Below are 57,671 nucleotides of genomic sequence, written 5' to 3'. Positions count from 1 at the left end.
AATTATGGTCTTTAAATTGGAGTAAATAATTCAATACCGCTTGTTCATCCTTAAAAATCGTAGCTAATTTCAAAGCATGGTCTTCAGCCACCCCATTGCGCTCCACAATAAGGGCTAATTGACATAAAGGAAGCATTTTTTGATAACAGTCATGATGAGAAAATTTCTTATCATTTTCTGCCCTAAAGTCATCTAATCCCCATTGCTGTAACGTGGCCTTCATGAAAGAGGCAGCTTCATCGCCATAATCATGATAAATGTGCTTGATGAGCTCATTGGCTTTGTCGCCATAGGCAAGTGATTTTTGTTTTAATCCCTGGAGGGTTTGGAGCTCTTGTAGAATATCCAGGATGGGCAAGGGTGACATAGTTTCTTTCTCTCGGGTTGGATTATGTGAGATGAGCAAACCAGCTTTTTACTGACCGCATAGGGGTTCACTAAAAGTAAAACCAGCACAACAAAAAATGACTCACATGAAATCAATATGCACATATTTTAATCTAAATGATTGCTCGATATAACTGTCAAAAATAAACAGGTATTATTAAGAATCAATTCATTTATTTTTCATGGAAACTTTATCGTGAGATCATCCAAAAACAGGTGGTGTATTTAATTTGTTGATCTTTTTGAAACAACTCCATAACTTGGTAGTGGGAGATCATGGTTTCGTGCATAAAGTAAAACTTAGCGATGAATTGATGCTACAGTCCCTTTTTGTTATTGTAATACTAATCCGTCAGTAATATTAACTAAGTTTTCGGTTAATCTTCGATATATCCCTTTATCCTTAGGCTCCTTTTTATAAGACTGGAAAGTCTCATTAGGATTTTAAATATTATTGTATCTTTATAATTACCCGAACTATCACGTATATACTAAATTATAGAATTAAGGAATCTTAGACGTCTTAAAATTAGGAGATAGTGGTGGAAAATAAGGAATGGCAGTTTTCACTATGGTATGTTCTAATGATATTTTGGCTTATTATTCTCATACAAAATTTTTTTTTCGCACCAAGCCGTCCAGTTGATGTCGCCTACAGTGATTTTATAAAGCTTTTGAAGGCGGATAAGTTGAATAATGTATTACTAAGCGAAAGCTCTATTACTGCAAATGTGAAAACAGAGGGGCTAAATGGCTTGCTGCCCGAAGAAAAAATAAAAGAAATTGAGCACTCCAGCAGCAAAGAACATCAAGTTACTACAGTCCGCATCAATGATCCTTCCCTTGTTACTACTTTAGAGGCAGCAAAAGTAACCTTTAATGGAGAAGCTGAAAATAAATGGTTAACCTTAATCTTATCATGGGTTGTTCCTGCCCTACTTTTCTTTATTTTATGGAGTTTTTTAATAAAACGCATGAGCTCAACTGCGGGTGGAGTATTAGATGTAGGGAAAAGCAAAGCTAAAGTTTATATGGAAAAAGAAACTCATGTATCTTTTCAAGATGTTGCAGGAGTAGATGAAGCAAAAACAGAACTAATGGAAGTAGTCGAATTTCTCAAGAATCCCCAACATTATACACGAATAGGCGCTCATATACCTAAGGGAGTTCTCTTAGTTGGCCCTCCTGGAACAGGAAAAACCTTACTGGCGCGCGCTGTTGCTGGCGAAGCAGGAGTTCCTTTTTTTTCTATTAATGGTTCAGAATTTGTAGAAATGTTTGTTGGCGTAGGTGCTGCACGAGTTCGAGATCTTTTTATCCATGCCCGAGAAACAGCTCCAGCAATTATTTTTATCGATGAACTTGATGCCTTAGGCAGAGCTCGTGGTGCTTATCCTGTTGGTGGGGGGCATGATGAAAAGGAACAAACTTTAAATCAACTACTTTCAGAAATGGATGGTTTTGATCCTAGCGAAGGACTCATACTTATTGCTGCAACAAACCGTCCAGAAATCCTTGACCCTGCATTATTACGTGCTGGCCGTTTTGATCGCCATGTATTAGTTGATCGGCCTGATAAAATAGGTAGGGTAGAAATTTTACAGGTACATCTGAAAAAAATAAAACAAGCACCAGATGTTGATTCCGAAAAAATTGCTGCATTAACTCCAGGTTTTTCTGGCGCTGATTTAGCAAATCTTGTCAATGAAGCAGCTCTGCTAGCAACCCGCCATAATGCTGATTCTGTAAGCATGGATGATTTTACGAACGCGGTGGAACGTATAGTAGCAGGCTTGGAGAAAAGGAATCGTTTGCTCAATCCTAAAGAGCGTAAAATAGTTGCCTATCATGAAATGGGGCATACTATAGTTGCTCTTTCGTTGCCCAATGTAGATCAAGTACATAAAGTCTCCATTATCCCACGAGGCATTGGAAGCTTAGGTTATACCATTCAACGCCCTACTGAAGATCGTTACCTCATGACTGAAGAGGAATTAAAAAATAAAATGAAGGTACTTCTAGGCGGTAGAGCAGCAGAATTTATTGTTTTTGATCGTTTTTCAACCGGAGCAGCGGACGATCTTGCTAAAGCAACTGATATTGCACGAAGCATGGTCATGCGTTATGGCATGGACAAAGAACTTGGACCAGTAACCTATCAAAAAGAACATTCTTCTTTCTTAGAAGTGCCTATGAGTCATAATGAACAGGAATTTAGCGAGAAAACCGCTTGTGAGATTGATGCAGCAGTTCGTAAAATAATCCAGTCTGCATTTGATGACGCCATAGATCTTATTAAAAAACATATTGAATCTTTAGAGGCAGGTGCACAGTTGTTATTACAAAAAGAAACTCTAAATGAAGACGATTTAATGGCACTGAATATTAAATAATGAGTCGTTTAAGGGTTGCACCGCGCTGTTACTTGAACTCATGATGCGGTAAATACTGATCAAACCATTTTTGCGCTAAGCGCGCTGCTTCTTGTAGCGTTCCGGGTTCTTCGAACAAATGGGTTGCTCCAGGAACTATTTCCAATCGAGTGGTGCACTTCATTTGGGACATCGCTTGTTGGTTTAGTCCTATAACTACTTCATCATTACCGCCAACAATAAGTAAGGTAGGTGTTTTGACTTGAGGTAAATAATTTCCAGCTAAATCGGGTCGACCACCGCGTGAGACAATTGCCTTAAATAATTTAGGCTCTTGAGCAGCTGCCCCAAGAGCAGCGCCACCACCAGTACTGGCGCCAAACAAACCAATAGAAAAATGATAAGCAGTCAATTCGTTGATACACCAATGAGCCACAGTAATAAGTCGTGAAGCCAATAAATGAATATCAAACCGAAATTCACGTGTTACCTCATCAATAAGCTCTTCTTGTGAGGTGAGTAAATCAAAAAGCAACGTTGCGTATCTTCCTTGGTTCAAAATACTTGCTACATATTGATTACGACTACTGAATCGACTACTACCACTGCCATGTGCAAAGAGGATAATTCCTTTAGCGTCTTCAGGTATTATTAAAAGACCATTAAGATAAACGTTTGTACTTGGAATAGATATAGGATGTTCCATAGCAGTGGTATAGGTATTCATAGGTCTTCCCTTTCATTCCCTTGATTATTCCAATTATAGACTGAAGCAAACTAATCTGACATCATTTAGTCTTCCATACTTAATATTTGAATTAAGTAATTAGCTTGAGTTAAGCGTTGTGCTAATATAGAACTAATTTTTTTATGAAAAATAAGCGCTGCCTCAGGATGCAATTTCTCGAAATCAATAAGAGCATCTTGTGCTAATTTATAAATAGAACACTCTTTCTCTGCACGTACGGATGCAGTACGTGAAGTACCTAAATAAAATCCTATCTCACCAATAATTGTCCCTGCGCCACTTTTAGCCAAACGAATTTCCCTATCATTTGATTTCAAAAAAATAGATACCTCTCCAGATTCAATAAAACAAATGGAGTCACTCGGATCACCTTGTTTAAAAAGATACTCTCCAATCTTTACTTCAAATTTTTCCAAGTACTGAGCAAAAAACTGTTGTTGATGTTCATTGGGAATCAGCTGGTTTAACGTATTTACAATAATCGCTTTACCGGTTGGTTTAAGCTCTTGAGGAAGTTGTTTCAGCAATTCTTGTTCGCACCATTCCAGTCCTTGATCAATATCGGGAAACAAACGAATCTTAGAATATTTATTTAATACTCTTTGTCGATAAAATTGATCGATTAAGAACTGAGAACAATGAGTAAAAATCAATTCTAGAGAGATACTACGAATAAGCTGTTGTAAGCGAATAAAATTGAAATTCGCAGATGAATCAAGGCCATTGACCAATTGAAAATCAAAAATTAAAAATTGAAATTTTTGTTTTTTTTCTTCAATTAAATGATTAATACGATCCAACAATAACTTAGTACTACCAAAAAAAAGATAACCTTGTAATTTAAATATAAGTATTTTATGACCGTTTTCCATGAGCCATTTTTGCTCATAGAAAGGCCTAATAACATTGCTGTGGTAATAATCCTCTGTAAGAGAATACTTAATGGTATCAATTTTTGCATAACGAATTACGAAACTGATGCAAGTAACAACCAGCCCAATAAAAATACCCGGTAAAAACCCGAAAATAGAAATAATGAATACAATAGCGATAAGAATTAAATAATCGGTATGCGGCAGTTCATACCACCCATTATATAACCAATCATGCATCAACTTGAAAGCAATAGAAAGCAATAAACCGACTATTACAGGCATTGGTAAATACGAAATAATACTGGAATTGAAAAAAAGAATCGCCAGGCCAATACCACTTGCAATAATGCCTGAAATAGGACTTGTTGCACCCACATTTCGGTTAAATAATGTGCCGCTAAGTGATAAATTACAGGGGAATGCAAAAAATAGTCCCCCTAGAATATTAGCTACTCCGGCTACCTTTAACTCGTGCTCTACATCAGTATTTAGCTTTTCAGCCGTTTCTATACCACTAATATTGAGAAGTAATAAAACAATAATAAGGCCAATTAAACCCAAAATATAGCCCAATTGATGAACAATAATACTCCAATCAATTTGTCCGAGCATGGAAAAATCGAGCACGTTAAAAATAAAGGTCGATGTAAATGTTGAAAATAGCCAACCTGATTTTATCGCTTCTGCAGTAGACATATGATTAAGATAAAGAAAAATATGAATAAAAATCGACAACAGCACTACTGATAAAGGCAACACCCAAAACCGCTTATAAAAAAGTAATAAGAAAGCGAGACCAAATGCGAGGCTTAATTGTATTATCGTATGCGTTTGTAATGCACTTTGAATACTAAGATTTTGACTAATAAGATGTAAACTTGAACGAGCAATAATCCAAGCACTTCCTACTATTACTCCACCTAATACAGGATATGGCAAGAATCGAACTGATTGTCCAAGTTTTAGGTAACCTAAAACAAACATAGTGCAACCTACCATTAAAGATACCAACATGATTGTGACAATTAGGGTAGAGAAAAGAGCTTTTTCTGTTAAAGGATGAGCAGCAATATTAGCGAAGATAATCGCCAAAATAGCTCCAACGGCAGGCTCGGACCGTGAAATGCTAAAAGAAATGGAGCTCAAACAAGAACATAATAAATTAACAATAATTGAACCAATGAATAGACAACTGATTCCAAAGCTAAGATAAATTGATAAGCGTCCTTTAAAAACCAATGCACTAACAGCAATGGCAATAATCGCCATTACAAAACCAGAAAGCACACCAGCAACAATATCCTTTGTAATTACAGGATTTTTCTTCTCAGGCTTTGACAAGTATTACCCTTTATTGGAATCTCCTTAATAAATAGATTATAGTACACCTATATCTACGTACTCTAAGTACTTGAAACAAATTGTAAAAATAAGGTTTGATAATCCATGCAAAACATTTATCCCTGGACCTTAAAAGAACCAATCGATGCTTTTTTCTTTGACTGTGATGGTACACTTTCGCTTATTGAAGGGATTAATGTGTTGGCCACGATAAATGGTGTTGCAGAAAAAGTTCATCATATTACAGCACGATGTATGGGGCAAACTGGCATGACCCTCCATGATTATCGCCAACGCTTGGATTATGTCCAACCTACATTAAAACAAATTCATGAATTGGCAAAACAATACAAACAACATGTTGCTCCAGGAGCATTTGAACTTATCCAATTACTCCATCACTTAAATAAGAAGGTTTATATCATTTCAGCCGGAATTAAAACATCGGTAGACTTATTTGCCCAAACGTTAGGAATTCCTACCAGTCATGTACTTGCCATAGATGTGTATTTCAATGAATGTGGAAATTATCAAGGCTTTGATGAACAAAGCAATATGACTCAAGGTAATGGAAAAACAGTAGAAATCTCTTCGATACTCAAGCCAGGTGAGCATTCTTTACTTGTCGGTGATGGTGTGAGTGACTGGGAGACTCAAAATACAGTAACTCGATTTATTGGTTTTGCTGGCTTAAATCCCAAGGCATGGGTAAAAAATCATTCTAAGTTCTATATTACGAATACAAGCTTTTACCCAGTAATTCCTTTAAGTCTAACACTTGGTGAGTTGAAACAATTACCCCCCCAGTACTATGCTTATTATGAACGCGGATTAAAAGAGATTGAGAACTCTATTGTTCTTATTAAGGAGGATAAACATGTTCACAATTCAAGTTCTTGATAATATATCTCCTCAAGGCTTGAGTTTGTTTCATCCTGATCTTTATCAATTAGGTCTTAATCCTATAGATCCCGATGTCATTTTGGTACACTCACATCAATTACATGAGCATTCGTTTTCAAAGAACTTAAAAGCTGTAGCCCGAGCTGGAGCAGGTATTGATAATATCCCTGTTGAAGTACTGACCCAAAAAGGTATCCCTGTGTTTTATGCTCCTGGAGCAAATACAAATGCAGTAAAGGAATTGGTGATGGCAGCAATGATTATGGGTTATAGGCATTTGGATCAAACTCAAACATTTATTACTGATTTAACTAAAGCAAATAGCCAGACATTTCATCAAGAAATTGAAACTAAAAAAAAGAAATTTATTGGCCATGAAATTTCAGGTAAAACTTTAGGTGTTATTGGTTTAGGGAACATAGGAGTAAAAGTCGCCAATGCAGCATTGGCTTTAGGAATGAAAGTATTCGGATTTGATACAAACATGACTTTGAATAATGCTTTGGCGCTTATGCCTGGAGTTGAAAAAGTCACCGACATGAATCTCTTATTAACTCATGCGGATATTATTACCTTGCACATTCCTTTAAATGTAGAGACCAGACATTTAATTAATGAAGAAAATATTGGCTTATTGAAACCCAATACACTTTTATTGAATTTTTCTCGGGAACAATTAGTAAGCGAACCCGCAATTCTACAACAATTAAATAATAATCAATTAATGGGTTACATTACTGATTTTCCAACAATTAACCTCGCAGGTCATCCTAATGTTTTATGCTTCCCTCATATGGGAGCAAACACCCAAGAGGCAGAGCAAAGTGCTTCAGAAATGATTATTCGAAATATTTGTAATTATCTAGAACATGGCGGCATAGAATATTCGGTTAATTTTCCAAATATATCGCTGTCAATAGCTCAAATCCCCAACTGTCACCGCATACTTACTATTAACCAGAACACACCGGGAGTAATCGGTAAAATTACTCAGAAAATATCAAAAATGGAATATAATGTGGAGCAGATGGAAAATAAATCTCGAGGACCAATTGCAATTAATCTTATTGATCTCTCCGGCCCAAAAGAATCACTCCCAGAACTTTGTAAACAATTAAAAGAAATTTCAAGTTTAATGCATGTACGGCATATTGCAGTTCATAGTAAACAGTAAAAAATTAGCTCATAGAATAAATGAATTCAATCTACGCTTTTTAGTAAAACATAAAAATGATATTATATGTAAAACTTTTATACAAAAATAGACATAATCAATGTTCGGATTCAATGACAAAGTAGGAAAGGCTTTCTTCAATGATGCAAAGCATAATGAACTATTAGTTACAAGTCGTTTTTTTACATTACAAGGAGAAGGACCATATCGTGGACACCCCGCTTATTTTATCCGTCTTGCTAAATGTAACTTGGCTTGTTCTTTTTGTGATACCTATTTTGATTCGGGCGAGTGGAGAAACTTTACTTCTTTGCTAAAAGAAACTGATCAGGTTATCGACGATTTTTTTAAAAATCGTCGTTTAGCAACTCCCTCTTGGGCACAAGGTCTTGCCAAAAAAATGGTGCTAGTAATTACTGGTGGTGAACCTTCATTACAACAAAATTTATCTGCATTTTTAGAAACTGCTCAACTCTATTTCCAATCGACTCAAATTGAATCAAATGGTATTTCTGTTTTATCTGATCTCCCTAAAAACACTACTTTAGTAGTGAGCCCTAAATGTCTGGAAAAAGCAGGTAAAGTAATTCGTTACCTAAAACCCAATCCAAAAATGTTGGAACGCGCTGATTGTTTGAAATTTGTGATCTCAGCCCCTGAAAATAATCAATATGCACCCTACAGCGACATTCCTCTATGGGCACATGAATGGGCGAAACAAACAAGCAAACAAATCTTCATCAGCCCAATGAATATTTATCAAAAAGAGCCACAGCGTGTTAAAGTCATGCGTGATGAAGGTCGTTATCTTACCATGGCTGAACGTTCCGAAATCAATGAGGTAGTTAGTTTTTGGGAACCCGATCTTCTGGATCTGAAAACAAATCAACGCAACCATGAATACGCTGCAGAATACTGCATGAAATATGGGTTTATTCTTAACCTCCAAATTCATCTTTATGCAGGTCTTCCTTAAACGACCTGGATCTGTGATACACCTCTCTAAAAACTCAGGCTAGCTCTATTCTCCGATGTTCCACAGCTTGTCCGGCATAGTAAGCAGAAATGTGATCCAGAGACGGCTTAAACAACGAGTGTTGCTGTTTAATACATTAAATGCATTGCTACAAAAAGCTCAAATCAGCAAACAAGAACCAGTACTTATTAATACTTAAGGATTAGTATGAGACAAAAATATCCACCTTCTCTTTTTCTGGGATATTTTTGCCCTCATTCTATAGAATAAAACAATCAGAAATGAATCAAACCGTAGCGACCATATCGTGGCCGCAACATGTTGGCGACTTGATTTGCCCGCAACCATTAGGACACTTTGCAACTTGTACTTTGCCATCATCGGTTTTTATAGTATCACCCACTAATAATGCATCACATTTACTGCAAGTAATATTTTTTACTGCCATACCACATTTATGACATTTGTATTCCATGACAATACCTCCTTATATTTAATTTTATTAGTTCAATATAGGCATAAATATGAAACTTGTAAAATTTGCAAATCAATTTTCTCCTACAGCGGTAAGCCTAATATGTGAGCACTCCAAACAACTATTAACTGGACTCAATCTCCACTGCCACAGATTTAAGAAACGTCCTCGCGAAAGTGGAAACTCATTTTGATGGAGGAAGAATACTCAAATAAAAATGGATTTTTGCTTTTGCGAAAAGGACAAAACCCTTAAGACCAAATCGCTTATAAGGAGCCATTAGGATTTTTGTATTGCAAATACAATGTTGATAATGGCGTGTTTTAACAGATAGGTCCACTTCGGTCTTTTTCGAGAAATTCAGGAAATTCATTAGCGAGATCTTGATATTGTGAAGATTTTTTTATTTCAGCTGAAAAAAAATTTTGATAGACGCCATCTTCGTACGCTACACCTAATTTCTTAGCAATTAGCATCACTTCATGAAAACTATGATTGCCTCCTGCAGTTAAGAATGCATAGCATGCTAAGGAATACTCTTTTAATTCATCATGTGATAAATTGCCATAAAGCATCGCTCCATGTAGAAGTAGTGCTGTATGTCCAGAGGGACCGCTAATGAAAGGGTAATCCATATCAGATATTGCTTTGAAAAAGCCGGATGATAATATTGGCACCATTTTATACATCGCTTTTTCGTGCTCTGTGGTTTTATCTTTCACTCTGTTTGAAAAGGCTTTGTTTTTATTGATCCCTACATGAGTAGTGGTTTCATGTTTTATTTCAATTTCGTTACGGCGGTTTTTAAAAGTGTCCCCAGCATATATTTTTTTCGATATTTGTACTTTTCTTTGTTTAAACGCCTCTTCACTTTCATTCATGCTTTGTTTACTAAGTTGATCAAATATATGATGATTAAAAACGGAATGTATCAACATGATAGAACTAAAATCCGAATATTCGTCGCTTAAAACTTTAATGATTTGAGCAAAAATATCTGGGGCTGTTAGTTTATTCCCTCCAGAGAGATGCCCGTAAAATGAAACTTCATACAACTCTTTTTTGATAACTTTTAATTCGTCAATTGCCTTAATAACATCACTCTTATTTTCATTTAATAATAATAAAATAGCCTTAGAAATTTTTTGCATTGAATAAAAATTTTGAGCATTTTTTATAAGAAACCCAGCTAATTTGGATTCAAAATATTCATGATATTTTGTTTTTAACTCGTGGATTACTTCATCTTTCATAACCGACCTTAGGACTACCAAAAAAAATTGTATGTAATTATAGCTCAAATAATTGTCACATTGGCAGTGTCAATTGAGATTGAATTGCATCAAAAAGCATATTCTGAAATAAAAAGGGCTTTAGATGGTAGAAGCATATCGGCTAACTATGTCAGAGATTACTAACATTATTACATGTACCTTGTATTAAGCTTTTGTGCTGCGATTCTTTCAAAATCTTTTAAACAGTAAAGCCCATCGTTTTTGGACAAGAAAATTCTATATCCTTTACCAATTAGAGCTCTAGCTTACGCAATCGCAGGGCATTAATAATCACTGAAACAGAACTTAAAGCCATTGCTGTTGCTGCAATCATAGGATTTAATAGCAACCCTGTCAGTGGATAAAGCACGCCAGCAGCCAAAGGCACACCAAGTCCATTATAGATAAAAGCAAAAAAAAGATTCTGGCGTATATTTGCCATAGTGGCTTGAGACAGATGATGCGCTTTTGCAATGCCATTTAAATTACCATGCAAGAGAGTAATTCCAGCACTCTCAATCGCCACATCAGTGCCCGTTCCCATGGCAATACCAATATCAGCAGCTACTAAAGCTGGAGCATCATTCACCCCATCTCCGGCCATCGCCACAATAAATCCTTTTCCTTTCAATTCACTTATGATTTGCTTTTTGTCCTCAGGCATAATCTCAGCGACTACATTTTTAATTCCTAAGCTCTTGGCCACTGAGTCAGCAGTTATTTTGCTATCTCCAGTGAGCATAAAAATATCAATATTATTCTTTTGCAATATTTGTATCGCTTCTGGTGTACTCGGTTTAATCGGATCTTCTACTGCTAAAACAGCGACTACACGTCCATCTACAGCAAGAAACATTACTGAGGCACCTTGAGAACGAAGCTCATCTGCCTGGTGAATCAGCGAATCATCTTCCATGCGATATTCTTGCATCAACCGCATATTCCCAAGAGCAATGGGTATCTTATTCACTTGGCCAAGAATTCCTTTTCCTGGTACCGCTTCAAAATGAGTTATAGTGGCAAGAGTCAATTGTTTTTCTTTGGCAGCACTTATAATGGCATGGGCAAGAGGATGTTCACTATGAAGTTCAAGTGCCGCGGCTAAAGCCAAGAGTTCATCCGCTTCAAACTCTTTATTAGTAATCATTTGTGTTAATTTAGGTTGCCCTAGTGTCAATGTACCTGTTTTATCTACAACAAGCACATTAATCTTTTCCATCTGTTCAAGTGCCAGAGCATTCTTCACTAAGATTCCATTTTGAGCTCCTTTACCCACCCCCACCATTATAGACATCGGTGTGGCTAATCCCAATGCGCAAGGACAAGCGATAATCAATACAGATACTGCAGCGAGCAAGCCGTAACTTAATCCTGGCTGAGGACCAAAGAAAAACCATACCATAAAAGCAATGAATGCAATCAAAATTACTCCAGGCACAAACCAACCAGAAACCGTATCCGCTAATCGTTGAATCGGTGCCCTACTTCGTTGAGCATCACTAACCATTTGTACAATATGAGCAAGCATGGTATCACTACCAATATGTTCAGCCTTCATCACAAAGCTGCCATGCTGATTTATTGTAGCGCCAATCACCTTGGAACCTACGTCTTTACCCACTGGCATTGCTTCACCAGTAACCATAGATTCATCAACATTACTATGTCCCTCTAATACCTCTCCATCTACAGGAATTTTTTCACCAGGGCGCACACGCAATTTATCTCCGACCCGAACGTGATCAAGGGTGATTTCTTCCTCATTGCCTTCATGATTAATTCGGTGAGCGCTTTCTGGAGCTAAATTCAATAAAGCTCGAATCGCGCCACCAGTTTGCTCTCGTGCCTTTAATTCCAATACCTGTCCGAGTAAAACAAGCGTTGTTATGACCGCAGCCGCTTCAAAATAAACACTGATTAACCCTTTATTGCGGAAAGTAACAGGAAATATTCCCGGAAGTATCAAAACGATAGTGCTGTAAATCCAAGCAACGCCTATACCCATGGCAATTAAAGTAAACATATTTAATTGACCTGTTTTAAGCGATTGCAGGCCTCGCTGAAAAAAGGGTAATCCGCACCAGAGAACCACTGGGGTTGCTAATACAAATTGAATCCAAGCCGACTGATTTGCAGAGAGGATATGGTGAAATACATGACTTCCCATTTCCAAGACAAATACAGGGAAACTCAATATCAATGCCAGCCAAAAACGGTATTTCATCTCTTTATATTCAGGATTTTCTCCTTCTGCAGATACAGTTTCTGATTCAAGTGCCATACCACAAATGGGACAAGTTCCTGGACCTAATTGACGAATTTTTGGATGCATGGGACAGGTGAACATACCTGTTATCATTTTATTTTCAATTGAACGGTGCTGATGCACGTGATGATGGTGGTGATGACATGGTGAATGCTCTTTTGCTAACTCATTCTTTTTTAGATGATGTTGATGCTCTTGATCACCATGCCCCTTATTCATAGTATATCCTTTTATAATCCCTATATAAGAGATTATAGTCTTATATTAAGTCGGCAAGCGTATACTCATCATTTTCCAACAACTTTGCAATAATTTGATTAAATTCTGCGGCAATAAGATCTTTAGCCTGTGGTGTTAATGGACCGTTAATGGAAAATAGATATTCACCTTTTTGATTTTTTGAAAATAAGATCCAGAGAACATGGCTATTTGCCGGACGATCCTCACTACTAAAGTGATTCGCATATTGATACTTTAAAGGTGAAACCTCCAAATCATGATTGGACTTACCAAAAAAAGAAGGAGTGATATTAATCAATACTCTTAACCGCTCCGGCTTTTGTAAAGGAATATTTGTCTTAAATAACTTATTTAGTTTCAATTTAATTGCTGTTGAGTAATCAATCACTTCCGCCCAACTTAAATACTTAAGATAAAAATCAATAAGTTTCGAGTCGAGCTTACTTTTTTTAAATTGTTTGGTTAAGCAAAATTTATTCCATTTGTAGCGCAAATAATGAGTTATGACCAATCCGGCTCCTTGAAACTCATTATTTTTAATTACATGGGAGCATTTTTGATAAGGAGCTGCTTTCAATTGTTGCTCATCAATCGCTTTAATGAAATCAATAAAACGATACTCTTCATTTAAAGTACTATTTATTTTTTTATATTCTGAAAACAAACCAACAATCGAATTATACTGGCTACCTTCTCTCCCACTATGAATTTGGATAAAGGGTACTTTCTTTTGACGACTCAACTTATAAAATGCAATATGACAAACCGCAATTAATCCTGTGCTTACATTCATATTTTTTGTTTTATGCCACTCAATAAATTGCTCTGCACAATGAGAATCAATTGGATAATGGAATAAATATTTTTTCTGGCTGGCAGTGGACATGAAATACTGAGGGCCCAAGTACAGCATTTTAAATGCTTTATTATAATCGCGCCAAAAATCAATTTTCTCTTTTAAATTTTTTTCATAAAGAGAATTATTTTTTTTGACATAGCTAAGAAAAGAGTCTCTTTCTGGCTCCATACTTAACCCCTCCCCGTGAGCAAGCATGTCATAACATCTTTTGAATTGACTCAATACCAGATCACATGAAGGACCATCAACGATAATATGAGGTATTATTATATGTAATTCATGTAAATCACTATTTATCTTATAGAGATAGACCCGAATTAAAGGTTGTTCATATAAAGGAATAGCGCGCAGCATATTCTTTTGAAATTCCTGGCTCAGCTCTTTAGGTTCATTCTCTAAAGAGACATCCTTATAAATTAATGCAAACTGACCTTGCCTTTTCAATACTTGAATAGGTTCTTCTTTATTAAAACTCAACCAGAATGTACTGTTTCTTTTAACTATAAAATCAAATGATTGAGCAACATAGTCTTTATTGAGTTTACCTTGGATCTGTAATTGAGTACCTATATTGTAAGGATACTCTCGTTTATTAAGCACCCAAAATACATATTGAAAATCACATAAAGGCGCTTCTTCTTGCAGTGGGTTTTCAATAAGTTGATGCTCTGTTTTGTAATTAAAATTAAAGAAATCTTGTAACTCATCAACAATGCTTTTTGCAATTTTGCGTATGCTTGGTTTATTAATGAAATACTCTATAGACAAATTAAGTGTAGGGCATTGCAATTTATCATGAATTCGATTTCTAATTTCGATGGCCATTAATGAATCTAATCCCAATGAAAATAGCCCATCATCAATTTTGATTTGCTCCATAGTATCCAAACCTAAAACATCTGCAACAATTTCACGTAAAGCTTGGGCAAGTAAGGCCATAGATTCTTCTTGGGTATGCTGACGCAAAGCATTTAAAAAATGTTGGTCGACTGGATTATTCTTAACCAAGTCAGACAACCACGCTTGTTTAGGTACAAATTTAAAATAAATTTCCCAATTAATAGGACATACCGCAATTTGCGCTAGCTGACTTTTTAATAAAACATCAAGAATATCGATACTGGATTTATCAAGTGAGGTAAATCCACGCTGTTGTATTGCTTGAGATAAGTTAGCAGTCATACCTATAGCATTAAAAGGCCCCCAATTTATAGCTATGGCGGGTAATCCTTGTTGCTGCCTTAAATAAGCTAATCCATCCAAAAATCCATTAGCTGCCACATAATTTGCTTGTCCTCGTGCCCCTAATACCGAAGCTGATGATGAAAATAACACAAACAAATCCAAAGGAATCTCTTGCGTTAATTGATGCAGAATCAAAGCGCTATCCATTTTCGCGCTTAATACAGGTTGCATCTCTTCGTCACTTAAATTGATTAAGAGGCCGTCTTGCACTATACCTGCAAGGTGGAATACGCCTTGCAATGGATGTGGGCCTTGTTCAATCCCAGCAATAATTTTTTCCATTTGCTGATAATTACTGGCATCTGCTTGAGAATGCTGAATAAATATATTTTGCCTTCGTGCTTGATTAATTAATTCCTTGATAGAGTTAGGGCATTCGGATCTACTTGTAATAATAATATGCTGAGCCCCTCGTTGCATGAGGTATTCAATTAACAATCGTGCCAAACCACCAGTTCCACCGGTGATCAAGTAACTTACATCACTTTTAAACGACATTTCTTCTTGAGTAAGGTTCGTTGGCAACTGCATTTTCTTAAGTCTTGGAATGTAAACGGACTCTCTAACTGCAAATTGATTTTCAGAATTATTTGTTGAGAACAAAATACTTAAAACAGGTGACAAAGTACTCTTGGTATCCAAATCCACAATGTAATTTTTATTGAGCTCAAGTTCATTGCTAAAAGTTTTCCAAAAAGAACTCGCCATTGTATGATAAGGATTAACTTTGTCTTTCTCATGAATAGCATAAGCATTTTCTGTCACCAAAATAAAGCTATTGGGCCGTAACTTAAATAATTTCTGGCAACAATGAAATAAGGCATTGAATAGATCTTGATGATATAAAAATACAATGTTCTTATTCTCAATGTTTTTGATCTCATTAAGATTGTCTATAAGCTGATAATTCAGATCGACAAGTACTTTTTTAGCGTGTACAGGATCTGAAGCAATCACCAATAACTCGGGGATTTCTGTTTGAACCGAATTAAACTTAAATGTATTCCATCGAGTATGATAAAGATGTTGGAGATTTGGTTCATACGAAATGAAATGGGCTCGAGTAACTTTTCGTAATTTAAGCTTTTCTATTTCACCAATCAGTAACCCTGAGTTATCATAAAATTTTATATCAAAACAAAGCTCATTTTCATTATCAGAGGCTCGTTGCGTGAGATGCACCCAGGTATTTCGAGTGGCTTCTTGAAAAGTAATCATGCGCGCAAATGTATAAGGTACATAAGTTGAATGCTCAACATGATTCATAACAAATAACCAAATACTTTGCATAGCGCCATCAAGCAAAAGAGGATGATAATAATAATTTTGTCCATCACCGGTTTTGGGTAATACTATTTTTGAAAGTATGTTTTCATTATCTATATAACTCTCTTGTAATACCTGAAACTTTTCATCGTAAAAAAAAGAATGTGCTTTAAAATGCTCATAAATTTGTAAGGATTTAATATGGCGAGCAAAAGATGATTTTATGGTATTAAGATCAACAGATTCAGGTATTGATGGTGCTACCAAACCGATTTCCATTTCTGAAAATAATTGCCAGTTGTCCTCTTGTTTAGCAAAAATGTTTATTTTGAATTGATTATCATTTTGGGGTTTAACTTGTACCTGAAATTCTTGTTCGGTTTTAGGATATAAAGGACGTTCAATATGAAACTTGTCAATACAAAAAGCATTGCGTTTTAAAACCAGTCGAGCAGCTGCTAAACCTGATTCAATATATGCCGTTGCCGGCAATACAACTTTATCAAAGATATAATTTTGTTGGATATAAGAAAAATGGTCTAAATCCAGTTTGTTACAAAATAAATATTCATTTCCAGGAAGGGAAAACATTTGTCCTAAAAGAGGATGAACTACATCTGAAGGAGCATTTTGAGAAGATTTTTTTTCAACCCAAAACTCAACAAGATCAAATGGATAATAAGGTAAATTGACTTTAGCATAATCGTTGCCTGCAGCTTTATAATAGGAAACCCAGTCGACTTCTTTACCGTGTAGATAAAGATTAAATACTGATTTAAGTGCTGGATCATTAAAATGAAGTGCCTCATTGAACTGACCCGTTTCTAATAATTGACTCGCCTCTTTGGCGGTTTGAGCTACTAAAGCTACTCGATAAGTATGATGTTCTCTACAGGTAGCTGCAGTAAAACAGATATCCCCCAAATCATCCGTCGTTGTTGCCAAATACTGTTGATAATTTTCAGTCAAATTATCCAGAGAAGTTTGGGACTTGGCTGAGAAAACAAGTAAGTGGGGCTTACGAGCTTGTAACTGCGCTTCCCTACCTCCATCTAATTGAGAAGAGTTCTCAACCGCATTAAGATCGTCAGATGTTAAGTGGGCAGCAGAAAACTCTTGTAAAATAACATGTGCATTAGTACCGCTAAAACCAAATGCATTCACTCCCACACATTTTAGCTTAGCAGGAGTATTCCAATCCATTTTTTGCAACGCAAGGCGCATTTCACCTAAATGGATATGAGGATTTAATTTTTTAAAATTTAAAAGTGGATAAATTTTTTTCTTTTGCAAGCTGATGACCGTTTTAATAATACTTGCCACACCAGCAGCACTTTCAAGATGACCAATATTAGTTTTGACAGCACCAAGATATAATGGATTATCTAAACCCCGCCCTTTTCCATAAACTTTATTGATTGCATGAACTTCAATGGGATCACCCAAAGGAGTACCTGTTCCATGGGCCTCAATATAACTGATATCACTGGTTGATAAGTCAGTTTGACTTAATGCCTTCATCATCACTTCTTCTTGGCTTAAACCATTAGGAACAGTTAATCCTGCAGACCTCCCATCATTATTAACTGCTGATGCTTTGATGACAGCTAAAATGGTATCCTTGTCACGTAATGCATCAGACAGTCTTTTTAAGAAAAGCACCCCACAACCTTCTGCTCGCGCATAACCGTCCGCATGTTCATCAAAAGTTTTACACTCTCCATCCGGTGATAATGCTTTCGCTTTACATAGAGTCACATTGGATTCTGGCATTAATAAAACGTTGACACCACCTGCTAATGCATAATCGACTTCCCTATTTTTTAAACTTTGGCACGCGTAATGAATTGCGACCATCGATGAAGAACATGCCGTATCTACACTAATTGATGGTCCTTTAAAGTCAAAGGCATAGGCAACTCGCCCCGGGATAAGATTGGAGACATTCCCTGTAATAGAATAAACGCTTAATTCTTCATTAGAAAAACCTGACTTTTCGAGTTGCGCATAATATTCATTAGGCCCTACGCCAGCAAATACGCCAGTTAAACTACCACATAAAGATTCAGGGGTGTAATTTGCATGTTCTAAAGCATTATAAGAACAGGCTAAAAATATTCGCTGTTGAGGCTCCATCAACTTCGCTTCACGAGGACTAATTCCAAAGAAATTGGCATCAAAACCTTTGATATTTTCAATTAATCCCAGTTTCTTAACATATGATTTTCCTGGAGCATCCATATTAGGATCATAATATTTCTTATTATCCCAGCGCTCAGCGGGAATCTCTCTCATACCACTTCGCCCTTCTTCGAGCAATGCTTCAAAAGCAGCAATATCCGGGGCATTAGGAAAATTACAGCTCATACCAATAATAGCAATTGAATCATCTGCTTTTTCTACTATAGGTTTAGGAGCTTGCTTTTTAATTAAATGCGTATCCAGCTCCGATTCTATATATTGAGCAAGTTTGTTAATCGATGGATAATCAAAACCAATAGTGGCAGTTACTTTAAGTGTTGGCGCCAGCTTTTCCTTAAGCTTGGTAGCCAGCTCTGTAATCATCAGTGAGTCAAAACCAAGTTCAAAAAATCCTTCATTTTCATCTAAATCTTCAACATCTGATAGCTCAAGAATTTCTTTACAAATGCTAGTTACCATCTCATTACAGGCTTGTAATCGATTTTCTGTACCCACTTCAAGATAATCATTAAGCCATGCTGATAAATTTTGATCAGATATATGGCCTACACCAATAAGATTACTCGCCAAGTTGTGATGAAAAGCAGGCAATGGTTTGGGGACAAAATCAAGCATAAACTTGAGATAATCTGGTGAAATAATGGCCGCATGACTTAACGGTTCATTGATAAGCACTTTAATAAAAGTATGACCTTGTTCATTACTAATTAAGGACTGCTTTAGACCTTGATCTTGTGAGCGTTTCTTCGCCATACCCACTTCACCCCAAGGTCCCCAATCAATCGCGGCACCCACCAACCCTAGACGTCGTCGTTCAGCAATTAACGCATCCAAAAAACTATTTGTGCCACTATATACTGACTCTTTATTGCTTCCAAATACCGATGAAATCGAAGAATAAACAACAAAGAAATCCAAATCAATATTTTGACTCAGTTCATGTAAATACCATCCCCCCAATACTTTGGCAGAAAACAAATAATCAACGTCATTATCAGTATGTTCAATTAAGGACGCTTTAACTGCGGCACCAGCAGCATGAATAATTCCCTTAAGTAAACCATCAGTATTCAGTTCTAAAAGCAAAGCCCGCAGTTTCTCTTTATCGGTAACATCTAAACTGATCGCACGAATTGTTCTTCCTGTATAATTGAATTTTAATTTTTTTATTGCTTCTTCTATTGCAGGTTTATTGACATTTCTTGAGGTAAGAATAATTTCTCTTGCTCCGGAGGAAAGTAGCGCTTGTGCAGTTACCAAGCCTAAACCACCACAACCACCCGTAATAAGATAGCGGCCTTCACCATAAAGCGAGCGCCTTCGGTCTACTAATTTGGTTTTTTTCAAACGCGCAATGAATCGCTTCTTATCTCTATAGGCAACAATATGTTCGTAATACGGATCATCATTATAATTTATTTCATCAATAACTTGTGCAATATAATCTTCATCATCCGTTTTTTCCGAATCAATAAGTATCGTATGAAATTGAGGTAGTTCTAATACCAAAGTACGGCAAAACCCTATCAGAGGACTATTACTCAAATTAAGCTTACCCGCAGCAAGCTCAGTAATTGCATTTGTAGTGAGAACAATAAGTGGTAATTTGATGGCTTTATCATGAAGCTCTTTGATCAAAGCCAATAATTTTTTTAGTGTACTTTTTTGAAAAACAATATTGGACTCAATATCGCTGTCTACAGGAAAATCCAAACCCATTGCAAATAGAATTCCATTGAGTTTTTCTAATGGATAATTATCTTCTTCAGAAACCACAGATAATCCCTGGGATCCAAACCTGGAACCGAGATGTTTCGCCCCCAGAAGCAGCCAATGATTGCCGTGGATCTTACGCTGATTTTTAGTACACGGTTGGTGCTGCCATTGCAATTGAAAGCACCAGTCTTTAGGCATAGGTACATCTTTTAGCTTATCTTTTGTTTCAAACCAATGTTCTTCACGATCAAATTCATATAAAGGCAACTTAACTTTTATAAAGAAATTATCTCCAAAAAGCGCTTCCTCATTCTCCTTATCTTGCGTGTTTTCAGACTCTAATCCTGCTGCAAGGACATTATAATAATTAAGCCAATCAATCTTAATTCCATCTTGATATGCAGCCTGTAACTGATCCAATTTCATTGATTGGTGCAAAAATAAAGGAGTGCTTTTTTCTTTTTTGATTTGATAAATTCTATATTCATTTTTTTCAAGAAGAAACGCAGCTTCTTTTGCGGTGCTCGCTTTAATTGCTACCCGAAATAGGAAATGATTGCGGCATGTGGCCGCGGTATAGCAAATATCAGCAAACTCTTTATCGGTGTTTGCCAAGAACTTTTGATAACTTGCTAAAAGTAACTCAAGAGCAGTGTTACTTTTTGCTGAAATCAGCAATAAGGACTCTTGCGGTAAAACACGAGGATCCATTTTTCGTAGCGGTACTTCTTGTAGGACAACATGCGCATTGGCGCCACTAAATCCAAATGAACTTACACCCGCACACCGTAAACCTTTCTGTTTACGCCAATCTATAGTACTCAATGGAATAACTGTATTTTTTAATTCAATTTGTGGATTTAATTTTTTAAAATTGAGGTGTTTAAATAATTGATGTGTATGTAAGCTTAAAACTGTTTTAATCACTCCTGCCACACCCGAAGCGCTTTCTGAATGACCTATATTCGTTTTAACTGAACTAATGTAAAGCGGATTCTCTTGACTGTGGGCATCACTAAAAATTTTAGTAAGTGCATTCACCTCGATAGGATCAGCCAGTGGTGTGCCTGTGCCATGCGCTTCGATATAATCGATATCAGCTGGGGAAAGGCTTGCTTTAGCAAGAGCGCTGCGTATTACTTCCTCTTGCGCAATCCCATTAGGAACCGTAAACCCACCACTCTTGCCGTCACTATTAATTGAAGTCCCTTTAATTACTGCAAGAATCGTGTCCTTATCTTTGAGTGCGGTACTTAAACGTTTTAAAACAATGACACCACATCCTTCGCTACGCGCATAACCGTCAGCATCTTCACTAAATGTTTTACAACGACTTTCAGGAGATAACATTCTTGCTTTTGAAAGAGTAATATTCGAATCAGGAGCAAGTAAAATATTAACGCCCCCTGCTAAAGCCATATCACAATCACCAGATTGTAAACTCACGCACGCATCATGAATTGCAGTCATGGACGAAGAACATGCTGTATCAATTGCCTGTATTGGGCCATGAAAATCAAAAGCATAAGCCACTCGTCCCGGAATGGCATTTAAAACATTTCCAGTAGCGAAATAAATATTTAAATCATCCAATCCCACGCCTAAACCTGCTAAAAGACGTGGATACTCGTTCGTGCCAACACCAACAAAAACACCTGTTTTGCTGTCTTTTATTGCAGCAAGAGGAAGATTCGCATTCTCTAAAGCATGGTAGCTTGTTTCTAAAAACACACGTAACTGAGGTGACATCAGCTTGGCTTCTCGTGGACTAATATTAAAAAATTCAGCATCAAAATTTCGGATGTGTTCGATAAGTCCAAGTTGTTTGATGTAAAGTCGTCCTAAAGCATTAACATCAGGATCATAAAACTTTTCATTATCCCAACGATCTAAAGGTATATCGACCATACCGCTTTCCCCGTCTTCTAACAGAGATAAAAATTCATCGATATTTGTTGCCTTGGGAAAACGACAACTCATTCCTACAATAGCAATAGGTTCATTATCAAGTACATTGACTGTGGGTTGGCGAACAACTGGAGTTGGCAACAAAATCTGTTGTAAATGTCTTGCAAGTTTATCCACAGTTAAAAAAGCTGGAGTCGACATTTTATAGGAAAACGTTTCATAAATACTTTGATCAAGTTCTACAAGTAGTTCTTGAGTCAATCCTAGAGATCCAAAGTCTTCATTTTCATCAACACTTTCTTTTTTTAGCAGAGTTTGTATTTTTGCGGCCAGTTGACCCTTGATAATTTCAATTTGTTGCTCTCTGGATTGTTGTTGCAATGCATCGGGTAAATTTCTTACCCTTGGCTCATGCCAATACGATTTTCTATCAAAATGATACAGAGGTAAATCTACCTTAGAATATGCAAGAACATCGGAGGCTATTTTAATATTAAATCCAGTAAGATAACTTTCATAAATATTCTGGACATCAGGAGTTATTTCTCTAACTTCTTTTTTGAGAGTTACTTTGTACAGCTCGTAATCTTGAGACTCAATTTTTTTGATTAATGTATTTTTGTCACTAGCAATGATAGCACAGCGATACTTGAAATGGTCACGACAATGAATCAACGTATAACAAATATCCCTTAAGCAAGCCGATGTATTTTTAAGATAAGAGACATAACTTGTTATCATATGCTTTAGTGAATACTCACTATTTGCTGAAATAACAAAACACTTGGGTTGGCCATCATCTGAACTTTCTGGATTTATTGTATTATTTGGCTCTTCAATAATCGCGCTCACATTAGTACCGCTAAAACCAAAGTTAGATACTTGTGCATACCGTTTTTTATTTTTAAGCTTTTTAAATTCAATTGCTTGGGTTGGAAATAATGCAGGTATCTTCTGGGGATCAATTACTTGATTTGGTTTTGAATAATGTAAGTTTGGAGGAATTTTTTCATGCTGTAACGCACCTATCACTTTAATCAATGAAGCAATCCCAGATGAAGCGATACCATGGCCTATATTACTTTTTAATGCCCCGATAATTAGAGGTTTCTCTTTTGAATGCAGACCTTGATGCACATGCTGAATTGCATTAAATTCAATTGAATCACCAACAACAGTACCTGTTCCATGAGCTTCTAAGTAATCGATATCGCCTGCTGTCAAATTAGCCTGGGCTAATGCCTCTTGATGAAGAGCAATTTGAGCCTTGATATTTGGTGCAACTAATACTGTACCATCATCACCATCTTGATTCATAACTACACTTTTTATGACCGCCAAAATGGTATTATTGTCGTTGAGGGCATCGCTTAAACGTTTTACAATCACTACACCACAGCCTTCACTACGTACAAAACCATCGGCTTTTATATCAAAACTGCTGCATTGATCATGGGCTGATAACATGTTGGCTTTAGTTAAACCAATAAAATTTTCAGGACAAAGGTTCAGGTGAACCCCTCCCACAATTGCCAGTGAACATTGCCCCATTCTTAATGAATTTGCAGCAAGGCAAAGCGCAGATAAAGAAGAGGAACAGGCTGTATCCACAGCCAAACTTGGTCCTTTTAAATTAAGAAAATGAGAGAGTCTTCCTGCTGCAGCGCTACTTGCTGCTCCAATTTGAGTGTATGCATTAAATTCAATATGGTCTTTATAATTCAGTTGACTGTAGTCTTGCGCTGAAGTGCCGTAAAATACACCCGTATCCGAATCATTCAGCGAGTCCAGCCTAATATTAGCATGATTCAGGGCACGAATAGCTACCTCTAAAAAAAGTCGATGCTGTGGATCCATTTGCTTCGCTTCAACAGTAGCGATTTTAAAAAAAGAAGCATCAAACAATTGAGGATTATTAAGAAAACCTCCCTTACGGCCAATTATTTTATCAGTTTTGTCGCGATCAGGATCATAATATTCATCAACATTCCAACGGTTTTTCGGCACCTCTTTAATAGGAGATTGCCCTTTAATCAACATTGTATAAAATGAATCAATATCTTCTACATCCGAACCCATCCCAGGAAATTGACAATTCATGCCAATAACTGCAAGAGGCTCATTAAGAATATCGTTTCTATTATTTTCCTGGTTTTTTTTCACCACTTAAAATACTCCCATACCACCAGATGCAGTATCAAAAAAATAAAAAATAACAATAATAGGAATTTATAACAAGACTCTCAATTCTTTCGCTAGAGAGGCAGAGCTTACATAAGAGTAAATGGTTATCGCAGAAGCACTTGCAGCAATCAGGCAAAAGATGCGGTTATGCAAGAGGTCTATTGCTGAACATTAGTTTCTTTTATATGCTTATTAAACAGATCCCCACTAAATTTATTTATATATGAAAACAATAATGTCATGGCTTAAAGGTTCGCTCTCAAAATCCCCTGCAAAAGAACATCATGACACTCATACTTATTTAATAGCACAAAAAGATACCTCCGAACAAAAAAATCCAAAAAATAAGATCGATTTTTACGAAAATTACTTTTCTCTTATCGCTTCTGGTGCGCGATTAAAACTCGTAGAAGCAATGTTTAATTTGAACTTATTTGCTTTATTTGAAAAAAATGAATTTGTTTTAGAACAAGAAATCATCGAAAAATTAGGATTAATGCCAATCAGAGCTAAAAAATGGCTCCATTTGCTTAGTTGTGAATATTTTTTAATAAAAAATGAAATAAATGGTGAACCCGCTTATAAATTAACCGATGAGTTTTACCAATTAATGCAAAGTGAACGATGGTGGAGCATGCAGTTCTTTTTTAATAGCTGGAATGTCGCCGCAGAAGAAAATCTGACTGATGTATTACGTTATGGTAAAGTCAAAACAAGTGTTTCCTGGCCCCCTAAAAAAGATACGGAAGTGGTATGGCTAGAGGATTGGATGATGAAAACGGCAGACCAACCGATTCGTTGTATTTTAGATCATATTAACTTTAAAAAAGTATCTGCTCTTTTGGATGTAGGGGGTGGAGACGGAACCATGGCTTGTGCTTTCGTTACCGAACACCCTCATTTAAAAGCTGCAGTATATAACTTACCAAAACCCGCTTTAATGGCAAGAAAAACGATTGCTGATAAAAATTTAAGCAATCAAGTAAGTGTTATTGAGGGTGATTTTATTAAAGAAAATACCTTTCCAGAAGGTTTTGATCTTATTTTGTTTACCCGGGTTCTCTTTGACTGGAATGAACAAGTTGATAGAAAACTATTAGCTATGGCTTATCAAGCACTACCTAAAAATGGCCTTGTGGCCATCTGTGAATTTTATAAAGAAGAAAATAATGATCGCTGCCTTTCTGCAGAATACCGTTATATTTTTCACGATGATTTTACACCTCATGTAATGAAAACAGTCGAAGATTACCTACACATGTTGACTGAAATTGGTTTCAAAATCATTCAAGAAAATAAAGATGAAAAACCCATTTTCTCTTACTGTTCTTTAATTTTGGCTCAAAAATAATGGCTAATAGCAAAGATTTAAGATCATCACATCTTTAGTTAAAAAAGAGCATTGAAAACTCTTTTAAATCAATTAATTATGATTTGCGTCGTTGCTAGTGCATTATATCCATCATCTAACATCAATTTTACATCATAGACTCCTGGCACAAGTGGCCAACTTGCATGGGCTTTATACCAATTAGTCCAATTTCCTTGTACGTTTTTGTTTGAATATTGAATAATGCCGTTAATTTCTCCCTGAGTATAAAGACGAACAGTTTCATTCATTGTTCTATTCCTAACTTTAGGAGAAATACTTATGTAATCATAGAAATACCCTGGAGCATTTTCCCAGGTAATCTTAAGAGGATCGCCCGATTTTAGTACTTTTTTAGAGACCATAATCCGAGGTTTTTTATTGCGGTATTCTCCTATTACAGGAAATAATTTCATATGTTGTATTGGAAAATAAGATGCCCTAACTTTAAAGTGCGAAACGACAGCCCGATGATCTGATGGCCAAGGTGAAAGAAAAAGACTAACATTCTTGCCATTTTTTTCACCAATGAGTTGGCTATTAATCACATGTGCTGGACCTGAAGAAAAAATAAAATCAATACGATCAGGTAAGTCTTGATTAGAAGGATTATAACTATCAATTGCGTTTTTTACTGCCGCTCGTTTTGCTGGCCAGGTAAAACTTGGAGATTGGCCAGCATTGGGAACGATTTGTCTGTATGAGTCCACAAATCCCTTGTTTACTGCATATTGAGTAACAGGCCAATTCATCACATAACGGTGATTACGTTGTTTTTGTAATGTAATATGTGACCAATCCAAATGAGAAGGTGAGTTGAAATCACCTGTTAAAAATACAGGCACTCCTTCTTTTGCGAGGGCTGCTAATTGATCAAGAACAGGCTTTATTTCTGGAAAACGTACTTTCAGTTCATTTCTACGTACAGTGCCTGCATCAAAACCTTGGTTAATGAGATTGGGACCATACGGCTCATCGGGTAAATGCACGTTTGCAACAGCGACAAACTGTTTAGGTTTTATTTCAATTAAGACAAATCTTTGTCGTGGCTCTGTTTTATATAATGGAAATCGTGAAATAACATGTTGGTATGGATCATAATGCCAATTTAATGCTTTTGCTAAACGCTTAGTATTCCCCCACGCCTCTTGAATACCTACTACATCCGCTTTAGATTGTTTAATTGCTTTAACCACCTGATTAAAATCAATTTGTGTACCACCATTTTCAATATTAAAAGTCATGATAACAAACGGCTTTTCATTTAATTCTGCATGAGCAGTAGCACCAATGAATAAGAGAATAAAAAATAAAAAGATACCTGATTGGAGTTGAAACATCCGCCTTAAGCAATTCATTTTACTGCCCTTAATTTAATGTGGTTTCGAGACAATGATCATATTTCTGGAACCATTCGGCCCATAAAAACCATTTATGATACAATATAAAGTTATATCTTGCTTTTTGAGGAGAATAACATGATAGCTCATCGTATGGATCTACGTTCTTATCATACTGAGTGTCATAGCCATTCCCATGATTTTGCGCAGTTAGTATTACCATTAGCTGGCTCTATGGAATTAGAAGCAGGGAATTATTCGGGCATAATCAACAATAATATTGGCGTATACATTGCTCCTAATGAGCAACATTGCTTTGCAGGAAGCCCCAAAAATCTTTTTTTAGTCGTTGATCTTAGGGCTAAAAATCATCCAGATGAATACAGCTCTCACGAATTTAACCTCACAACCAATATTAAGAAACTGATGCAATTCACCCATCATTATTTAACTGCCCAGGAAGAAGATTTTTTTGCCGATTCATTGATCAATCAATTGATTATTCATTTCGCAACAAACTCTTTTCCAGCGGAAGTGGATCAAACGGCAATTAAAGCAAAAAACTGGATTGATCGTTATTTTGCAGATGCTATAGATATCAGCAAAGTAGCGAAGTATTGTCATTTGAGTGTGAGTCAATTACAACGTCGATTCAAACACGTTATGGGTTATAGTCTTGCAGAATATTGGCGCTCTCAAAAATTACATCATGCTAAGCGATTGTTGTCCTTAAAGAATACGTCAATTGAAGCGATCGCTTTTGCAGTAGGCTATGAGAATTTATCTGCATTTACCCGTCGATTTACTCAAGCATTTGGTGAGTCTCCTTCGCAATGGAGAGCAAAAGCGTTGAACAGCAAAAAAAATGCGGGGAATGGATAACTTTTTCTGCGTTTATCTCTGCTAAACTAATCTTCTTAATTAGTGATAATTAGAGATGTTGATGAATAAATCTACTAACTATTTTCTGCAAGGTATGTGCTTTCTTATTCTGGCCCAGATTATGGTAGGCGTGAATATTGTTGCTTCTAAATATGTGCTGTCGTCAATCCCAATCCTGTTTATATTAACACTACGATTTACACTAGCCGCTATTATTTTATTTTTTTTGCATTGGCTCACCCCATCCAAAAAAAACTCAATAGGCTACTATTTTTCTAAATTAAAACAAAAAGATTGGTTTTTTATAATCGCACAAGCGCTTTCTGCAGGAATACTTTTTAATTTCTTTATGTTAGGAGGGCTGCAATACACTGATGCCAATGTTGCTGGTATTATTACCAGTGCATTACCTGCACTTATTGCACTCATGTCTTGGATTATTCTTAGTGAAAAAATATCAGGGAAAAAAATTATTTGTGTGGGGTTTGCAACTTTAGGCCTAGCCATTATTGGATGTGATAAATTAAGCGGTGTCCGAGCGAGCCATTCATTTTTGGGAGATATGCTTGTTCTGCTTTCTCTTATACCCGAGGCAACTTACTATATTTTAAGTAAAATGCATACTCCCTTGCTCCCTGTATTTTTAATTTCCTCCTTACTTAACGCAATAAACGCTATATTATTGTTGGTTTGTCTGTTTTTTTACTCTTGGGATAATTTATCGATTCATTTTTTTGATTGGCTTATTTTACTTGTTTTAGGCTTAAGCACAGGTCTTTTTTATGTTTTTTGGTATCTTGGTTGCCAGAAAGTCGATGGAGTAATGGCTTCTTTATCCACAGCGGTAATGCCATTGGCTACAGTAATTCTTGCATGGATAGTACTTGGTGAACACTTAACCACAGGCCAAACTATAGGTATGGGAATGGTTCTTCTCTCTATTGCGACTTATGCGAGACGATAGAAATAAAAGATGGATATGGCCTATGATGCATTTATAACAACGATAAAATTAGGAATCTAAATTGATTGCTCAAAAAAGATGGGAGCATTTCTTTCATGAATCAGATATAGGTGTGAGAGGTTGCGGAGCTACTTTATCTGAAGCATTTGCAATGGGAGCTCTTGCATTGACTCATGTCATTACTCATCAATTAATTCAACCGCTAAAAAAGTTTCACATAAGCTGTGAAGCACCCAATCAAGAGATTTTATTCGTTGATTGGTTAAATGCCATTATTTATAACATGGCAATCCATAAGATGCTTTTTAGCCAGTTTGATGTCACGATTAAGGGACTAAAATTAACGGCTCTAGTGGCAGGAGAGCAAGTAGATATTGTTCGGCATCAACCCGCAGTAGAAGTTAAAGGAGCTACTTTTACTGAATTAAAAGTGTATCAAAATAATCATATTTGGATAGCACAATGTGTTGTTGATGTATAATTACTAGAATAATCAAATTGCAATACATCCGCTTTTTTTAGGAATAAGGCAAAAATCGATGGACTTAAACCTGTTAGAAAAAATCAGTGATTTTGAATGGCAAATCCCCAAGCACGGTAAAATGCGAGTACCCGGATTTATTTTTGCTTCGGAAAGCTTGTTACGTGATATGGATATGAAGGTTTATGAACAAGTTTCTAATGTAGCTACGTTACCAGGAATTGTTGGTGGCTCATATGCTATGCCCGATGCTCATTGGGGATATGGATTTCCTATTGGTGGAGTTGCGGCATTTGATCCTGAGCATGAAGGAATCGTATCTGCAGGAGGAGTTGGTTTTGATATTTCTTGTGGTGTAAGGCTCTTAAGTACTGGACTTAAACGTGAAGAATTTGAACCTTATAAAAAGCAACTGGCAGATGCCTTATTTGCCCATATTCCAGCAGGTGTAGGCAGCAAAAGTCGTATTAATCTGACGATGAAACAAATGGACGATATGCTACGTGGTGGCGCTGTTTGGGCGGTTAAGCAAGGATACGGAAACAAGGAGGATTTAGAGAGTATTGAAGATTATGGATGTGTTGAAGGAGCGTTACCAGAGCATGTTTCAGAGCATGCAAAAAAGCGTCAAAAAAATGAAATGGGTACTTTAGGATCAGGTAACCATTACTTAGAAATTCAGGAAGTAAAAAAAATATATTGTGACAAAACTGCGACAGCATTTGGTTTAGCGCAGGGGGACGTGGTGGTCAGTATTCATTGCGGTTCACGCGGCTTAGGCCATCAAATAGGAACTGATTTTCTACGTTCCATGTTAATTGATGCGCAACAACGCGGAATCAAACTCATTGATCGTGAATTAGCTTGCGCACCTATTCGTTCACCAATGGGGGAACGTTATTTAGGGGCTATGCGCGCCGGAATTAATTGTGCTTTAGCAAATCGTGAAATCATTACCCATTTTATGCGAGAGGTTTTTCAAGATGAGATACCTGGCACCAAAATAAAACTTATTTATGATGTTTCCCATAATACCTGTAAGGAAGAAATTCATCAAATAGAAGGTGAAACAAAGCGTTTATTTGTGCATCGTAAAGGAGCCACTCGAGCTTTTGGTCCGGGGCATCCTCAATTAACAACTTCTTTTAGGCACGTTGGCCAACCCGTCATTATTGGAGGCAGTATGGGTACCGCTTCTTATGTTTTAGCTGGAACAGCAAATGCCGAAAATAAGTCTTTTGGTTCAGCATGCCATGGTGCAGGACGTGCCATGAGTCGACATCAAGCAACAAAACAATGGCAAGGACGAGAAATTATTGAGCAATTAGCACAACAAGGCATTCTAATTCGCAGCAGTTCCTATCGTGGAGTGGCAGAAGAAGCTCCAGGGGCTTATAAAAATGTGGATTTTGTTGTTGATGCAGCACAAGATTCAGGTTTAACTAAGAAAGTAGCCAGGTTAATCCCCATTATTTGTGTGAAAGGATAATTTATCTTCATGAATACCTCTTTTTCTTTATCTCCTGTGACTCCATTCCGATTGGATTATACGGTCTGGGCATTACGAAGAAGAAGCAAAAACATTGTGGAACATTGGGATGGCAAGCATTATTCACGATTGCTCTTTCTAGACAATAAACTCTTCAAGATAGTGATAGAACAAAAAAATGAATCACAAATTTATGTTTCAATAGATAAAAATATTAACCCACTGACTCAAGATAAAGTTATCGCACAATTAGAAATACTACTGGGTCTGCAACAAGATCTTCAGGGTTTTTATCAAATAGCGGCACAGGATTTACAATTAAATCAGTTGGTAAATCAATTTAAAGGACTTAAGCCACCACGTTTTCCATCTCTTTTTGAAGCACTCGTTAATGCGATTTCTTGTCAGCAAATATCGCTTGCTGCGGGATTGCACATTCAAAATAGATTGATAGAAACTTATGGAATGAAAATTCAGGAAAAAGAGAGCGTGTTTTATGCATTTCCCAGACCCTGCGAAATTGCCAATAGCTCCGTTTCTGCATTAAGAAAAATAGGTTATAGCACTCATAAATGTGACACATTAATTCATTTGGCATCAGTATTCAATGAGAATGAATCTGTATTTTCTCAGTTGGAAACTCAAAATAATGAAGAAATTATTCATTTTTTATGCAGTTTTAAGGGGATAGGACGGTGGACTGCTGAATATGTTTTACTACGTGGTTTGGGAAGATTGGATGTTTTTCCCGGAGACGATATCGGTGCACAAAATAATTTGTATCGATTACTTCATCTTAAGAGTAAACCAGGTTATAAAGAAATCTCTGAAATTACCGCAAAATGGCATCCTTATGCCGGATTGGTATACTTTCATCTATTACTGCAGCGATTAAATGAGGAACAATTAATTTAAAATTAATTGCCCCAAAGAAATACATATGTGTATACTTCCTAACATAAATTAACGAAGAACATTATGAACCCTGATCAAAAAATCACTTGCCCAATATGCAAGAAACAAAATACCTGGCACCCCGATAATCAGTTCAAACCTTTTTGTTCTGACCGCTGCAAACTCATTGATTTAGGTGAGTGGGCAAATGAAACACGAAAAATTCCTGGAAGTTCTGCTGATTCAATGCGCTCATTTGATATTAATGCACACCAAGAAGATTTGAGTGATGACTTTTCCTAAATACGCTCCAACCCATGATTAAATGGGGGGGTATAATTTAATGATTCAGTAACTGAAATAGGATAAAGAATATATTTTTAACAGATTTGTCTCACCGAATTATTGATATCCTCATAAGCTGTATTTCTTAAGACATCTCCGTGAGCGCTAATGAGATGTTTAAATTTCAATTTTAATAAAGGTTCGAAATCGCCTCCTTGTACTCCAGTGGCGTGAAGCCAAATAGGTGAGATTCGAGCTTTTGCAATTTCCCCTTGAGAAATAGCCATTCGGGCAGTTTCTTCACTAAAAAATTGGTCCACTTCCACCCAATTTTTAATGCTGTCACAACTAATAATAATACCCTCATTAGTATCAATGTGAAGAAATCCTTCTGCGGGAGCGGAGTTTTTAAATATAAAGAAATGAGTATTTTTTATGGGTAACTCATCAGCATCCTTTAAATATTGCGTTGTAGGATAGGAAAGAGTATCCTCTTGTCCTTCAGGCTGAACTGTCCATAAACAGGCATTGTATCGATCCAAATAAAATCGATCATCTCTGCCATGAAAAGCGCCAATTCTAATGACATGTTTAACGCTTCCTAACTCATCAAGCTTTCGTAATTCATCCTCATTCAAACGCACCGTATTAATAAGTGCTAAATCGCCATTGCTTTCAATGATGGTCATGTTTCTACTGTGTTGAATCTTCTTATCCTCAAAATAAGTGATGTTTGATCCACGTACCACATAGATACCTTCAAATTCTTCAATAATCTCGCCATGAGGCCATACAGGTGAATATCCTGACATCATATCCTTTCTCTTGTTCAATAGTTTCAATAGTAATGGAGGGAGCGATTCTAATTTAGAAAAGTTCTGTTATAAGAAGATAAGCACCACTGCCATTAATTTAAGGAACTTGTAGTCGTCCTCGCGAAAGCGGGGCCCCATGTTGATGGAGGCATTATACTCCTATAAAAATGGATTTCCGCTTTCGCGAAAATGACGGCATCCTTAAATTAATGGCAGTAATCCCCGCCTCTTACTCAATTACATAAATTGTCTCACGCAACGAACTCTAAGAGGCGCGCTCTTATCCACGTTGCTTTGTACCCCATAGAGAAAATTTTCAGTGATTGCATTATAAGTAGAATTCTCGGATGATTCAGTGGAGCTCCAATAATCGCCTCCAGGGTAAAATCCTCCTATATTTGCGTAGTATGACCATAGGCAGTGGAGTTGTTCTGAAGAAGGTAAGAACCAATCCGTATAACCTCCTCCATTATATGTGGCACAAAGCCCTGCTGCGTAACTGTTACTTAGCCCTAATGTGTTGACAATCGCTTGGGTATTGCTCGCACCATCTATGGTGCTTTGGGCACCTAAGCCTATGGCTGTTCCCGTACCGCCCCACATAATACCTGAACTGATGTCCGTCGGTGCTGCTATTAGGCTTAACAAACCGCCCCAGCTACAAGCGATTATGCCCCCTCCATAGCTTTGCCCTATCTGTGGCGCAAAAACAGTTAGTGAAGTACTTCCTGAGATGAGGTTTTGGGTAGCAATAATGTTGGTTGTTGCAGCAACTTCTTGCGCCGTTACCAGTCCTTCAGTCCCAACTGCATTGGATACAGTCGCAATATTTCCATTATCTGATTGCCAGTACACCTCCGTGGTGATGTCTTTAGTTGTTGAATCAGTATAAGCCCCTGTTGCCGTCATTTGCTGGGTTGAATTGATGCCTCTGGGAATAGAACTATCTGCTGGTGTCACTGTAATACCTGTGAGTATAGCCGCTGAGACCGTAATGCCCGTAGTACCTGACAGGCCATTCAAACTCGCTTTTAGGGTGGCATTACCTAAGCTTACTGATTGGACCAAACCTTGGGTGTCAGTGGCATTGGAGATTGTAACAACACTCGTATCAGAAGAAGTCCAGGTCACATCGGTCGTTAAATTTTCTTCGGATGCATCTGAAAAAATTCCTATGGCTTTATATTGTTGGTTGGTTCCCAATGGAAGGGAAGTATTTGCGGGAGTCACAACAATAGAATCAAGAACCGCTTCAATGATGTTTAGCGGAGCAACCCCAGTAACACCGCTTAAACTTGCAGTGATTCGGGTGCTACCAACACTTTTTCCTACAGCCGCCCCAGGGCTATCTGGCGCATTGGAAATAGTCGCCACATTTGTATCACTTGAAGCCCATGCTACTTCTGTAGTTAAATCTTGTGTCGTATTGTCCGTATAAATACCTTTGGCAGTATATTGTTGCGAATAACCATTAGGTATAGATAGATTATAAGGACTAATTACTATAGAGGTGAGTTGGGCTGGAGTAACCGTTAGAGATGCATTACCTGACACACTTCCATAAGTTGCAGTAATCCTACTTTCCCCTGTACCAACTCCTAGCGCTAATCCAGGAGTATCAGGCGCATTTTCAATACTTGCAACCAGAGGATCAGACGAGTTCCATGTAACAAAAGAAGTTAAATCCTCAGTACTGTTATCTGAATATACTCCTGTTGCCATAAATTGCTGTGCTGTTCCTTTATGGATGGATGGATTAACAGGAGTTACCTGTATTAAGCTTAAGGTTGCTGCGGTTACTTTCAATGAAGTACTCGTTGTTTGAAGCCCATAAGAGGCAGCGATAGAGGTTGTGCCTACGGCGTTTCCTGTAGCCAGGCCTTGGCTTCCTGAAGCATTAGAGATGGCGGCTACAGCAGAATTTGTGGATGTCCAACTAACTTGGGTCGTCAAATCCAAAGTAGTTTCATTCGATAAGATACCCGTTGCTGTAAATTGCTGATTTGTTCCTTTAGCAATAGAAGGCTCACTTGGTGTAATCTGAATCTGGGTCACTACCGCATCAGTAACGTGTATGGGTGCTGAACCTGATAAACCGTTTAAAGAAGCAGAAATAGTTGTATCACCAACATTAACTCCAGTAACGAATCCATAAGATCCCAAAGAATTAGAAACGGTTGCAATGGAGGAATCCGAAGAATGCCACACTACATTTTGTGTCAAATTTCTATGAATTTCATTAGCAAAAAAACCTATAGCATAAAATTTTCTGCTTAAACCATGTGCAACAGAAGAATTCAACAAAGGCCGTCCATGATAAACTTTAATGGCAAGTAAAGGCGCGACTTTAATACTTAAGATGGATTCTGCGCTGGGTCGTGAGCATAAAAAAGGACTTGGGCTCGGATCCTTAGGTCCATTCGTTTTACAAACCATAGGGCCGCCTAAATAAGAAGCAGGGAGTTCATTTCCATTCAATTGCAAAGAAAGCAGACAAGATTGGTTAGGTGCCAAGGTAAAAGGGCTTTTGCAGTTTTCTAAACCACTCGTATTTTGACTAATTCCCTTTATTGGCACCATGGTTAATGTGCGTGTTAGTTTGGTGTTATTGGTAACTTGATAGTGTACTTTTACTGCCCCTGTACTAGGAACTATAACTTGGGTTGGTGTGGTTGCCACTATACTGAACGTCGGTTTAGAAAGTGCCGCTCCCAAAATAGGGATACATAACCCTAAAAATCCCAGACCTATACGAGTCATCAACGAAGCAAATCTACATGTCATGGCATATCCTTAAACTCAGAAACTGATGCTATCTTGTGGTATACAAATGATTAATTGATCTATCTTATGTGATTAGAAATAATTTTTGTAGCGTAAGTTAAATTATTGTTTAAAGAAACTCTAACGCTCTGGATGACTTCGATTGCAATGTGCACACAATCCTTTGATTTCTACAGTACAATTTATAATTGAAAATTGAATCAAATCAGCTGATTCTTTTACGGGAGTAAAATCTATGATGCATTCTAATTCTTTGACAAAATCACATTGATTACATATAAGAAATTGTGCTTGCCCCACATGATGCCCATGCAAACAGGCAACATAAGCTTTAAGGCTATCAATACAATGAATAAATCCTTCCTGGTGCCAAAATTGAATAGCACGATAAACTGTAGGTGGTTTAGGGTTTTCAACTTCCATAGATAATTTTTGCAATATCTCGTAAGCACTTAGAGGGACCCTTTCTGCAATTAATATTTTGAGGACACGCTCCCTTGGCTCCGTAAATCGATAACCATGGTTCACACAATGCTTATAGGCCTTGTCCAACAAATTATGCTTCATCAAATCATCTTAATGTTTTCATGTTTAAGTGAACTAGTGTATCACAGTCTTCATGTCACGAAAAAAGAATCAAACATGAAGCACGAATTATTTTGCAGTATTTAATGTAACATGGGTTCAAGGTGGGGAATTGATCTAAATTGATTCTTTAACCGAAACGCGTATTAACTTATGTATAAAAATTACTTAATTATCCTTGTTCTTTAGCAATGAATTGTTATAATGTAACACTTTTATGGCATTGGTGTGCAATTTGAAAAATTTTGAGCCACTTTCCGTTTGGATTTTTAGGGGTAAAAAACCATGTATTATAATTATCGATTCTACTTTTCAGATGATGTTCAACTTCTTGATCCGAAAAAAACCACAGAAAAAATTGAACAAATTTTGCATGAAGCCAAAGAGTTAGGATTAGTCCGAGTAGCAATCGATTTGGACAGTCAAAATAAAAGCATCAGTTTATTATCCAAATCCAAAGATACTCTTGCCCTACAAACTAAAGTAACCCAACTATTGTTGACAGAACACATCACCGTAAGCGAAACCATAGAGAAAGAAGCACTTTCAGATGAAGAAGAAATAGTGTACGAAGCTCATCAACATACATCAAGTACCGAACCCCTTTCCCCTCTCAAGAAACGCAAAAAAAAATCCAAGCACAATCATTCACATAACCATGCTCATGGACATTGCCCTGATCATTGCCAAAATCATTCCCACGATCATAATCATGCTCTCGCCCATGACCATAATCATGGTCATGCCCATGGTCATGAGAATCATTGGCTTAAAGCTGCCTTAGGTCTGATTTGGGGAATAGGCTTACTCGCTCTTTCTATTGTAAGTTTTAACATTCCTATGACTGCCTATTATGTCATAACAGGCCTTACCACTTTAATGACCTTATATTTGGGTCATACTGTTTATCAATCAACATGGGATGCATTGCGTGAAAAGAAATTAGATACCACCACTTTATATACGATAAGTACATTGACCATTGTTGCTGTATCTATCGCAAGTATGTTTTTCCCTGGATTACCCATGATGTTTGAAGCTGCACCTCTTGTGTTAGGTTTTTGGCATTTAGCAGAAGGAATTGAACATACTTTAGTAGGTGAAATCAATAAAAAATTAGATGTACGTGATTGTATTGCTCCATTAGTTCTATTAAAAGGTAATCCTGATAAAGAGATTTCCGTCAAGACATTGATACCTAACGATATAATTATGGTGAAACAAGGAGAAGTTATTCCTGTTGATGGCGTATTAACTGAAGAAGCTCTACTTTATACAACTCGAATCGATGGTTCACCCAAGCTCAAAAAATTTAAAGCGGGTGATACAGTAAAAGCAGGCATGTTACTAGCAGATTATATTCCTTCATTGCAAATGCGTGTTACAAAAACGTATCAAAACTCTTATCTCTCGTTGATCGCAAAAAATATTAATCAAGCAAATGATGAAAAAGCACCTATTGAACTGTTTGCGGATCGAGTATTAAAATATTTTATTCCTGGTTTGCTCGCCGTAGCGCTTGTTTCAGGTATTGTCATAGGTTCATTGTTTACCCCTGCACTTGCTGTTCAATGCCTCATATCCGTTCTTGTAAGCGCGTGTCCCTGTGCTTTGAGTTTGATTACCCCCATGGCAGTTAGAATCGGAATGAAAAAAGCTTCCGAAAAAGGGATTCAATTTAAAAATGGGAAAGCATTACAAGCTGCCGCTGATATTGATACTATTGTTTTTGATTTAAATGGCACACTCACTAAAGGTGAGGTTGTAGTGGACACGTTGCGGATTGACGATAAAAAATTCCTGCGTCATATTGCATTATTAGAGAGTCAATCGGATCATCCAGTAGCAAAAATCATTAAATCGTACATTCACAATCAAAACATTGTCTCCAATCAACCTTTAGAAATCAGTTCTATTGACAAAAATCATCACTCAGGCATAAAAGGCGTGATCAATGGTGAAGTCTACATGATTGGCAATAGAGATATGCTCTTAGCAAATGGCATTACACATATAGCAGCGCCTTATGATAATCCTGAAAATGGCTCCGTTTATATTGTGCGTGGAGAAAAAGTAATAGGACAAATTGCGCTAACCGACCCTTTGCGTGAAGATGCCATTGCAACAGTAAATCACCTAAAACGCCTTGGTAAAACAGTACATATTTGCACAGGAGCCGATAGAGCAACTGCAGAAAAATATGCATTATTATTAGGTATTTCTAAAGATAATATTTGTGCAAATACAGTAGGAGCAATCACTAAACCTGGTGAAGTATCTAAAACCAGCTATATTCAACGGTTAAAAAGCAAAGGCTATAAAGTAGCAATGGTTGGTGATGCAGCCAATGATCTTACCGCGCTTGCCTATTCCAATATAGGTATTGCTGTAAGATCTGATATTGGGGATACCATCACGCAACAACATGCGGGAATAGTCATCCAACAAGGATTGTTATTTCCTATTGCCACAGCTTTTGATGTCGCTCAAAAAACCAAAGATAATATTTACCAAAACTTATTTGTGAGTTTAGCTTATAATTCAGCAATCACTTTAGTGGCAGCAGGATTATTTGTTGCCTTAGGTTTTACACTCAATCCTGCCATTGGTGTTGCATTAGTGGTACTTGAATCCACAGTTGTACTGGCCAATTTATATCGTTTTAAACAACAAGAAATTGTGTCTGCTCCATCAAACAGTAAAAATACAGTTATGGATCTAGAAAACTCTGAAAATACAACTTCAAAAGTTTTAAATGCTTTGGGTTATCGTTCGCAACCTAAAACAAATTTAGCTATGGTGCAGAAATCTCATACAGTGGCTTCTCAAACGAAAAGTTTATTTGCGCCTAAAGAGAATTATTCGGAACACACTCTTAGGACGACTCAATCGGAGATTTTGTGCCAAATCTAATAGTAGATCTGTTGGCAATTGGTTCTCTACCTATGTATCGTATCTTATGTGCGACACCCAGTTGCGCACAGGTCTCATGGTGGTTAGAAGTAGAATAAATTGTCAACAAACCTTATATTTTATAAGTCATTGAAGAATGATTTTCTAACCTATCCCCAAGAAAACGCAACACTTCATTGCATTTCTTGAGCAAAATATCAAGATTCCCTTTTACTTCCTCATCTTGCTCATCCATCATACGATTTAATATTTGGCTTCTGTAATCTCCAACTGTATCCAAGTCACTTGTCAAATCCTCTGCACTTATCCCCGCACCATTTTTATTCAATATAGCGTCAAGTTTTGTATGGGCCTGATTAATAATTAAATCATCTAAATCGTATTTTTTATTTTGAGGAATGAAAAAGGACCCAATCATTTCTTTAATAGTTCGTTGGTGTGTTGTTCTTAGATCATGGACATAAGCTGAGAATCTATTGTCATCAAATAGATTCTCTGAGCCATTCTCTGGCAAACACTCAGCAAATTGATGACCTACATTTAAACCATCAGCAATCCCATGGCTTAAATGAAAATGAGGACTTTGCATGGCATCGCCTACTGCGATCAACCAATGTTCCTGATCAGAAGATAAATTTTGTACCGGATTTCTAATGCGTGAAAGAGTTAAATCAAAACCGGTCACACTTAACTGAGATTGCTTTTTTGCTGCTTCTTTGGCAAGAGAATCATCCAATTGGTGTTTCTCTTTAAATTTTTCTTTTTGTTTGAGGAATTCATTTTGCCGTTTATCATCCCCCTTAATGTATAAATCTTTTGGATCAATTAAGAGATGTTTACTTACCATAAACTTGCCCCACTCTTCAATTTTACGTCGCCGAGTCGCATTTTCTGCATGGATGTCACGCGTATTACTCTCATCGAATTCTCTTATTTTTGTATAAAATCCAGGAATTTCCCCTCCTACATACAGTCGCGTATGGGATTGATTAGCGAATAGATATATTTGTGGTGCTCTATCATGATTCCATCCAAATTTAAGCTGCAGTTCTTCGACTTCTTTGTCGTTAAAGTACAATTTATAATTATTTCCAGTCTTATTTTTAAGATGAGGGTATTTTTTCTCGATTACTTTTTTATCTAAATGAAAAGTAGCCGTACCCTGTGCTTCATGTCGTAAGCGCCCTATCGACTCTGAACTATTAGGTGAATCGGAATTATTAGGCGAAATTGAATGAACGAGACGAAATGCTTCTCTCTTCGCTCCGGTAGCATCAACAATATGAAGATAGGGAATAGTATGCTGATTTTGATTGTTATCTCTTAAAGTGATAGTACTTGATGATGGGTTTATTTCAGTTATTTTTGCTGTGCGCTTGTCCAAATAAACGAATTGATGAGGTGTTTGCTTGGAAAACTCATTTAATTTTCGGAATAGGAAATTTTCAACATTTTGAATGGAAATAATATTATTATTTTTAATCAATTTATTTTTAAAATCGATATCGGATTGATGATCAGGATCAATATAAGAAAACAAAATTTCACGAGCATCTGCATTTTTAATATTTACATTCTGAGTTCTTGCAGCATAAGGATAATCTGTAACCAATGTAACCTTATATCCTTTATGTAATACTGCTAGTGCCGTAGCAAGCCCCGAAGGACCGCCCCCCATAATCACAATATTGTCTTTATTGCTGTCATTAGATAACTTAGTTAATTCGTCTGTAAAATCATTTTGCGTTCGACATTCATTAATTTCTTTTCTATAACTATTTGATAATTGAATGAACCATTCTTTAGTTTTAGGGAAAGATGGTTTAACCATTGTAATTCTCCTAATGGACAGATTTATTAAATCTGAGCTACAATGATTAAAATTTAATCAAACAAGATCGAAATTATCCAATTGATTGTTTTTATATGTGTTATTGATAGGGCAAATATGTGATGTTTAACAACCAGTTAAGTTGTTTTTTGGTTAAAGAAAAAAATAATTGACATAATGAACTTTTATTACATATTAATGATTTCTAATATGCAACACATAAGCGTTCAACAAATGATAATGCGCCGCCTGGACACTGTTGTCGAGGTTGGGCGGAGTTATTTGAAAAAAGCGCCAACAAATTAGTCCTCACCAATACCAGTGTCCGGGTTTGTGATGCTGTTCAAAATATACTCCAAATATAAAGCGCTCAAATTCAATTTTAGCGGCAATAATTTTAATGGCTTTTTGTTGCCAAAATTAAACCCAAATTTCCATATGTAGAAACAAAATGTATTTATTTTGGATTATACGAGGTCATTATCATGAGTTCTAGCGTAACGGACATTTTATCAAAAATTTTTAATATGGAGTTTTTATATTGAAATCTTACATCCAACGCCATGTTAAAGGAGTACCGCCTAAATATACTTATTCTGAAGAATCAAGAGTAAATCCAGCTTTTCAGCGTATTGAAGAAGTGGATGCCTTTCTTAAACTTAATGAAAAGCGCATATTTGCATTACGCAGCGATTTTATTCTAGCAACTGGAGTTAAAAATGCAGAACAACAACATGGTTATCATGGATTAATAGTATTTTATGATACAACTCCAGAACAGGATGACATTGATTCTGCATTATTTTTTAAGAATAAACCATTTGCTAAGAATGAATCTAAAGAAATCAAGTCATATATCCTTCTACTAATAATTAGACTGCCACAGAGATATGATGATTTTTAACGGATACACTACATATAATCCCTAAAAGAGGTTAATTTAAAAACCTCTTTTAGGTGGGACTAAATTAGCATGGACCCAAAACAGCTTATATCCAACGACGTATTTGTTGTTCTACTGCAATGGATAATAAACGGTGTGCCATGTCAGTTGGATGAAGTTCATCAGCAAAAACATAACCATTAGAGCCCATAGTACATACTATCGAAGGTACATAAGAAGGGAGAACACCAGGAGTAAGTGGGGCAGTATAACCACATACAGGAGAACTATAGTTAGTAAAGTAAAACGCCTCCCCTCCTATTACATAAGGCTTTCCTGCTTTAGTTGCAAGAATAACATTATCCAGGAGATCATAAACATCTACATAAAGAATTTTAGTACCATACTTGGCCTTAACTCTACCTAACTCTTGATTGAGCATAGAATTGAACGTAAATGTTGCAGTTTTCATATCCGCTGGAAGTGAGGGAGGGGCTAACCCAACCGTTACAAGATCATTTATAAATGGTGTATAACCAATATTAGGCAAGCTCAGAACCACTACCCTTTTCGCTCCATGTGTACTAAGTAAAGCTATTTCTTGAGCAATATTTTTTGCAGCAGTATTTGCTGTTTCTAAGAGCAAAAGCTGAAATATAGGCGATGTTGATGAGGTACTAAACACCGTAAGAATGTCGTTTGCACCTGACCAAATTAAAATTATAGCATTAGGATCTATAGAGGGATGTGTTGTCAAAAACTGATTGACTTGGGCATGCAAGGGGGGCGCCCATTTCAAACCAAACCCTATCGAATTAGTAGAACTACCACCAGCAGCATAATCGATACCTTTGAGCATGCCCGAAACAGGGCAAGCAGGAATTGGGCATTGTGACTGGATAGGTGGAGTAGTGTTATTTGTAACCTCGTCGTTAGGAAGATTAGGATAAGTAATTGGATATTGTGCAGATGAAGTTAATGCAAAACCTTTGATATCACGAGCTACATACTGTGACCAAATATAACCTTCATAGGTGGTAAATGTAGGTGCTTTACCTGGAGGAGTTGGAAAATAATCGTTATAGCCACTATCGGTTAAACTATCACCAAAAAAATAAACTTGGCTGATCCGATCAAAAGGTATTGCGTGTGCGGAATTGACTAAACTCAAACATACAACAGCTAAACTAGCTGAACGAGAAATATTCCTTTGTATGTGCTCTGCGAGCTTCATTACTTTTTTTAACATGTGACCGCCTCCTTGAATTAGTTAAATTTGTATCGGGCAGCCAGTGCCACAATATCAACTGAACCGCTGTAGTTCGCTGATACCTGATTTACTTCTAATGGCGCAGTGCTCGTTGCACTACTTCCACTTGCTTGAATAACATTGACCGTTTGGTCTTGGAGGAAGATATGTGCATAAGCAGCATCAATCGATATGTGTTTATTCACTGTATAACTTGCACCAATATTTACCCAATAGCGATCAGAATCCGGAATACGTGGATCTCTAAAGCTAGTGGTTGGGGTCTCATCATAGGCAATACCCCCACGGAAGGTCCATACAGGAGTCCAATGATATTCCGCGCCCAATGCCCCAAACCATGCATTTCTCCAGCGCGTTTGAATTGTACTGTTGGTAGCAAAAGCATCTGGCATATTAATACTAATTTGGTTGAAAACATCCCAGAAATTAATTTGTGCTGAAGCTTTGATTGTCCAATTAGCGATATCATGAGCTGCGCTTAATGTTAAAATTTGCGGTGTTTTCACTGATGTGTTAACACGGGTTTGCGCATTAAACAGGAAATTTGGTGATGGTGCAGGAACTGTCTCTCCCGGTAAAACATATTGCTGACCATGACCTTTTAGTGTCTCTGCAATTTGGGAGCGATAACCTATACCAAGGCGTGTGTTTACAAACGGCTTATAGAGAATTCCTAGATTATAGCCATAACCCCAACCTTCTCCTCTAAGATGAGTAGGTAAATTTGCTGCAATCAACGCATCAATAGGAGCTATCCCAGTGTAAGCTCCGTTAAAATTAGAAAAAGTTGCCTGCATCCATTGAGCTTGAAAACCACCACCTATAGCCAACTTATCATTAATTGAATAAGAAAGTGCGGGATTAATATCTATGGTTTTGACCGAACTATAAACAGCAGCAAAACGTACTACAGAGTCGTAGTCATAAGCTGTTTTCAAACCGTAAGGAGCAATTAAAGCCAACCCAGCAACAAATTTATTATTAATTCGCCAACCAAAATATCCATCCGGAACAAATGCAGAAGGTGAAACGCTTCCTTGTCGGTGGTTCCCTTTAACTGCTGCACTAATACTACTGGGAGGAATTCCCGGAATATTAACAGTATGTCTCGCGTGTGCATCAGTCATCTTGGCATGAGGAAAAAGCTCACTGGCCCCCAGATACCCTTGGGTTTCTATTAAAGTTGATAATGTTGCTGGATTAATAAACATTGCTGAGACATCATTATTTGCTGCTGCTGCGCCTGCAGTTGCATCACCTTGTAAGCTAGGGCTAATCTCATTAATTTGAAAGCCAGCAGCGAAAGATGTGGTGCTAAAAATAGATTGTGATACTAGAATAGCAATTACAGATAGTCGTGATTGTGAATATAAACATCCCATGATTATAGCATCCTTTGCTAAGGGTAGAACTCTTAATTTTGCACAATACCTTCATCTATGTCTATAAGATCATTAAGTTAATAAGTGCTTAAATTTTAAATAATTTTTGCTAAATACTGTTGACATTTGTTCTTAGCCTACAATCTCTGTTTTGATCATTAAAGTAATCCCCCTATTTCTCTCGAATGTCTGTATATAAAATGCAGGAAGTGGACCATTTAGAATAATTTAAACCTAACCCTAAAGATTAGGGTTTGTTGACAATTCATTACAAAACTGGATATGTAGACAGGGAGAATAATTGTCAACAGAACCTAATTTTTTTCAAAGGTGCTAGGAATATAATTATATCCAGCTGCTAAATCTTGATACAAATTAACAACAGTAATTAATTGCTCTAACTTATGTTGATTGACTTCAATCGCAAGCTCGTCTAGCCTCACTTTTTCTTTGATCAAACTCAGATGACTGATAATTCCTCTTTGATATAAAGTCTGGTTTAAACGATATGCATTGGTGAGCTCTCGTACTGCTTTTAGTACATCATTAAAGCGTTTGGTATACAACTCATGAGCCGACAAATCATTAGTTACATCCCTAAGCACTTTACGCAAAGTATCGCTATATCGATAATAAGAAGCTTTGTCCAATCCTTTAGCTTTGACTAATTGTCCATAGGTCGATGCTCTTAAAAATGGAACTTCAACAATAGCTTGGTTAAAATGAATTGCCTGGCCTAATTGTCCGCCATTTTCAACTTTAGCAATTTCCCCTCGAGCCATTGCTAAGTTAATTGCCGGTAATAAAGGAGCAAAAGCAATACCAATCCCTGCATTAGCGGCAAATAACTCCTGTTTCGCTTGCTCCATATCAGGTCGATTTTCAATGATATTTATTGGAAGAGCACCGATAATCATTTTTTGACCATTTAAATCCTTAAAACGACGACTCACGAAAATCTTATCTGGATTTTCATCTAATAAATAATGCAAAGCATTTTCACTAATCACAATATTTTGTTGTACTACTCGTTCTTTCGCTTGGATTAAAGAAAGCTCGGTTTTAGCAAGATCTATTTCAGTTCGAGCATATAAACCACCTTGATACATAGTCTGGGCAATCGTAATTAGTTTAGAAAGGTCTTGCTCCAAAGCATGCAGCAGTGTTAATCGCTCTATCTGGCTCAAATAATTAAAGTAGTTGCTGACAATTTGACTTATCACGGCCAATCGAACACCATGATACATTGCTTTTGTCGCTTTTAATTCATATTTGGCTTTTTGCTGTTCTTTGATCTGTTTAAAAATATTAAGGGTATAAGTAGGCACTACAGTGAGCAAAACGCCTGGAAAACCTAGATAGGGAAATGAAGAATAACCCGCATTTCCAGTAACCTCAGGAATCCAATTCAACTGTACACGCCTTAACTCACCTTGAGCTGCTTCGATATGGGCAACAGCGGCGTTAATATCATTATTATAAATTAAGCCCCTATCAATGAATGAATCTAAATTTGGATCTTTAAATTGTTTCCACCATGCAAAACAAGGTAATTTTTCATTGGAATTCATGTAATGACTATCTTGAGCAGCCCACTGATCGGGAACCACTAGTACAGGATTTTGGGCATGCTGGTTGCAAGAACTTAGAATGAAACTCAAAGTGAGTAAGCCAATTGTCCTTATCAATTTACTCTCCAATATATTTTATCCTTTGGCTTTGGTTTTCCCGAGCAAGTTGCTCGAGTATGTTTTGAGTTTCTAATTCCAACAGCTTGTTACGATGTGGCGATAAAACGAATAATCTACGTATATTATGATAGGCTTGTTGTACCACAGAACTAAAAAAAGACAATTCTTCAAGAAAATTTATTTCCGGATGAGTCTCATGTTTTGCTGCATCAACAAAAGCATACAAATCCAATATATTTGTGTTCAATGCAATACTTACTTGTAAATAACTACTATCACGCATTGGTCGTTGGATTGCTATATGAAAGAGCTTATTTAAACGTGTAATAATTTTTTTTTGTAAATCAAGATAAAATTTGCGTGATAATTGGCTGCCTCGAAATACGAAAAACTCAAACATGAAACACAGTAAAAAAGCAACAACTGTAGACAATAGATAATCAAAAAAGAAATTAGGAACGGCGTAATTATTTCCTCCATAATAATCAGTGCCTAATGAGGTCAAAGTCACTGTAAAAATAGTTGGAAACGCATAAAGTTTACCTAAAGAAAAGTAAGCCATAAATACAATAAAAGGGATAACAATCAAGATTAAACGAAAATCGATTTGCCCCATAACCCACAAAAAATAAGAAAGAAGTAATCCAAAAACAGCTCCCCAGAATCGGTGAATAGTACGTAATAAACTTGCCCCCCTATCAAAACCGGCATAAATCATCATTACAGCAAAACCTATCCATCCAGCATGAGAATACCCCATTAGCCGCTGAACTGCTAAAGCTGTGGCAAAAACAAGGCAAATCTGTAGTGCTCGCGTTTTTCGATAATCTATATTTTTAAACACAGATAATTCCAAGAATGTATTAATTTATTTAAAATAACCCACGGCGTTGCGGCTAAATCACAAGGTTGTTCTTTTTCAACTGCTTGTTTAAAAACATGGAGCTTTTGAATAAATAAATTAATCTTTTCACTATCCATCATAATTGCCTCTGCTTCAGTAACACAAACGAGTAAATGCAATTGATTCATAAGTAAATTAATCTTCCAAATCGAACGCAGTGGAAAAGAACGAGGCAACATCCTGGCATAGCGTACTAAATGGGTCGTATGGCCGCGGACTGGATCAAAAATAATTCGTTGATTTGCAACCATTAAGGATAAATGCTCTGTAATTTGTGCCATCAATAATAACAATGCTCTTAACCAAAGACGATAATAATAGCTGCGAGGAAAAAAAGCTAATGCAGCAAAAACGACTGCCATTGCAATAAAAGTATTTAAGCAATTATTTAAGATGGCATAAAAACTGGTATTAATTTCTCCATACAATAAAGAATAAGCACCTAAACTTAATGCAACAGGTGCAATAACAATAGTATGCATCCTGCTTTTAATGGCTATTAAATACAGCAGAAAAGAATAAAAAAATGCAAGAATAGGAAAAAAGGGAGTAATAGAAAAAATATCAAAAAGAAACGCACTAATAGCAGACCATAATATACAATAAAAAAGCAGTAAATTTTTTTTCTTCATTGTTTCGCCAACTACTTCGGCAGCCATTGCTGTTAGCGGAATATAAAAATAATAAAAGTAAGGGTTAGGAATAGAAAAAACGAAGTTAACCGCAAAAAGGATCAATAAAACATAGGCGGCTTTCATTCCATTTACACGATGATTCCCGTAGGGATCATAAGCTTCAATGATGTGAGTGAGTTTTGATATAAACATAGGCACTAGCACCAGGATGAAGGGGATATTTAGGATCCGGATCAAGAATTTCTATCTGGATTGGAAAACGTTGAGGCTCCAAAAGCCATTGATTGTTGCTACCCACTTTTTGTTGTTGCGTGCGTGGATCTGTTGTTTGCCGGTCCGCAGCCCATATAGTATTGACTATTCGTCCATGAAAAATTTTATTAAAATAATACATACGAAGCATTATGTATACCTTATCACCAGGCCTTACTCGCCGTAAGTCTGTTTCATATAAGTTAGCTTGTACCCACCATTTTGACGTATCAATAAATGAGAATAAAGGTTCATGAATTTTAACGGGAGTTCCTGGACCAATATAAAGATTATCAACTACTCCATCTGCCGGAGCTCTGACTGTCGTTAAATCAAGGTTAACGAGAGCATTATGTTTTTCTGCTTTGAGTGCTTTAATGAGTTTTCTTTGTTGAATGATTTGCTGATCTTCAATAGCAATTTGTTTTTTGAGTGAATCCATCTTTTGTTCAAGCGAATGCAAATCATAATCAAGTGTACGCACTTCAAGTTTTGACAAAGCCTCGCGTACACTAGGCGCTTTTTTTAATTGGTATTCAAACTTAGCTTTTTCGTAAGCATATTTTGCAGCAGCCAATAATGTTTCAGTTTTTTGCGTTTGGCGATTAATCACTTTAAGAGATTCGATTGCTTCTTCATGTCGTGCTTTTGCATATTCATAAGTTAAACGATAAGGTTTCTGATAAACCTCAAACAAAGGCTGATCTTTTTGAACACCACTCCCATTATGTACATAAATTTTAGTAATGAACCCGGAAACATCTGCTGCAACAGGCGTAACATTAGTTACAACAAAAGCATGACTTGTAAAAGGAATCAAATAAGAAAAAATATGATAAATACCAATTAGTACACTGATAACAATCACAATGACAGGCAAATTAATCTCATTTTTTGAGACTTTAAATATCCTTTTCATGGAGTACCTTTTTAAATCATTTATGCGGATTAAAATTTTCGCTACTTCAGGTAAAGATTAACTTTACAGGAAACAACGATTTTTTCCAAAACCTCTGCAAACAACGTATTATAGATACACGAGATAATTTTGAACATGCGCTTTAAGAAACTTATTTTTATTTTAAAGTTATCTTAATAAAATCTTATATTGTTATACTTAATGAAGATTATGGGACAATCATTAGTGCTGTATAAGGAGAGAGCATGATAAATGAAATGAAGATTCAAACCGTAGAGATTACAGTGGTACGAATTTATACCTTAGAACGAGCCGAAAATATCCCTTCTATTTTAAATTATCTACAACATGAAGCTAAAATTCGTGGAATAAGCGTTTTTCGTGCTATTAGTGGCTTTGGTGAAACAAATGTCCATAATGATTCTTTTTTAGAGGTGCCTTTTTCTCTTCCTATAATTATTGAGTTTTTTGACGAACCTGAAAAAATTAATGCCGCTTTAAAATACTTAACTCCAATAATAAAAAATGAACATCTTATTTTTTTCCCTGCTCGAGGAAATGCTTAAAATAATTGATTAAGTATTATACCGCCCTTTCAATAAATCATAATGCGCTTATTATGTATGCTTGTAGGAGTAAATATGTCTTCTCAGTTACAATTATTTAGTGATATTGAACCTATGTTGCTCCAATATAAAAATGCAAATGCCCTTACAAGAAGAGATATGTTGCTTAACGCAATTACTGGCGTACAAAAATTATCTGGAGAAATAACCTCTAAAAATGAAGCAAAGGAGCATTATAGAGTATTATCTTATACCGCAACATTAATTAACTATGCCGACATTTTAAATCGAATGGAAAATCAACAATTTTTTGATATTTTGTTTGATTTCTATAAAATGGACTTAGATGCTGAATTATGCGATTGGTTTGAGTTTGGTTCACCAGTACAAATGAGATTAAAAAAACCGATCTCTGAATATACCCCTGAAATTTGGGAAAAATTCCGTACAGCTCAAAAAGACCATCTTAAAAAAATTGGAACAGAAACAAGCTTTGATTTAGATCAACTTGATATTCATCATCCGCCAGCAAATCAATTATACCCCATTCAAATTCAAATGCTCAGGAAGCTTTTCAATGAAGCTGTAGATAGGATAAGTGTCAACACTAAAGGACAAATTCGTTTTGCAAAACGCCATGGTTTCTATCTATTACCCGGCGGAGGTATGGTTGAAACAAGCGACTCCACAGTTGAGATGTTAGCGTATAAAATGCTCCAAGAACATTTGGAAGAAGAACATGCCAATCTTTATATAAAGGCAGCATCATTATATAATGAATTGGATAAAACTCTATTTGACCAACGTTTATTAGAAATATTAGACAGCCAACAAGCCAAATCGTTACCCAATAATTTCCAAAAAATCTTAAAAAAAATAATTAACGATGAGAATACAAATTCTAAATGTCTGCATGATGTTATAAATACAATCGATGAACAAAAAGAGAACGAGAAGAATGCTCATGTCAGAAAATCATTAATCGAATTACGCGCCCTAATTCAGGTACAAACCTTTGAGCTCACTCCTTTATTCGCGAAAGCTTTTACGTACATCATAGAAAACACAAAATGTGTAGACATTCAACAATATCTTGACACACGTGCTGTAGGTGGTTTTCAAATATCGCACGTCTTTATATTCAACTATCCCTTAGAAGAGTGGTTTAAGAAAAAATTTAATGGTGTAAATGATGCGTTGGGGGATGATATTAGTGGTTCGAAAATTGAACGATTGACTTTACTTGAAAGTATAACTCAGTTTAAAAAAATTAAATTTTCTCATCTATTAATTGGGTTAGCGGCCTACAATGAAGCGTTGGATAATCATATATTACAAATAAGTACCGTCTGGGATAATGACCAATTTGAGGTAGCCCGCAAAGCTATTGTTTCTGACGCCGCCCAATTTTTAAACCCAGTGAACATTTAAAAATATTTCTCCACATTATAAATATTACAATTGATCATAAAAATTTATGAGAGGCATGGAAAGAATTCTAGAAGTATTCTATTCTTAATAAGCTTGAGCTATTTCAAGCTTATTTTAAACAAAATTTTTATAAGGATAGTAATAATGGATGCATGGAACAGTGTAATTTTTATGAAAAGTAACAAACCTATGTCTGCTATGAATGAAATGGCAAAATGGGATGGCGTACAAAGAATGTGGTCTACAACAGGTGAATGGGATTGGTGCATTCAATTAGATCCTAAAACATCATCTCCTGAAAAAGCTGAGGCCTTCGTTGCTCGAATGCGTGACGGACACTGGGCAACAGAAACCAAAACAAATTGGTGGAAAGAAGTTCCTGCAAAATAAAGGGTTGGCTCGGAGCAAAACGCTCCGAGCTTATGGCAAATTACATCTAAATCATGTTCAACTGACAATTACTTCAACAATTTTTCTCTAGTTTCAAAAAATCAATTCAATCATCAATCTGCATTTACTTTAAAAATACTGTAAATATTTTATACTTAAAAAATATATGGAATAAGAGGTCAAGCAGATGGAAAATACAAAAAGAAAAATTGATTTTAAAGTAATTTTTGAATCGATTCCTGGGCTTTATCTTATTTTAGACAAAAATTTTACGATTATTGCGGCCAGCAATAATTATCTGCGCTCTACCATGGTTACTAGAGAACAAATTATAGGCAAAAATATATTTAAAGCGTTCCCAGATAATCCAGAAGACCCCTATGCCACAGGGGTAAATAATTTACGCGCTTCATTAAATAAAGTTTTAAAAAATAAAACTTATGACACCATGGCCATTCAAAAATACGATATTCTTCGTCCTAGCGACAAAGGAGGAGGATATGAAGAACGGTATTGGAGCCCAATTAATTTACCCGTTTTAGATGCCCAGAACCAAATTAAATATATTATTCACCGAGTTGAGGATGTTACAGAATACATCCAATTAAAAAAATCGCGTTCTACGCAACTAAAAATAATGGAGGAACTTCGTACTCGCGCCGGAGAAATGGAAATTGAAATTTATCAACGGGCTCAAGAAATTCAGACCGTAAATAAACAATTACAAGAGGTTAACAGTCATTTGGCCTTATTGGATCAAATGAAAACGCAATTTTTTGCAAACATTAGCCATGAATTACGCACACCATTAATGTTAATTCTAGGCCCATTAGATACATTGTTAGGAGATAAACCGTTAACTTCATCACAAACAAAAAAAATACAATTAATTAAAGAGAATGCTCTTCTATTATTAAAACATGTAAATGATTTATTAGATATTGCAAAATTTGATGCGGCGAAATTAAAAATTAATTATTACAACATTGATTTTGTAACCCTTGTTAAAAAAGTGCTGTCTTTATTTGAAGCAGATATTGAAGCGAAAGAATTACAAGTTTCTTGTGATTTTCCTAAAAAATTATTCATTCAAATAGATAATGAAAAAATAGAGCGTGTTATCCTTAACTTGCTCTCCAATTCAATTAAATTCAACCCAGTTCACGGAAAAATTAATCTTAAATTACATAAAAAAAAGAATCATGCTGAATTTTCTATTGAAGATAATGGCCCAGGCATACCGTCCAAATTTAAAGAAGCAGTTTTTGAACGTTTTTTCCAAATGGAAGAAAGTTTGTATCATTCAGCCGGCACAGGTTTAGGACTAGCAATCGTCAAAGATTTTGTTGAATCGCATAAAGGCACCATTAAAGTTAAAAAATCAAATTTAGGTGGTGCACAGTTTATCATTCAAATTCCATTAAAAGCCCCAGAAAATCAATTAGTACATTCCATGCAACCCCCGTTAAGAATGCTTGAAATACCTCATCACGTAAAGAAACAAAAAACAGGAGTGATGCAAACAAAAGGGGTAGAAAATGCCAACCGCCCGCTGATTTTAATAGTAGAAGATAATTTAGCAATGAATGAGTTTTTATGCGAAATTCTAAGTAAAGATTATCGCATTATCTGTGCGCAAGATGGTAAAGAAGGTTTAGAGAAAGCGATTGAGTTACTTCCTCATGTAATTATTAGTGATATCATGATGCCCAACATGAATGGAATCGAAATGGTTCATGCTCTAAGACAGCATTCCTCACTACTTTCCACTCCTATTATGATTGTAACTGCGAAAGCAGATGATGAGCTTCGTGTGCGCATACTCCAAGAAGGCGCCCAGGATTACATGACAAAACCCTTTTCTGCTCAAGAGCTTAAAGCAAGAATTGCAAATTTAGTTTTAGTTAAAAATGCAGAAGATGAATTAGAGCGTTTTGTTTATTTAGCGTCTCATGATTTAAAGTCACCATTACCCGCAATAGAACATCTTGTTTCGTGGATTGAAGAAGATACAGAGAACCAATTGACTCCTCAATCTCGAAAATACCTATCCTTTTTAAGAAAACGCGCTTATCGAATGTCGAACTTATTGGATGGACTATTAAAATATGCCCAGGCTGGGGGCATACATTCAAAAATTGAAACAATTAACTTTCCCGAATTAGTGAGTAATGTCGCTCATAAAGTGGATACTGCAAATGATTTCGATATTCATTGCGATAGATGCACTTTTTCTATCAAAGCAGAAAAAACACCCTTACAAGAAGTACTTTATGAGCTTATTGATAATAGTGTCAAACACCATCATCTCCATAAAGGACACATTAAAGTGGGTGTTATTGAAAAAACAGGTTATTATGAGTTTTTTGTTGCTGATGATGGACCTGGAATAGAAGGTGCATATCAAGATCGGATTTTTCAACTTTTTCAAACGCTACAATCTCGCGATATTTTTGAAAGTAGCGGAGTAGGGCTTAGTATCGCGAAAAAAATCGTTGAAACCCAAGGCTCTAATATCTGGGTCGAGTCCGCTAAAAACCAAGGTGCTGTATTTCATTTTACCTGGCCCAAGCGAATAGAAAATTTAAGAGGTATTGAAAAATAAAGATCGTTCCTAATGTAAGATAGCTACAAAGACAGACATTACAGGATAAGGCTTATTGAACAACATAAATCTCTTTTCGAACGGTTCGAAGTAAAACTACCTTCTCTTATATGGAACTCACGTTAACTTAATGAATTACGCTATAATGTAAAAATTGCACCTTAATAGACTCTAAAAATGCAAAATACAACCATGCAGAACCAATTGAAACAAGCCTATCAAGAAGTCATTGAGCTTCATGTCCAAATTGAGAGTTTATTTCACAACAACACTATTAATGAAGATCGATTGCCTTTCTTAAGTTATTTTCATCCTAATTTTACTATAATCCAACCCGATGGAGTCTTAAGAGATTATGTATGGCTTAGCAATTGGTACCATAATGCAGCAGGCTGTCGTCCCCAAGTAACCATTAAAATTGAACATTTTAAAGAGATTTTTTCTTGCTCAGATAACATTGTCGTTAGCTATGAGGAATTGCAACAAATCACTGAAAATGAGCATTTAAGACGTGTATCCACTGCAATTTTTATTCCGACCAACAATCCGAAACAACCATTGCTTTGGCGACATTTACATGAAACCTGGGTTAAATAGCAGAAAAATAATATGAATAAAATAATAATCTTAAAAGACAACACACTAGCACAAGCCAATGAACTTACTGCCTTATTAAAGAACAATATGGATGTGGAAATTATAGAGTTTCAGGACTCTATGGTTAACTCACTCGAAAAGATAACCCAAAAGAATAAAACAGTACTTATTGCATTGGGGAATCAATGTGAATTGGGGTGGACTCTCTCGAATAAGGTTAATGCATTTAAAGCAATAATCTTGATTTACCCCCAAGTGCTCAGCGATTATTTAACAATGCGCCATCAACATCCGTGTATGATTATTCATTCCCCCGAAAATTCGTTTATAACCCCGCAACAACTGACTGCCATTTCACGTCCCCGACCCGACATCGCTCAATTTATTAGTTCCTCGCACAATTTTCTAGAATATCAGCAAGAAATATTTGCGTTTATAAAACAATATTTACAAAATCCTAAAGAGGCTCATCTGACACGCATTATCCGCAATACCGAGATTATGAAAATGTTGCCAGCACCCAATCCAGGAGCCATTCGCATTCTGGAAGAGAGCAAGATTACGGTAGGAATAGTAATCCCAGATAAAAACCCTCCCTTTGAACATATCAATCCTGGTTATAAAAATGAAATTCATTTTGTAGTCTCAGGCACCGCTCAATTTCAGCATGGCAGTACCAACGAAAAAGTGATCGTTAATCCAGGTGATTTCGTTTATGTCAAAGCATTTGAAAAGCATGAGTGGACTGAATGGTCTGAGGATTTTAAACTTATCTTTATGCAGTGGGAGATAGAATGAGCCCTATAAAACACGATAGCATTCACAACGCTCATGTTACCCAGCCTGGGTGAGAATTGAAGTTTCAGTACCCAAACTCTCAGTTTTCGAAAGAATATATCCCTCCACAAAAGCGAGGGTCTAAAATATCTTGCCTAACAGTAAAAGCTCTTTTCTGGAGTCCTAATTCTTATGTTAGGCCATCGTGCTTTGTGCACGAAATTCAAGTGAAGCGTATTTCAGAACATTGAAATACGCTCTATCTTTCTGCATCGTCTTTCAAATTTCTATAGCTTCATCAGGCCAAACACCACACTGCACTTGTCCAATATGCTTCTTTTGTAAAAAAAGCATCACTAAACGAGATTGACCAATACCACCACCAATAGTTTGGGGTAATGCACCGGAAATTAATTTCTGATGCCAATCATAATCCAAACGGTGTTGGGAACCTGTTAATGCTAATTGATATTTTAACATGGCTTCATTGACCCTAATACCCATAGAAGAAAGTTCGAAAGCATCTTCAATTACTGGATTCCACACTAAAATATCCCCATTTAATCCAGTTAACCCTACTTCATTCACCGAGCTCCAATCGTCATAATCAGGAGCGCGTACATCATGAGGTTTTCCATCTGACAAGGCGCCTCCTATCCCAATTAAAAAAACTGCCCCATATTTTTTAGTAATCTCTCGTTCTCTTTCCTTAGGAGATAGATCAGGATACAAGGCAAGTAACTCTTCCGTATAAACAAAATGTATGTATTGTGGTAGAAATCGATTTAAGCCGTAAAGCTCGTTAACTGCTTTTTCCGTTTCCTTTATTGCTTCATAAAGTTCAATAACTGTTTTTTTCAAATAACTTAAGCAGCGATCTTTATTGTCTATGACCCGTTCCCAATCCCATTGATCGACAAAAACTGAATGGGTAGCACTTAATACCTCCTCATCGGGCCTTAAAGCGCGCATATGAGTATAAATGCCATCTCCAGCTTGAAAGGAACGCTCTCCTAATAACTTTCTTTTCCATTTAGCTAATGAATGGACAACCTCATACCTACGATCAGGTATAGCTTTCACCTTAACAGAAACCGCTTGTTCTGTACCTGATAAGTTATCTTGTACACCATCACCTACACAAGCTAATAATGGTCCTTGTACCTCAATGAGGCCTAATTTTTGTTCTAATTCACGCGAAAAAAACGTTTTAACAAAACTTATTTGCTTTTGTTTTTCAATAAAGGACTGCTTCATGATACTACCTCAGATATAATTGAATGTTATATTATATTGAATTTTTCCATTATTTTTATTGTTAAATTAAAATAAACATAGATACAAAATATAAAATCCATTAAAATGACATTTTAATTAAATAATATTTAAAAATTAACAATGAAAGACCTAGAAAATTATCAAATCGATAATCTTGATAAAAAAATACTCCATTCATTAATGAAAAATGCACGCACTCCTTACGCAGAGTTAGCCAAAACATATGCTGTAAGTCCCGCTACGATTCATGTGCGTGTAGAAAAAATGCGGCAAGCAGGCATAATTGAAGGGGTGCATGTGCACATTAACCCAAAACGATTAGGGTATGATGTTTGTTGTTTTATTGGTATTACGCTTACTCATGCCAAAGATTACCAATCTGCTCTTAAAAAATTAGAAGATCTGGAAGAGGTTATTGAAGCTTATTACACTATTGGTCATCATTTTAACATCTTTATTAAAGTGATGTGTCAATCAATTGATGACTTACAACAACTCTTAGTGAATAAAATTCAGCTTATTGAGGAAATACATTCGACAGAAACACTCATCTCACTGCAAAATCCCATCATGCGCTCAGTAACTCCTTAACTACATCTATTTTTTTCTCTTCCAACTTTGCCTGTCGCTAGCGGAAATCAGCTAAAAATAACCAGGTCAAACCTGGTTTCCGATATGCATCATTTATAAGCTTGCGTAGGGATAAGTGTTGAAAGAGATTCCTTCGCAGAAAGAGTTGCGTAGTTTTTAAAAAAGGTCATGTGAACTTTATTTTCGAACTGCATTTTCTTTTCATATAAAATTGAATCCACAAGTCGTTGCTCTTCTGAAGATAATGTATCGGAAAATAATAACAGTTCTTTCTGCGCGTCTCGGCAAATCTGTGAATCAGATAACAAATTATTGAGCTCATTTAATTGCGCACTTCCCTCAGTAGGATCTAAGAAATGAATTTTTCGTGCCAGCTTACTTAACAAGATTAATTTATAAATCTGCGGAATATTTTTTTCATCCTGCACGATCGTATAAAGTTCTCGAAGCTTCTGTA

General features: G+C 36.4%; 40 protein-coding genes (2 of these 40 cut by a window edge). 20 read left to right on the top strand and 20 right to left on the bottom strand.

What is annotated here, in order from left to right; translation table 11 throughout:
* Nucleotides 1-367: the 5' portion of an ankyrin repeat domain-containing protein gene (locus Lsan_RS20665; protein ID WP_058515977.1), read on the bottom strand. Its footprint begins 2,927 nt before the window's first position; only the first 367 of its 3,294 coding nucleotides appear in the window; its start codon is at nt 365-367; the stop codon falls past the left edge of the window.
* A 562-nt stretch (nt 368-929) separates the two neighbouring features.
* On the opposite strand from Lsan_RS20665, the gene ftsH reads away from it, so the two are divergent.
* Nucleotides 930-2,780, top strand: a complete 1,851-nt coding sequence (ftsH, locus tag Lsan_RS20660; protein ID WP_083505198.1) for an ATP-dependent zinc metalloprotease FtsH — start codon at nt 930-932, stop codon at nt 2,778-2,780.
* A gap of 28 nt (nt 2,781-2,808) precedes the next feature.
* Here the strand turns inward: ftsH and Lsan_RS20655 are convergent, their stop codons facing one another.
* Together Lsan_RS20655 and Lsan_RS20650 are read right to left on the bottom strand one after the other, a co-directional pair.
* Nucleotides 2,809-3,486, bottom strand: coding sequence for a dienelactone hydrolase family protein (locus Lsan_RS20655; protein WP_058515976.1), 678 nt, complete (start codon nt 3,484-3,486; stop codon nt 2,809-2,811).
* 65 nt (nt 3,487-3,551) lie between these two features.
* Nucleotides 3,552-5,723: a SulP family inorganic anion transporter gene (locus tag Lsan_RS20650; protein WP_058515975.1), complete on the bottom strand. Its 2,172-nt coding sequence runs from the start codon at nt 5,721-5,723 to the stop codon at nt 3,552-3,554.
* Nucleotides 5,724-5,828: 105 nt separating this feature from the next.
* On the opposite strand from Lsan_RS20650, the gene Lsan_RS20645 reads away from it, so the two are divergent.
* From Lsan_RS20645 to Lsan_RS20635, 3 genes are all read left to right on the top strand, one after another.
* Entirely contained in the window at nt 5,829-6,623 is a 795-nt protein-coding gene (locus Lsan_RS20645; protein ID WP_058515974.1) for an HAD-IB family phosphatase, read from the top strand.
* The gene (locus Lsan_RS20640) at nt 6,601-7,800 is read left to right on the top strand and encodes a 3-phosphoglycerate dehydrogenase family protein (RefSeq protein WP_058515973.1); all 1,200 of its coding nucleotides are present in this window, start codon (nt 6,601-6,603) and stop codon (nt 7,798-7,800) included. Before Lsan_RS20645 ends, Lsan_RS20640 begins: the two co-directional genes overlap by 23 nt.
* Before the next feature lie 100 nt (nt 7,801-7,900).
* The gene (locus Lsan_RS20635) at nt 7,901-8,776 is read left to right on the top strand and encodes a 7-carboxy-7-deazaguanine synthase QueE (protein WP_058515972.1); all 876 of its coding nucleotides are present in this window, start codon (nt 7,901-7,903) and stop codon (nt 8,774-8,776) included.
* A gap of 286 nt (nt 8,777-9,062) precedes the next feature.
* On the opposite strand, the gene Lsan_RS20630 is transcribed toward Lsan_RS20635, so the two are convergent.
* The 4 genes from Lsan_RS20630 to Lsan_RS20615 all read right to left on the bottom strand — a co-directional run bounded on the left by Lsan_RS20630 (nt 9,063) and on the right by Lsan_RS20615 (nt 24,393).
* Nucleotides 9,063-9,251: a hypothetical protein gene (locus Lsan_RS20630; protein ID WP_058515971.1), complete on the bottom strand. Its 189-nt coding sequence runs from the start codon at nt 9,249-9,251 to the stop codon at nt 9,063-9,065.
* A gap of 323 nt (nt 9,252-9,574) precedes the next feature.
* Nucleotides 9,575-10,504: a hypothetical protein gene (locus Lsan_RS20625; protein ID WP_058515970.1), complete on the bottom strand. Its 930-nt coding sequence runs from the start codon at nt 10,502-10,504 to the stop codon at nt 9,575-9,577.
* A 274-nt stretch (nt 10,505-10,778) separates the two neighbouring features.
* Nucleotides 10,779-13,010, bottom strand: coding sequence for a copper-transporting P-type ATPase (locus Lsan_RS20620; protein WP_058515969.1), 2,232 nt, complete (start codon nt 13,008-13,010; stop codon nt 10,779-10,781).
* A gap of 40 nt (nt 13,011-13,050) precedes the next feature.
* The gene (locus tag Lsan_RS20615; RefSeq protein WP_058515968.1) at nt 13,051-24,393 is read right to left on the bottom strand and encodes an SDR family NAD(P)-dependent oxidoreductase; all 11,343 of its coding nucleotides are present in this window, start codon (nt 24,391-24,393) and stop codon (nt 13,051-13,053) included.
* A gap of 241 nt (nt 24,394-24,634) precedes the next feature.
* Here Lsan_RS20615 and Lsan_RS20610 point away from each other — a divergent pair, with 241 nt between their 5' ends.
* Nucleotides 24,635-25,762 (top strand): methyltransferase, encoded by a 1,128-nt coding sequence (locus tag Lsan_RS20610; RefSeq protein ID WP_058515967.1) that lies wholly within the window; start codon nt 24,635-24,637, stop codon nt 25,760-25,762.
* Between the two features lie 68 nt (nt 25,763-25,830).
* Here Lsan_RS20610 and Lsan_RS20605 read toward each other — a convergent pair whose 3' ends face one another.
* Complete coding sequence (locus Lsan_RS20605; RefSeq protein ID WP_083505196.1) at nt 25,831-27,138, bottom strand: endonuclease/exonuclease/phosphatase family protein; 1,308 nt, start codon at nt 27,136-27,138, stop codon at nt 25,831-25,833.
* Between the two features lie 120 nt (nt 27,139-27,258).
* Here Lsan_RS20605 and Lsan_RS20600 point away from each other — a divergent pair, with 120 nt between their 5' ends.
* From Lsan_RS20600 to Lsan_RS20575, 6 genes are all read left to right on the top strand, one after another.
* The gene (locus Lsan_RS20600) at nt 27,259-28,002 is read left to right on the top strand and encodes a helix-turn-helix transcriptional regulator (protein WP_058515965.1); all 744 of its coding nucleotides are present in this window, start codon (nt 27,259-27,261) and stop codon (nt 28,000-28,002) included.
* Between the two features lie 61 nt (nt 28,003-28,063).
* A complete protein-coding gene (locus tag Lsan_RS20595; protein ID WP_083505195.1) occupies nt 28,064-28,966 on the top strand; it encodes a DMT family transporter in 903 nt (300 codons plus the stop codon).
* Nucleotides 28,967-29,027: 61 nt separating this feature from the next.
* A complete protein-coding gene (locus Lsan_RS20590) occupies nt 29,028-29,447 on the top strand; it encodes an archease (RefSeq protein WP_058515963.1) in 420 nt (139 codons plus the stop codon).
* Nucleotides 29,448-29,505: 58 nt separating this feature from the next.
* On the top strand, nt 29,506-30,936 hold the full coding sequence (locus tag Lsan_RS20585) for an RtcB family protein (RefSeq protein WP_058515962.1): 1,431 nt from the start codon (nt 29,506-29,508) through the stop codon (nt 30,934-30,936).
* 9 nt (nt 30,937-30,945) lie between these two features.
* Nucleotides 30,946-31,851: a DNA-3-methyladenine glycosylase 2 gene (locus Lsan_RS20580; protein WP_058515961.1), complete on the top strand. Its 906-nt coding sequence runs from the start codon at nt 30,946-30,948 to the stop codon at nt 31,849-31,851.
* A gap of 63 nt (nt 31,852-31,914) precedes the next feature.
* A complete protein-coding gene (locus Lsan_RS20575; RefSeq protein WP_058515960.1) occupies nt 31,915-32,133 on the top strand; it encodes a DNA gyrase inhibitor YacG in 219 nt (72 codons plus the stop codon).
* 77 nt (nt 32,134-32,210) lie between these two features.
* On the opposite strand, the gene Lsan_RS20570 is transcribed toward Lsan_RS20575, so the two are convergent.
* From Lsan_RS20570 to Lsan_RS20560, 3 genes are all read right to left on the bottom strand, one after another.
* Nucleotides 32,211-32,930: a hypothetical protein gene (locus Lsan_RS20570; protein WP_237762228.1), complete on the bottom strand. Its 720-nt coding sequence runs from the start codon at nt 32,928-32,930 to the stop codon at nt 32,211-32,213.
* Between the two features lie 237 nt (nt 32,931-33,167).
* Complete coding sequence (locus tag Lsan_RS20565; protein ID WP_058515958.1) at nt 33,168-35,714, bottom strand: Ig-like domain-containing protein; 2,547 nt, start codon at nt 35,712-35,714, stop codon at nt 33,168-33,170.
* Nucleotides 35,715-35,834: 120 nt separating this feature from the next.
* Nucleotides 35,835-36,281: a Fur family transcriptional regulator gene (locus Lsan_RS20560; protein WP_058515957.1), complete on the bottom strand. Its 447-nt coding sequence runs from the start codon at nt 36,279-36,281 to the stop codon at nt 35,835-35,837.
* Nucleotides 36,282-36,584: 303 nt separating this feature from the next.
* Here Lsan_RS20560 and Lsan_RS20555 point away from each other — a divergent pair, with 303 nt between their 5' ends.
* A complete protein-coding gene (locus Lsan_RS20555; protein WP_058515956.1) occupies nt 36,585-39,212 on the top strand; it encodes an HAD-IC family P-type ATPase in 2,628 nt (875 codons plus the stop codon).
* A gap of 112 nt (nt 39,213-39,324) precedes the next feature.
* On the opposite strand, the gene Lsan_RS22300 is transcribed toward Lsan_RS20555, so the two are convergent.
* Entirely contained in the window at nt 39,325-41,043 is a 1,719-nt protein-coding gene (locus Lsan_RS22300) for an FAD-dependent oxidoreductase (protein WP_133134260.1), read from the bottom strand.
* Between the two features lie 541 nt (nt 41,044-41,584).
* Here Lsan_RS22300 and Lsan_RS20540 point away from each other — a divergent pair.
* A complete protein-coding gene (locus Lsan_RS20540; protein WP_058515955.1) occupies nt 41,585-41,947 on the top strand; it encodes a hypothetical protein in 363 nt (120 codons plus the stop codon).
* Nucleotides 41,948-42,032: 85 nt separating this feature from the next.
* On the opposite strand, the gene Lsan_RS20535 is transcribed toward Lsan_RS20540, so the two are convergent.
* The 6 genes from Lsan_RS20535 to Lsan_RS20510 all read right to left on the bottom strand — a co-directional run bounded on the left by Lsan_RS20535 (nt 42,033) and on the right by Lsan_RS20510 (nt 48,979).
* Nucleotides 42,033-43,175: an SGNH/GDSL hydrolase family protein gene (locus tag Lsan_RS20535; RefSeq protein WP_058515954.1), complete on the bottom strand. Its 1,143-nt coding sequence runs from the start codon at nt 43,173-43,175 to the stop codon at nt 42,033-42,035.
* A 17-nt stretch (nt 43,176-43,192) separates the two neighbouring features.
* A complete protein-coding gene (locus Lsan_RS20530) occupies nt 43,193-44,578 on the bottom strand; it encodes an OmpP1/FadL family transporter (protein WP_058515953.1) in 1,386 nt (461 codons plus the stop codon).
* Between the two features lie 314 nt (nt 44,579-44,892).
* A complete protein-coding gene (locus Lsan_RS20525) occupies nt 44,893-46,266 on the bottom strand; it encodes a TolC family protein (protein ID WP_058516097.1) in 1,374 nt (457 codons plus the stop codon).
* A gap of 1 nt (nt 46,267) precedes the next feature.
* Complete coding sequence (locus tag Lsan_RS20520; RefSeq protein ID WP_237762227.1) at nt 46,268-47,113, bottom strand: FUSC family protein; 846 nt, start codon at nt 47,111-47,113, stop codon at nt 46,268-46,270.
* Entirely contained in the window at nt 47,098-48,000 is a 903-nt protein-coding gene (locus tag Lsan_RS20515; RefSeq protein WP_058515951.1) for a hypothetical protein, read from the bottom strand. The genes Lsan_RS20520 and Lsan_RS20515 overlap by 16 nt, the downstream gene beginning before the upstream one ends.
* Nucleotides 47,969-48,979 (bottom strand): HlyD family secretion protein, encoded by a 1,011-nt coding sequence (locus Lsan_RS20510; protein WP_058515950.1) that lies wholly within the window; start codon nt 48,977-48,979, stop codon nt 47,969-47,971. Before Lsan_RS20510 ends, Lsan_RS20515 begins: the two co-directional genes overlap by 32 nt.
* Nucleotides 48,980-49,224: 245 nt before the next feature.
* Between Lsan_RS20510 and Lsan_RS20505 the strand changes: the two genes are divergently transcribed.
* The 6 genes from Lsan_RS20505 (at nt 49,225) to Lsan_RS20480 (ending at nt 55,366) form a co-directional block, all read left to right on the top strand.
* Nucleotides 49,225-49,545: a DUF190 domain-containing protein gene (locus Lsan_RS20505; RefSeq protein ID WP_058515949.1), complete on the top strand. Its 321-nt coding sequence runs from the start codon at nt 49,225-49,227 to the stop codon at nt 49,543-49,545.
* 75 nt (nt 49,546-49,620) lie between these two features.
* Nucleotides 49,621-50,976, top strand: a complete 1,356-nt coding sequence (locus Lsan_RS20500) for a hypothetical protein (protein WP_058515948.1) — start codon at nt 49,621-49,623, stop codon at nt 50,974-50,976.
* A 144-nt stretch (nt 50,977-51,120) separates the two neighbouring features.
* Entirely contained in the window at nt 51,121-51,366 is a 246-nt protein-coding gene (locus Lsan_RS20495; protein ID WP_058515947.1) for a hypothetical protein, read from the top strand.
* A 187-nt stretch (nt 51,367-51,553) separates the two neighbouring features.
* Complete coding sequence (locus tag Lsan_RS20490) at nt 51,554-53,971, top strand: ATP-binding protein (RefSeq protein WP_058515946.1); 2,418 nt, start codon at nt 51,554-51,556, stop codon at nt 53,969-53,971.
* A gap of 177 nt (nt 53,972-54,148) precedes the next feature.
* Nucleotides 54,149-54,568 carry a hypothetical protein gene (locus Lsan_RS20485; RefSeq protein WP_058515945.1) on the top strand — a complete coding sequence of 140 codons (420 nt, stop codon included), beginning with the start codon at nt 54,149-54,151 and terminating at the stop codon, nt 54,566-54,568.
* Nucleotides 54,569-54,580: 12 nt separating this feature from the next.
* On the top strand, nt 54,581-55,366 hold the full coding sequence (locus Lsan_RS20480) for a cupin domain-containing protein (protein ID WP_058515944.1): 786 nt from the start codon (nt 54,581-54,583) through the stop codon (nt 55,364-55,366).
* Nucleotides 55,367-55,624: 258 nt separating this feature from the next.
* Here Lsan_RS20480 and asnA read toward each other — a convergent pair whose 3' ends face one another.
* The gene (gene asnA, locus Lsan_RS20475) at nt 55,625-56,602 is read right to left on the bottom strand and encodes an aspartate--ammonia ligase (protein ID WP_058515943.1); all 978 of its coding nucleotides are present in this window, start codon (nt 56,600-56,602) and stop codon (nt 55,625-55,627) included.
* 141 nt (nt 56,603-56,743) lie between these two features.
* On the opposite strand from asnA, the gene asnC reads away from it, so the two are divergent.
* Nucleotides 56,744-57,214, top strand: coding sequence for a transcriptional regulator AsnC (asnC, locus tag Lsan_RS20470; RefSeq protein WP_058515942.1), 471 nt, complete (start codon nt 56,744-56,746; stop codon nt 57,212-57,214).
* 89 nt (nt 57,215-57,303) lie between these two features.
* Here the strand turns inward: asnC and Lsan_RS20465 are convergent, their stop codons facing one another.
* On the bottom strand, nt 57,304-57,671 hold the 3' portion of the coding sequence (locus Lsan_RS20465) for a hypothetical protein (RefSeq protein WP_058515941.1). It continues 595 nt past the right edge of the window; only the last 368 of its 963 coding nucleotides appear in the window; its start codon lies beyond the right edge, outside the window; it ends in the stop codon at nt 57,304-57,306.

The sequence above is a fragment of the Legionella santicrucis genome (genome assembly GCF_001468135.1).
GTDB classification, from domain to species: domain Bacteria; phylum Pseudomonadota; class Gammaproteobacteria; order Legionellales; family Legionellaceae; genus Legionella; species Legionella santicrucis.
The sequence above is the reverse complement of the archived record's forward strand: the minus strand, read 5'-3'. Positions and strand labels throughout refer to the sequence as shown.

Bases quoted from the DNA above. Each gene is read 5' to 3' on its own strand.
- Lsan_RS20655 (WP_058515976.1), bottom strand. From the start codon at position 3,486: ATGAATACCTATACCACTGCTATGGAACATCCTATATCTATTCCAAGT.
- Lsan_RS20645 (WP_058515974.1), top strand. From the start codon at position 5,829: ATGCAAAACATTTATCCCTGGACCTTAAAAGAACCAATCGATGCTTTT.
- Lsan_RS20640 (WP_058515973.1), top strand. From the start codon at position 6,601: ATGTTCACAATTCAAGTTCTTGATAATATATCTCCTCAAGGCTTGAGT.
- Lsan_RS20635 (WP_058515972.1), top strand. From the start codon at position 7,901: ATGTTCGGATTCAATGACAAAGTAGGAAAGGCTTTCTTCAATGATGCA.
- Lsan_RS20630 (WP_058515971.1), bottom strand. From the start codon at position 9,251: ATGGAATACAAATGTCATAAATGTGGTATGGCAGTAAAAAATATTACT.
- Lsan_RS20625 (WP_058515970.1), bottom strand. From the start codon at position 10,504: ATGAAAGATGAAGTAATCCACGAGTTAAAAACAAAATATCATGAATAT.
- Lsan_RS20620 (WP_058515969.1), bottom strand. From the start codon at position 13,010: ATGAATAAGGGGCATGGTGATCAAGAGCATCAACATCATCTAAAAAAG.
- Lsan_RS20610 (WP_058515967.1), top strand. From the start codon at position 24,635: ATGAAAACAATAATGTCATGGCTTAAAGGTTCGCTCTCAAAATCCCCT.
- Lsan_RS20605 (WP_083505196.1), bottom strand. From the start codon at position 27,138: ATGAATTGCTTAAGGCGGATGTTTCAACTCCAATCAGGTATCTTTTTA.
- Lsan_RS20600 (WP_058515965.1), top strand. From the start codon at position 27,259: ATGATAGCTCATCGTATGGATCTACGTTCTTATCATACTGAGTGTCAT.
- Lsan_RS20595 (WP_083505195.1), top strand. From the start codon at position 28,064: ATGAATAAATCTACTAACTATTTTCTGCAAGGTATGTGCTTTCTTATT.
- Lsan_RS20585 (WP_058515962.1), top strand. From the start codon at position 29,506: ATGGACTTAAACCTGTTAGAAAAAATCAGTGATTTTGAATGGCAAATC.
- Lsan_RS20580 (WP_058515961.1), top strand. From the start codon at position 30,946: ATGAATACCTCTTTTTCTTTATCTCCTGTGACTCCATTCCGATTGGAT.
- Lsan_RS20575 (WP_058515960.1), top strand. From the start codon at position 31,915: ATGAACCCTGATCAAAAAATCACTTGCCCAATATGCAAGAAACAAAAT.
- Lsan_RS20570 (WP_237762228.1), bottom strand. From the start codon at position 32,930: ATGATGTCAGGATATTCACCTGTATGGCCTCATGGCGAGATTATTGAA.
- Lsan_RS20565 (WP_058515958.1), bottom strand. From the start codon at position 35,714: ATGACATGTAGATTTGCTTCGTTGATGACTCGTATAGGTCTGGGATTT.
- Lsan_RS20560 (WP_058515957.1), bottom strand. From the start codon at position 36,281: ATGAAGCATAATTTGTTGGACAAGGCCTATAAGCATTGTGTGAACCAT.
- Lsan_RS20555 (WP_058515956.1), top strand. From the start codon at position 36,585: ATGTATTATAATTATCGATTCTACTTTTCAGATGATGTTCAACTTCTT.
- Lsan_RS22300 (WP_133134260.1), bottom strand. From the start codon at position 41,043: ATGGTTAAACCATCTTTCCCTAAAACTAAAGAATGGTTCATTCAATTA.
- Lsan_RS20535 (WP_058515954.1), bottom strand. From the start codon at position 43,175: ATGTTAAAAAAAGTAATGAAGCTCGCAGAGCACATACAAAGGAATATT.
- Lsan_RS20530 (WP_058515953.1), bottom strand. From the start codon at position 44,578: ATGGGATGTTTATATTCACAATCACGACTATCTGTAATTGCTATTCTA.
- Lsan_RS20515 (WP_058515951.1), bottom strand. From the start codon at position 48,000: ATGTTTATATCAAAACTCACTCACATCATTGAAGCTTATGATCCCTAC.
- Lsan_RS20510 (WP_058515950.1), bottom strand. From the start codon at position 48,979: ATGAAAAGGATATTTAAAGTCTCAAAAAATGAGATTAATTTGCCTGTC.
- Lsan_RS20505 (WP_058515949.1), top strand. From the start codon at position 49,225: ATGATAAATGAAATGAAGATTCAAACCGTAGAGATTACAGTGGTACGA.
- Lsan_RS20500 (WP_058515948.1), top strand. From the start codon at position 49,621: ATGTCTTCTCAGTTACAATTATTTAGTGATATTGAACCTATGTTGCTC.
- Lsan_RS20495 (WP_058515947.1), top strand. From the start codon at position 51,121: ATGGATGCATGGAACAGTGTAATTTTTATGAAAAGTAACAAACCTATG.
- Lsan_RS20490 (WP_058515946.1), top strand. From the start codon at position 51,554: ATGGAAAATACAAAAAGAAAAATTGATTTTAAAGTAATTTTTGAATCG.
- Lsan_RS20485 (WP_058515945.1), top strand. From the start codon at position 54,149: ATGCAAAATACAACCATGCAGAACCAATTGAAACAAGCCTATCAAGAA.
- Lsan_RS20480 (WP_058515944.1), top strand. From the start codon at position 54,581: ATGAATAAAATAATAATCTTAAAAGACAACACACTAGCACAAGCCAAT.
- asnA (WP_058515943.1), bottom strand. From the start codon at position 56,602: ATGAAGCAGTCCTTTATTGAAAAACAAAAGCAAATAAGTTTTGTTAAA.
- asnC (WP_058515942.1), top strand. From the start codon at position 56,744: ATGAAAGACCTAGAAAATTATCAAATCGATAATCTTGATAAAAAAATA.